Here is a 56,792-nt window from a genome sequence, read left to right as displayed (position 1 = left end):
GCGCTTGCGCCCGCGCTCCAGTTCTTCCGGCGTGCAGAAACAGGGATACGCCAGGCCGGCCTCGATCAGCCGGTCGTAGTAGGCCTGGTAGAGTCCCGTACGCTGTGACTGGGCATAGGGGCCGGCGTCGCCGGCGGCCGCGCCGTATCCTTCGTCCCAGTTCAGCCCCAGCCACTGCAGATCCTGCTGCAGCGCCTCGACGAACTCGGCGCGCGAGCGCTCGGCGTCGGTGTCCTCGATGCGCAGCAGGAAATGCCCGCCGCGCGCGCGGGCCAGCAGGGCGCTGAACAGCGCGGTACGCAGGTTGCCCAGGTGCAGCAGCCCGGTCGGGCTGGGCGCGAAACGGGTGCGGGTCACGGTTGTCGTCATGGCGCGCATGGTAGCCGAGCCACCCCGGTGCGACCAGCACCACCCGTCTCGAGGGGCGCTCGCGCCAGGCCATTCGTGCCCCGGTCATCGCGAGTCGCTAACCCCTCGCCCTCGTCATCAGCGAGGAACCGCAGCTCTCCCCCCGTCATTGCGAGGAGCCGAAGGCGACGCGGCAATCGGCCGGGGCTGGCTTGCGCGCAGGATCAGGTGGCTGCGGATGGAGATCGCCACGTCGCTGCGCGACTCGCGATGACGAGGGCGAGGGCTTTGCGACTCGCGATGACGAGGGGGGAGAGCTTCGGGACTCGCGATGACGGGAGGCGGGCAGCGGGACGCGGGACGCGGGCCGACTGGAACCGGCGGGGGTCCCCGGTTACCATGCCGGCTCCTGATTCCGGAGTGTCGTCATGCCCCGTCCTGTTCCGCCGGCCGGCATCGCCGCGGCCCTCCTGATCCTCGTCCTCAGCTTTCCGGGAGCCCTCATGGCCGAATCCAGCCCCAAGGTCGCGCTTGAAACCACGCACGGCCGCATCGTCCTGCAACTCGACGCCGAAGCGGCGCCGGAGACCGTCGCCAACTTCCTGCAGTACGTCGACGACGGCTTCTACGACGGCACGCTGTTCCACCGCGTGATCCCCGGCTTCATGGTCCAGGGCGGCGGCATGGACAAGGACATGCGCCAGAAGCCCACGCGCGACCCGATCCGCAACGAGGCGGACAACGGCCTGAAGAACAAGGTCGGCGCGGTCTCCATGGCCCGCACCCAGGACCCGCATTCGGCCACCGCGCAGTTCTTCGTCAACGTCAACGACAACGACTTCCTCAACCACACCGCACCCAACCCGCAGGGCTGGGGGTACACGGTGTTCGGCGAAGTGGTCGAGGGCATGGATGTCGTGCGCACCATCGAGGGCGTGCCCACCGGCCGTTCCGGCATGCATCAGGACGTGCCGCAGGAACCCGTGGTCCTGGAAAGCGCCCGCCGCGCCGACTGATCCCGTGAGCGAGACCGCGCCCGCCCTGGTCATCTCCGACCTGCACCTGGAGCGCGAACCCGGCCCGACGCTGAACGCCGCGCTGGCGTTCCTCGACGGCCCGGCGCGGGCCGCCTCGGCCCTGTACATCCTGGGCGACCTGTTCGAGTACTGGGTCGGCGACGACGCCTCGCATCCGGCGGCAGAGCAACTGGCGGCGGCGCTCTCCGCGCTGGAGGCGCCGGTCGTGTTCATCCATGGCAACCGCGACTTCCTCGTGGGCCCGGACTACGCGGCCCGCGCCGGCATGACCCTCGCCCCCGAGCCGCTGCACGCCACGCTGCCCTGCGGCCCGGCCCTGCTGATGCACGGCGACTCCCTGTGCACCGACGACAGCGAACACATGGCCTTTCGCCAGATGGTGCGCAGCGAGGCCTGGCAACGGGATTTCCTCGCCCAGCCACTGGAACAGCGCATTACACGCGCCGAGACCATGCGCGAGGCCAGCCGACACAACGGGCAGATGAAGGCCGCCGCAATCACCGACGTGAATGGCGAGGCCGTGGCCGCGACCTTTCGCGACGGCGACGTGCCGCTGCTGATCCACGGACACACCCACCGCCCCGCGATCCACGATCTGGAGGTCGCCGGCCAGCCGCGTCAGCGCTGCGTGCTGCCGGCCTGGGACGAGCACCCCGGCTTCCTGGAGCTCGGCCCGGAAGGCCCGGTCCTGCGCCAGCTGGACGAAACGCCCTACCCCGCACACCTGCTCCACGCCTGAGACTGTCGCGGGGTTACCCCGGGGCTGCTTCAGCGCCGACCCTGCTCCTCCAGCGCCCCCATCTCCGACTCGGTGAACCCCGCCGCCAGGCGGGCCTCGTGCGCGAACGGCGGGCGGACCCGCCCCGGCATGTGTTCGGCCAGCAGCTCGAGGAACAGCGGCTCGGGATCGAGCCCGCGTGCGTGGGCCAGCTCGCGGAACCAGCGCGTGCCGATCGCCACGTGGGCAACCTCCTCGCGCTGTATGATCTCCAGCAGCGCCACGGTGGCGTGATCGCCCGCCGCCGTCAGACGCTCGATCATGCCCGGGGTCACGTCCAGCCCGCGCGCCTCCAACACCCGCGGCACCAGGGCCATGCGGATCATCACATCGTGGTCGGTCGCGAGTGCGGCCTCCCACAGCCCGTTGTGGGCCGGCAGGTCGCCGTAGTCCGCCCCCAGCTCGCGGAGCCGCGCACGCAGCAACCGGAAATGACGCGCCTCCTCGACCGCCACCTGCAGCCAATCGCTGACAAAGGGTGCCGACATATCACGAAAGCGATACACGGCATCCAGCGCCAGGTTGATCGCGTTGAACTCGATATGCGCGACCGCATGCACCAGCGCCACCCGCCCGGCCGTCGTGTGCAATCCGCGCCGCGGCAGATCCTTCGGGTGCACCAGCACCGGCCGTTCCGGACGCCCGGGCACCTCCAACCGTTCCGGCCCGGAACTGGCGAGCGCCTTCAGCTCATCGGCCCACCAGGCGTCCATCAGCGCCAGCACGCGCTCGCACTTGGCCTCGGGATCGCTCTCGCGCAGCGCCGTTTCGGCCACACGGTAGAGATCGGGACCCCCGGGATTGTTGATCGGCTGACTCATGGCGGCCAAGGATACTCGTTCAGCGCTCGTCGGTCGGCATGCTGCGGCGCAGCAGGATGGAGTTGCCGATGACCGAGAGCGAGCTGGCGGTCATCGCGATCACCCCGATCATCGGGTGCAGCAGACCGACCGCGGCGATCGGGATCGCCGCGGAGTTGTAGCCCCACGCCCAGAACAGGTTCTGGACGATCTTGCGGAACTTCATACGCGAGAGCCGGACGGCCTCGACCACCCTGGTCAGCTCGCCGCGCACCAGGGTGACGTCGGCGGCCTCGATGGCCACGTCCGCCCCGGCCCCGATCGCGATGCCGACATTGGCCTGCTGCAGGGCCGGGGCATCGTTGATGCCGTCGCCCACCATGGCCACGTGGTCGCCGTACTCCGCCTGCAGTTCGCGGATCGCCTCGACCTTGCCCTCCGGCAGAACGCCGGCGCGGACCTCGTCGATCCCCACCTGCGCGGCCACGGCCTTCGCGGTGCGCTCGTTGTCGCCGGTGACCATCACGCAGCGGATGCCGAGGGCATGCAGCTGTTCGATGGCGCTCTGCGACTCATCCTTGAGGGTGTCGGCGACCGCGACGATGCCGGCCGGTCGATCGCCGATGGCCACCAGCATCGCGGTCTTCCCGGCATCTTCGAACTGCCGCAGCGATTCCAGCAGGCCGGACGGATCCAGGCCCTGCTCCTCCAGCAGCCGCTGGCTGCCGACCAGGACGCGCTCCCCGTCGAGGCGGGCCTCCACCCCGCGCGCGGTGTGCGACTGAAACCGGTCGACCTCGGCGACCGTCAGCCCCCGGTCGCGCGCCCTGCACGATGGCCTCGGCCAGCGGGTGCGCGGAGCCGGCCTCCACGGCCGCGGCCGCTTGCAGCACACGAGCGTCATCGAAGCCCTCGGCGGCGACCACGTCGGTCAGTGCCGGCTGCCCGCGGGTGAGGGTCCCGGTCTTGTCGAGCACGATCACGCGGATGTCCTTCAGCGTCTGGATCGCGGAGCCCGAGCGGACCAGCACCCCGCGCTCGGCCCCCATGCCGGAACCGACCATCAGGGCGGTGGGTGTGGCCAGCCCCAGCGCGCAGGGGCAGGCGATGACCAGCACGGCGATGGCCGCGAGGATGGCCAGCACGATGGGCGGGCGCTCGGCGTCGACCCAGGGCAGGAAGCCCTCGCCCCAGATCAGGATCGGCTGCAGCGCCCCGGAGAACGCCAGCCAGGCCGCGAACGCCGCCAGCGCGATCACCAGCACCGCCGGCACGAAGCGCGCGGTGATGCGGTCCGCCAGCTCCTGCACCGGCACCCGCGAGCCCTGGGCCTCGTTCACCAGACGGATCACCTGCGACAGGAAGGTGTCGGCCCCCACGCGGGTCGCGCGCACCTTCAGCCGCCCCTGCTGGTTCAGGGTCGCGCCGAGCACGCTATCGCCCTCGCCCTTGTCCACCGGCACCGACTCGCCGGTGGCGATGGATTCGTCCACCGTGCTCTCGCCGGCGACCACCTCGCCATCGGTGGGGATCTTCTCGCCCGGGCGCACGATCATCACCTCGCCCACCTGCAGCGCTTTCACCGGCACCTCGACCTCTTCGCCGTCGCGTTCGACCCGGGCGGTCTTCGCGCCCAGATCCAGCAGCTTGCGGATCGCGGAGGAGGCCTCGCCCTTGGCGCGGTACTCCAGGTACCGCCCGAGCATGTGGAAGGCCATGATGGTCGCGGCCATCTCGATGAACGAGGTCATCGGGTAGACGAAGCCGATCAGCCCCAGCAGGTAGGGCGGCAGCGAGCCCATGGAGATCAGCACGTCCATGTTCAGACTGCCGCTTTTCAGCGCGCGCCAGGACGAACGGTGGGTGGCCGCACCCCCGGCCATGAACACCACCGGGAAGGCCAGCACGGCGATGATCAGCAGATAGCCGGGGATCGGCTGCCAGAACATGTGGACCATCATCAGGACCATGATCGCGATGGTCGGGATCATCGCGATCCACAGCCGGCGCCAGGCCTGCTTCAGGTAGGCGGCGTCAATCTCGGCGTCGTCCGCCTCGCTGCCGGCCTCCTCGGTCTCCACCGCCGCCACGTCATAACCGGCGCCCTCGACCGCGGCGCGCAGGGCCTCGGCGTCGGGGCCTCCGGGACCGGTTTCCACGGTCACACGGTGGTCACCGATGTTGGTGCGCACCGCCTGGATGCCGTCCAGCTTCTCGATCGCACCGCGCACGATCCCCGCGCAGTGATCCGACCCCATGCCGGGCACCACCAGACGCACCGTACCCGTGGCGCCCGTTTCACCCTCGACCCGGGCGACGTCGTAGCCGGCCCCCTCCACGGCAGCCCGCAACCCCTGCGGGTCCACCTGCTCGGGGTCATATCCCACGGTCACCCGGTGGCGGGCGATATTGGTCCCGACCGAGGCCACGCCCGGGCTTTCTCCAGCGCCGCGCGGACAATCCCCGCGCAGTGGTCCGACCCCATACCGGGGACGATGACCACTGCCTCACGCCACTGCGGGGACTCCTGCACCATCGGGTCGCTCCTGAGCGGTCACTGCACCACGTTTATCGAACCGGATGCCCCGGCCGCGCTCCTCCCCGTGTTGTCGTCCCCCGGCGGGCGAGTTGCCAACCGACTGACCACCCGCCATACCGGCTACCCCACGGCGACAACGAGCAGCCAGAGCCAGAATCGAGCTCGCCGCCATACCCCGGGGCGAGATGAATGGGGTCAGAGGGCGTCGAACCCGCGGGCCAGGTCGCGCTGGATGTCGGCGACCGACTCCAGCCCCACCGCGACCCGCACCATGGCCTCGGTGATGCCCTGGGCCTCGCGCTTGTCCGGGTCCACGCGACCGTGAGTAGTGGTGGCCGGATGGGTGATGGTGGTCTTGGCATCGCCCAGGTTCGCGGTGATCGACAGGAACCTCGTGGCGTCGATCACCGACCAGGCGGCCTCGCGCCCGCCGGCGACCTCGAAGCTCAGCACGCCGCCGAAGCCGCTTTGCTGGCGCTTCGCGATCGCATGCTGCGGGTGGGATTCGAGCCCCGGGTAATGCACCGCCGTGACCTTCGGGTGGGCCTGCAGCCACTGCGCCAGGGCCAGGGCATTGTCGCTGTGGGCACGCATGCGCAGGGCCAGGGTCTCCAGCCCCTTCAGGAACACCCAGGCGTTGAACGGCGACAGGGTCGGGCCGGCAGTGCGCAGGAAGCCGTAGACGTCCTTGCCGACGCGCTCGGCGTCGCCCACCACCGCGCCGCCCAGGCAGCGGCCCTGGCCGTCGAGGAACTTGGTCGCCGAGTGAATGATGAGGTCGGCCCCCAGATCCAGTGGACGCTGCAGGATCGGCGTACAGAAGCAGTTGTCCACCGCCAGCAGCGCGTCGTGCCGGTGCGCGATTTCCGCCAGCGCGGCAATGTCCACCACCTCGCCCAGCGGGTTGGAGGGCGTCTCGCAGAAATACAGCTGGGTATTCGGCTGGGTGGCGGCCTCCCAGGCCTCGAGGTTCGACAGCTCGACGTAGCTGACCTCGACGCCGAAGCGGGCGAGGTAGTTGTTAAAGAGCACCGTGGTGGTGCCGAAGACCGAACGCGAACAGACCACGTGATCGCCGGCCTTCAAAAGCCCCATCATGGTCGCGAGGATCGCGGACATGCCGGAGGCGGTGGCCACACAGGCTTCCCCGCCTTCCAGCGCCGCGAGCCGCTCCTGGAAGGTCCTCACCGTGGGGTTGGTGAAACGCGAGTAGATGTTGCCGGGGACCTCGCCCGAGAACCGGGCGGCGGCCTCCGCCGCGCTGTCGAACACGAAGCTGGAGGTCGGGAAGATCGCCTCGGAGTGTTCCTGCTCCGGGGTCCGACGGTAGCCATGGCGGATGGCGACGGTATCGGGGTCGTAGTCGGCGGGATCGAATTCTTCGTGCATCGGGGCTTCCTGGCTCGCGTGAACGGGCCAGTTTACGGATGCCCGCCGGCACTCGCTACGCTGGCCGCAGACGCCCGGCCACCCGCGTGAGCAGCTCGTAGCCGATCGTGCCGGCAGCGCGCGCCACGCGCTCCACCGGCAGGCCCTCGCCCCACAGTGTCGCGAGATCGCCCACCCCGGCCGCGGGCACGCCGGAGAGATCCACCGCGAGCATATCCATCGACACCCGCCCGACCAGCGGGCAAAGCTGACCGCGTACCCGCACCGGCGTGCCGGTGGGGGCGTGGCGCGGGTAACCGTCCGCATAGCCCATGGCCACGATGCCAATGCGCTCGCCGCCATGCGCGGTCCAGGTGGCGCCGTAGCCCACCCCGTCACCGGGCGCCGGATGCTGGATCCCGATGATCGGGGCCTGCACGGTCATCACCGGGCGCAGGTCGGCATCCGGACCCTCAGGCGGCGCTTTCGTCGGAACCGAGGCCGGGTGACAGCCGTAAAGCATGATGCCCGGGCGGGCGCGGAAGACCTCGTCCGCCTCATGACCGGCCCCGCGCGCCCAGCCGGCGAACAGCGACGCCGAGTTGGCCACCGAACGCGCCCCGTCGCGCCCCGCGACGGCCGTGGCGAAGGCGGACAGTTGCGCGGCGTTGTGGTCATCCGCCGGGTCGTCGGCACAGGCCATGTGGGTCATCCAGTGCAGGCCGCGCCCGCCGTGACCGGCCGCCCGCAGGGCACGTTCCATGGCATCGGCTTCGGCCGGGGCGAATCCCAGCCGATTCATGCCGGTGTTGAGCTTGATCCAGACCTCGGGCAGGACCACGCTGGCGGCGTCCAGCGCTTCCAGCTGCGCCGGAGCATGCACCGCCGGCTGCAGCGCGAGCTCCGCACAACGGCGAAAGCCGGCGGCGTCCCGCCCGCCCTGCAGCACCAGCAGCGGGCCATCGAATCCGCTCAGCCGCAGGACCTCGGCCTCCTCCACCGCGGACACGGCCAGCCCGTCGGCCACTTCGCCCAGTGACTGCGCCGCCCACTCGAGACCATGGCCATAGCCCTCCGCCTTGATCACGGGCCACATCGCGGTCTCCGGGGCGAGCCCGCGGGCCACCTCCAGGTTGTGGCGCAGGGCCCCGGAATCGAGCTGGATGCTGGCCGCCCGCTGCATGTCGTGGCTAGCCCTCCGGGCCCACCTCGCCGTACACGTCCGGGGCGTAGTTCTCGAAGCGGGTGAACTGGCCACGGAAGGTCAGCCGCACGGTGCCGATCGGCCCGTTACGCTGCTTGCCGATGATGATCTCGGCGGTGCCCTTGTCCGGCGATTCTTCGTTATAGACCTCGTCGCGATAAACGAACGCGATGATGTCTGCATCCTGTTCAATCGCTCCCGAGTTGTGGCTAACGATGCCGTCCGCCAGCCAGCAGGCATTTCCGGGGACGGTCAGGTCGAAGACCTCTTCCTCCCCCTCTTCCTCGACGGACACCACCCGATCCCAGAACAGATCATCGGAGGCCAGTTCGACCAGCCAGGCATCGTCGAGGATCTCGGCATAGCTCGACAGAGTCTGGCGCGACGGAGCAAAGCCGAAATGGGCGTTGCCACCGTACGCAGTACCCCGGGACGCCGCCATGTGGCGATGGCTGACCCCCTGTTGCCGCATCCGGTCGCGAACATGGTCGAAGACTTCCTGCGGCAGCGTGTCCGTGTTGGTCCCGCCGCCGGAACGCTCCAGGGAGTTGAGCATCCGGCGGGCAATCCCTTCCTGCTCGCCCACGGCGCCGATCTCGCGCAGGAACGTCTGCTGTTGCTCGCCCCCCGAGATGTCTACCGTAAACCATCCCTCACTGTTCGCGGCCACCACATGGCGTATCCGGGCCACGATACCGAATCGCAGCAGCAGCGCCGCAACATCCTGTGCCAGACGTTCGCTGGCGGTGGAGAAATAGATGCGATGGCGTCCGCTGCTGGCGGTCGTGATGCTCCCGTCAGTCGCCCACAGATGGCGCAGGAACAGCGCCAGCGGTTCCCGGGGTTGCCGGTAGATCCCTTCGGGGATGTGTTTCTCGCGGGAACGCTGGCCGAAGACGCCGAGCCCCTTCAGCCATGCGCCCACCCCTGCCGGGTGCCAGCGATTGCCGTTGCCGCGAATCACCAGTTGGTGCCACTTTCCGCGACCCGGGTATCGCGTGACATCCGAGCCCATTGCGCGCGCCGCGGCAGCCACGGTTTCACTGTTGTATTCGCTCGCCGTGGTGTAACGCAGGGGCTGTCCCTTGACGTAACTTCCATCCCCCAGAAGATGGGCCAGTAGAATCAGCTCGTGTCCCGGCCAGGACCGGGCGTCCACCGGCTCGGGGATCCGCCGTGCCACCGCCAGACGGTCGCCCGGGGCAAGTTCCCGAACCTGCTTCCAGTCATACAGTGCCCGCAGACGATGGTCCGGGGTGCAGCGAATACTGCGACCACTGGCCAGACGCACCCGCACGACGGGTCGGGTCCCGACTGACCAGACCAGGTCGGTATCGGCCGGTTCCATCCGACCGCCGGAACCCATCGACACCACGCCCGGCGTCGCACCCACCAGGTCCCGAACCGGAACATGGCGGCCATCCGCCAGTGCGACCCGGGTATCTCCGGTCACGCATTCACGCAAATCGGACATCACCGGGCGCTTGTTCGGGCGCTGTTCCAGCGAACGGTTGAGCTGTGACAGCGCGATCACCGGGACCTCCAGCTCCTTGGCCAGGGCCTTGAGCGAGCGCGAGATCTCGGAGATCTCGTGGGCGCGGTTATCCCCGGAGCCCGGGTACTGCATCAGCTGGAGGTAGTCGACCACGATGAGCTTGAGGCCCTTGTGCTCGCGCATCAGGCGCCGCGCACGGGCGCGCAGCTCGGTGGGCGTCAGCGCCGGGGTGTCGTCGACGAACAGCGGCGCCCCGGAGAGCATCTGCACGGCGCTGGTCAGGCGCGGCCAGTCGCCGTCGTCCAGGCGCCCGGAACGCAGCTTCTGCTGGTTGATCCGGCCCATGGAGGACAGCAGGCGCATCGCGATCTGCTCGCCCGGCATCTCCATGGAGAAGATCGCCACCGGTTCCTGATTCTTCATCGCCACATATTCGGCGATGTTCATCGCGAAACTGGTCTTGCCCATCGACGGGCGTCCCGCAACGATCACCAGATCGGAAGGATTGAGCCCTGAGGTGAGCTCGTCCAGGTCCTGATAACCGGTCGCGATGCCGGTAATCGGGCTGGTGCTCTCGTAGAGGAACTCGATCTGCTCGACCGCGGACGCCAGCAGGGGCTTCATCCCGCGAAAGCCCTGGGCCCCGCGCGCGCCCAGCTCGGCAATGCGGAACACCTTCTGTTCCGCCTCGTCCAGCAGCTGCTTGGAATCGCGCCCCTCGGGCACGAACGCCGAATCGGCGATCTCGGTGCCGACCGTGATCAGCGAGCGCAGAATGGAGCGTTCACGGACGATGTCCGCATAGGCCACGATGTTCGCGGCCGAAGGGGTGTCACTGGCGAGCTGGCCAAGATAGGCCATGCCGCCGGCGGCTTCCAGTTCGGCGGTGCGTTCCAGCTGTTCGGAAACCGTCACCACGTCGAACGGAGCATTGCGCTCCGCCAGCTGCCCGATCGCCCGGAACAGCACGCGGTGGTCGTGGCGATAAAAGTCGTCCGCCGTTATGCGGTCGGCGACCCGGTCCCAGGCCCCGTTGTCGAGCATCAGACCGCCGAGGACGGACTGTTCCGCCTCCTCGGAATGCGGCGGGACGCGCGGCATGTCGGTCATCGCCATGCCGTGCCCCCGCCGCCATCATGCGGGCCCGCGGCGGCAGCGGCCCGCCCGGCGGTCCGCCCGTCCGCCATCGGGAGCCTCACTCCTCGGGGGTGACGGTGACGCGGATCTCCGCGTCGACACCCGAGTACAGGTGAACGCCCACCTCGAACTCGCCGGTCGCCCGCAGCGGCCCCTCGGGCATGCGCACTTCCTTTTTCTCCACTTCCACACCCTTCGCCGTCAGCGCGTCGGCGATGTCGGCCGGGCTCACCGAACCGAACAGCTTGCCTTCGGCGCCGACCTTGGCCCGGATCTCCAGATCCATGCCGTCGAGCTTTTCGCGACGGGCTTCGGCGGCCGCCACGGCCTCGGCCGCGGCCTTTTCCAGCTCGGCACGGCGCGCCTCGAACTCGGCGATGTTCTCCGGGGTGGCGAAGGCCGCCTTGCCCTGCGGCAGGAGGTAGTTGCGCGCGAAACCGGGGCGCACGCGGACGCGATCGCCCAGCCCGCCCAGGTTGTCGATCTTTTCCAGCAGAATGACTTCCATCTTGGTCTTCCCGTCAACGATTGAACCAGCGACCCGAGGTCGGGCCGTATTCTACACCGTGTGCCGCACCGGCCGAACCGCGTGCATCACACGCTCAGGATTCCGGGGGATCGTCGCCGGCATCGCGCTCGCGACCGATCCCCATGCGTCGGCGGATATCCGCCCACGCATCGATGACCCCGATGGTGGCCAGCAGCAGGAACATCTGCGGCAGCGCCAGGGCCATCAAAACGTACATGCCCACCAGCCAGAACACGCTCATGCCCTGGCCATGCGTCAGCGCATGCATCAGGGCGATCCCCTGGAGGAAGAACAGCACCCCCAGGATGAACGCCAGCTCCATCGCCAGCGGCGACGGCACCAGCTGCCCCACCGCGAGCAGGACAACCGCGGCGGCGCTGACGCCCGGCCCCAGCTGCAGGGCGCGGAATTCCGCGCCGAAGGCCCCGGGGTTGTACAGCGCCGCCTGCCAGTAGCGGGCGATCAGCATCGCCAGGGTCACGCTCAGCAGCACGATGCCCGCCAGCAAGCCCGCCAGATAGGGCGCGAGATCGGCGAGAACCGCCTCGAGTTCCTCGCGCGCAGCCGCCTCGTCAGTCTCCAGCAGTGGCTGCAGCAACTCGAGTCCCGCGCGCACCCAGAAGGCCTCGGGATCCGGGACCAGGGCATGCATCAGCAGCACTCCGGCACCGGCCACCAGCGCCCCGGCCTTGAGGGTGATGCGCCAGGACACCGTGCGCCGCAACAGCTCGGCCAGCAGCGCGACCGGCAGCCACTGGATGACACCGGCCAGCAGCACCGCCGGTCCCGGTGTTCCGGGGCTCGCACCCCACAGGGCGGCGCCCAGCAGGGCCGAGGCGATCGCGAGGACGATCAGGGCCTGACCGAGCCCCAGACGCAGCCCGACCAGCGCCACCAGGGCACTGCTGACGATGGACACCGGCGGCAGGAACAGCCCGGCAATACCAAAGCCGGCGACCGCACCCACGGCGCGGCCCCGGCTCTTCATCGCGAATTCGGCGAGGATCTGCATGACCGTTGCACTCCGCCCGGCGGGCGGCGATCAGGCAGCGTTCAGGCGCCGATCAATGCGTATCGCTGTACGGAAGCAGCGCGAGAAAACGCGCGCGCTTGACCGCCGTGGACAGCTGACGCTGGTACTTGGCGCTGGTGCCGGTGACGCGGCTGGGCACGATCTTGCCGGTCTCGGTGATGTAATTCTTCAGCAGGTTCAGGTCCTTGTAATCGATGTACTCGATACCTTCGGCGGTGAACCGGCAGAACTTGCGACGACGCGGGAAACGGGCCATGTCCGATCTCCTTCAGTAAACGGGGGTGGGGTTCGGGATCACTCGTCGGCGGGGGCTTCGGCCGACTCGTCCGCGGAGGCGTCCTCGCGGCGGCGGCTGCCCTTGCCTTCTTCTTCCTCGCGGCCCTTGGCCAGCGGGGACGCTTCGGTGATCGCACGATCCATGCGGATGGACAGGTGACGCAGCACCGCATCATTGAAGCGGAAGGCGCTGTCGAGCTCTTCCATCGCGGCCTCGTCGGCCTCGATGTTCATCAGCACGTAGTGGGCCTTGACCAGCTTCTGAATGGGGTAGGCGAGCTGCCGGCGGCCCCAGTCCTCGAGACGGTGGACCGTGCCGCTGTGGCCTTCCACCAGACCCTTGTAGCGCTCGATCATCGCCGGGACCTGCTCGCTCTGGTCGGGATGGACCAGAAACACGATTTCATAGTGACGCATATCCAACTCCTTGCGGGTAACAGCCTCCCGGGTACGCCGGTGAGGCAAGGAACCGCCCGAACCACGGGCGGAAAGGCGCAATACGTTAACCGATGTTGCCCGCGGTCACAACACGGCGCTGGCGCCGGACCTCGAACAGCGACACGCCGGAGGCAACCGACACGTTCAGGCTCTCCACGGTGCCGGCCATGGGAATGTGCGCCAGATGATCGCAGGCCTCGCGGGTCAGGCGTCGCAGGCCCTCGCCCTCGGCGCCCATGACGATCGCGGCGGGCGGGCGCAGATCGACGTCATACAGGACCTCCTGCGCCTCGCCGTCCAGTCCCGTGGCCCACATGCCGGTTTCCTTCAGCGCGGCAAGGGTGCGGGCGAGGTTGCCCACGCTTACCACCGGCACGGTCTCCGCGGCGCCGGAGGCGACCTTGATCGCCGCCGGGGTCAATGGAGCACTGTGGTGGCGCGGGACGACCAGGGCCCCGGCGCCTGCGGCGTCGGCCGTGCGCAGACAGGCACCGAGGTTGTGCGGATCGGTGACGCCATCCAGCACCAGCACCAGGTCCAGGCCCCGCTCCACGCGTTCGCGCAGCTCGCGTTCGTCCACCACCGGGCGCGGCGCACAGTGCACGATCACGCCCTGGTGCTGAAATCCGGGGTGCTGCTGGTCCAGGCGCTCGCGGGCCACCCGCTCCACCGCCACCCCCAGGGCACCGGCGCGCTCCAGGATGCGCTGCAGGGACGCATCCACCTCGCCGCGCGCGAGCTGCAGGCTCTTGATCCGCTCCGGGGCACGCTCGAGCAGCGACGCCACCGCATGGATCCCGCCGAAGGCCTCGCCCCGGGAGCGCCCCTTTCCGCCGCTACGGCTCATCCCGCATGTCTCCGCACTTTCGGTCGCGGTACGGATAGGGCGCCCGCAACGGCGCCGCTAACGCCAGGCATCCGTGGATCACTCAGGAGGACGCCGGGCGACGGCGACGGGTCCGGCGTCGCCCCGGCCTGGCCCCCGTTTCGCCGTCTGCGGAGCCGCCCTGGCCGGTGGCCTCTTCGGGCGGGATGGTGTTGCCATCCTTGTCCGGAACGGCCTCGGCCTCCGGAAGCCGCTCGTTGCCGGGCTCCGGGGCATCTGCGGAGTCCTCGTCGGAGGCACCCCCGCCGGCACCCTGCGCGGCGGCGTCACCCTCCTCCGCGGAAGGCTTGCTGCGCCGACGGCCGCGCCGCCGGCCCTTCTTCTTCGGTGCGTCGTCACCGGCGGGCTCCGGCGCCAATTCAGGGGCCGATTCCGCGGCTGCGTGTTCGCCTTCGCTGTCGGCGGGTGCCGAATCGTCGGACGCCGGGCCCGCATCCGGGCCAGCAGCCGGCCCCCCGCCCGCCTCCGCATCGCCTCCTCTGGCGCGACGCTTGCGACGGGCGTTGTCGCGGGCGCTGCCACGCTTCTTCCCGCCGGCACCGGGACCTCCGCCCGGGCCCTTGCGACCGGCCGGGCGCCCGGCCGGTGCAGCCTTCTCCGCGGGCTTCGACTCACCGGCCAGGGCCAGATCGATCTTGCGGTCATCCAGACTTACCCGCACCAGCTGGACCTGGAGCTCGTCACCGATGCGGAACACGCGGCCGGCGCGCTCGCCCGTGAGGGTGTGGCGCTTGGGATCGAAGTGGTAGAAGTCGTTGTCGAGGCTGGAGACATGCACCAGGCCCTCGATGTACACCCCCTGGATCTCCACGAACAGGCCGAACCCGGTCACGCCCGAGACGATGCCGGTAAACACATCCCCGACCTTGTCCTGCATGTACTCGGCCTTCAGCCAGGCCTCGACGTCCCGGGTGGCGTCTTCGGCGCGGCGTTCGGCCATCGAGCAGTGCTCGCCGAGGCCCTCCATGCGCTGATGGGTATAGGGGAAGCCCTTGTTGCTGCCGTTGCGCAGCACGTGGCGAATGCCCCGATGGACCAGCAGGTCCGGATAGCGCCGGATCGGCGAGGTGAAATGCGCGTAGTCATCCAGCGCCAGGCCGAAATGCCCGCCGAGGTCGGGTGAATAGACCGCCTGCGACAGCGAACGCAGCAGGACCGTCTGGATCAGTTTCTGGTCCGTGCGCTGCTTCGCCGCCTTGAGGACCTCGGTGTAGTCCCGCGGGGTCGGCTCGTCGCCTCCGCCCAGGGACAGACCCGCGCCATTGAGGAATTCACGCAGCTCCTCGACCTTCTCTGCGGGCGGCTGATCGTGGTTGCGGTAGAGCGCCGGGACCTTGTGCTTCTTGAGGAAGCGCGCCGCGGCCACGTTGGCCATGATCATGCATTCCTCGACCAGGCGGTGGGCATCGGTGCGCTCCACCGGCACGATGCGCTCGATCTTGCGGTCCTCGCCGAACACGATCTGTGTCTCGGTGGAATCGAAATCGATCGCACCACGGCGGTTGCGCGCCGCGTGCAGCGCCCTGAACACCCGGTGCAGTTCCTCCACGTGCGGCAGCACCTGCGCGTTCTGCTCGCGCAGGCCCTCATCGCCCGCGAGCATTGCGGCCACATCGTCGTAGATCAGGCGGGCGTGCGAGCGGATCACGCCCTCGTGGAAGCGGTAGTTCTTCAGAGCGCCGCGCGCACCGATCTCCATCTCGCAGATCATGCTCAGGCGGTCGACGTCCGGATTCAGCGAGCACAGCCCGTTGGACAGGGCCTCGGGCAGCATCGGGATCACCTGCTCGGGGAAATACGCCGAGGTCGCGCGATTGACCGCCTCGCGGTCCAGCGCGGAATCCGGCTCGACGTAGTGCGACACGTCGGCGATCGCGACCCACAGCCGCCAGCCCTTGCCCTCCGGTTCGCAGTACAGGGCGTCGTCGAAATCGCGGGCATCGCTGCCGTCGATGGTGACGAACGGCTTGTCGCGCAGATCCAGCCGACTCTTCTTCGCCTTCTCCGGCACCGAATCGCCCAGTTTGTCGGCCGCTTCGGTGACCTCGTCCGGCCATTCGAACGGCAGCCCCTGGGCACGGATCGCGATGTCGATCTCCATCCCCGGTGCCATGTGCTCGCCCAGGACCTCCACCACATCACCGCGCAGACGCGACTTGCGCGAGGCCATCTCGCGGATGTGCACGACCACGATCTGGTCGTCCTGAGCCTCGCCCAGACCGTCCGGCGGCACCAGGATCTCGTGGGTGATGCGCTTGTTGTCCGGGGTCAGCAGGCCCACGCCGTCCTCGATGCGCAGACGCCCGACCACCTGGGTGGTGTTGCGCTCCAGCACCTCGACGATGCCGCCCTCGCGGCGCCCGCGCCGGTCCACGCCCATCACGCGCGCCACCGCGCGGTCCCCGTGGAATACCCCGCGCATCTGCTTCGGCGACAGGAACAGGTCGTCGTCCTGCTCGTCCGGCACCAGGAAACCAAAGCCGTCGGGATGGCCGATCACGCGCCCGCGGATCAGGTCTTCCTGATTGACCGGGAGGTAGGCACCCCGACGGTTGCACAGCGCCTGACCGTCACGCTCCATCGCCTTGAGCCGCCGCCTCAGGGCCTCCAGCCGTTCCTCGTCCTCGATGCCGAGACGCCCGGCGATTTCCTCGAAGGACAGCGGGTTCCCCTCGAGCTGCAGCAGGTCGAGGATGTACTCGCGGCTGGGGATGGGGTTGTCGTACTTCTGCGCCTCGCGTTCGAGGTTGGGGTCGACCTGCGGCTTGCTGCGTTTTCCTGGCATTCAGTGAACTCTTTCTTCTGGTGTTGTGCCGCGCACCCGAGGTGCCCGCGGCAGTGACAGGCCGGAGCCGGCCCGGTGCCCATTATGGCCCCGATGCGGCGCGGGCGCATTTCTTTCATCTGCGGAGCTCGCAGGGTTTGACAGATCCGCCAGCGCGGATTACCTTACGCGTTCCTGAAGCGCAGGCCCCCTCACAGGGCCGACCTCAAGTGCCGAGGTGGCGGAAATGGTAGACGCGCTAGCTTCAGGTGCTAGTGGGGGTAACCCCGTGGAGGTTCAAGTCCTCTCCTCGGCACCATTTTTATTCGCTTCCCGCTTCGTGCCCGAAGCAATCCTCAGATCCCGCGTCCGCAATCGCTCGCATGGCAATGGCCTGCGGGGCGTCTTTGCATGTGCGGTCGCCACCCGGCCCGCAACCGGACCGGACGGCCACCCCCGTCAGCCCCGGAACGGGTCGCGCATCACCAGCGTCTCGTCACGGTCCGGTCCGGTGGAAATCATGTCGATCGGAACACCCACCACCTCGGACAGGCGCTCCAGGTAGGCGCGCGCATTGGCGGGAAGCTGCGCATACTCCCGCACCCCGACAGTGGATTCCTGCCAGCCCGGCATCTCCTCGTAGACCGGCGTACAGGAATCGTAGGCCTCCGCCCCCGCGGGCGGGATCTCCACGCGACGGCCGTCAACGTCGTAACCGGTGCAGATCTGGACCGTCTCCAGACCGTCGAGCACGTCCAGCTTGGTCATGCACAGACCACTGATGCTGTTCACCGCGACCGCGCGCCGCAGCGCCACCGCGTCGAACCATCCGCAGCGGCGCGCACGGCCGGTGGTGGAACCGAATTCGTTGCCACGGCGCGCGAGATGTTCACCCATGTTGTCGAACAGCTCGGTGGGAAAGGGCCCCGCCCCGACCCGCGTGGTGTATGCCTTGGTGATCCCCAGCACGTAATCCAGGTCGCGCGGACCCACCCCCGAACCGGTGGAGGCCCCGCCGGCGGTCGTGCTGGAGGAAGTCACGAACGGGTAGGTGCCGTGATCGATGTCCAGCAGCGTGCCCTGCGCCCCTTCGAACATCACGTCGCGGCCCGCCGCACGCAGCTCGTGCAGGCGGCCGGCGACGTCGGTCACCATCGGCTTGAGGCGCTCGGCATGCTCGAGGCACTGCTCCAGCACCTGCTGATGATCCACCGTCGCAGCCCCGAAATAATGTTTCAGGGCAAAGTTGTGGTAATCCATCACCTCGCCGAGCTTGGCCGCCAGACGCTCGCGATGGAACAGGTCGTCCAGCCGCAGTCCGCGACGTGCGACCTTGTCCTCGTAGGCCGGACCGATGCCGCGGCCCGTGGTACCGATGGCCGCCTTGCCGCGCGCCTTCTCGCGCGCATGATCCAGCGCCACGTGGTATGGCAGGATCAGCTGGCAGGAGTCCGACAGCCGCAGGCGATCGGTCACCGGCACGCCGCGGGCCTCGAGCTCGTCCATCTCCTTGAGCAGGGCTTCCGGCGACAGCACCACGCCGTTGCCGATCATGCACTCCACGCCTTCGCGCAGGATGCCCGAGGGGATCAGGTGCAGCACCGTCTTCTCGCCGTCAATCACCAGCGTGTGCCCGGCGTTGTGCCCGCCCTGGAAGCGCACTACCGCCGCGGCATCCTCGGTCAGTCGGTCGACGATCTTGCCCTTGCCCTCGTCACCCCACTGACTGCCCAGTACGACTACGAAACGTCCCATCAGTGCTCCACCACCGTCCATTGTTCATTGCGGTACTCCAGGCGCGCGACCCCATCCGCCACCGGTGTCTCGCCGCGCAGCTCGCGGACCACCCGCACGCCGCGCCCGCGCAGCTCGCGCACCGCGGCCTCGAGCTCCGGATCGGTTCCGGCGGGCGCGAGCACGCATTCACGCGGCCGCGCCGGATCGCCGTCGGCGTCGCCGTGCCGAACGAGCTCGCGCAGGTCGGTACTGAAACCGGTGGCCGAGCGCGCCCGCCCGAAAACGCGACCGATCTCGTTGTAGCGCCCGCCCCGGGCGATGGCCTGTCCCGACCCGGGGATAAAGGCAGCGAAGACCAGACCGGTGTGATAGGCATAGCCACGCAGCTCCGCAACGTCCACGTGCAGATCCACGTCGGTATCCAGCACCTGCAGCGCATCCACCACCGCCGCAAGGTGATCCAGGGCCGCATGCACCTCTGCGGGCGCCCTGCCCAGCGCGGCGCGCGCGCTCGCCAGGACCTCGGGTCCGCCATTGAGGTCCGGCAGGGCACGCAGGGCGTCGGCCAGATCGGGGTCGAGGCCCGCCGTGCGCCATTGCGCCAGGGTCTGTTCGATTTCGGGGATGCTCTTGCGCTGCAGCTGATCGAAGAAGGCGCGCTCCTGCTCCGGCTCCAGACGCGCGGCCCGAGCCAGACTGCGGAAGATCCCGACGTGCCCCAGATCCATGCTCGGGCGGCGCACACCGCAGACCTCCAGGGTGGCCAGCATCAGACGGATGATCTCGACATCGGAATCCAGACCGTCGTGTCCGAAAAGCTCGGCCCCGGCCTGCAGCGGACTGCGGGACCCCGACCATTCGTCGGCACGCGCACGCAGCGTCGTGCCGACATAGCACAGCCGGTTGGCCCCCTCCACATGCTGGCGGTGGGCGTCGATGCGCGCGACCTGCGGCGTCAGATCCGCACGCACACCCATCAGACGACCGGTCAGCTGATCGGTCAGCTTGAACGTCTGCAGATCCAGCTCGTGGCCGGCACCGGTCAGCAACGACTCCAGGTATTCCGCCAGCGGCGGCATCACATGGTCGTAGCCCCAGACATCGAAATGGTCGAGCACACGCCGCCGCAGACCCTCCAGGCGCCGGGCCGAATCCGGCAGCGCCTCTTCCAGTCCGTCCGGCAGCAGCCAGCGATTGATTTCCGTCATGTCATCCTTGCCTGCACGGCCTGACCCGTCCACGGGCGGGCTGGCCAGAAGAAGGGCCCGCGGTGCGGGCCCGGCTTGTGATTGGCAGAACCTGCCCGCACCGGCCCCGCAGCGGGGCCGGCCGCACGATCACTCGGCGGGCTGCGGCAGCTGCGGAGCCCGGGACGGACGCTCGCCGCCCGGAGCGTTGAAGAACTGGAAGAACTCCGAGTTCGGTTCCAGCACGAACGTGCTGTTCTCGCCCTGCAGGCTGTTGCGGTAGGCGATCAGGCTACGATAGAAGCGGAAGAACTCTTCATCTTCGCCGAAGGAGGTACCCAGGATCTCGGTGGCCCGGGCATCGCCCTCCCCGCGGATCTCCTCGGAGTCACGGTACGCGTTCGCCAGGATCACCGTGCGATCGCGGTCGGCACGCGAACGAATCCGCTCGGCCTCTTCCTGCCCCCGGGCACGGAAGTCCTGTGCCACACGCTCGCGCTCGGCCCGCATCCGGTCGAACACCGACTCGGACACCTCGTCCGGCAGGTCCATGCGACGGATGCGCACATCCACCAGATCGACCCCCAGCTCCAGCGCCGTCTCCAGGGCGGCCTGGCGCACCGCGCCCATGATGGTCAGGCGCTCGCCGGCGACCACGTCCTGCAGCTCGTAGCGGGCGAATTCGTTACGCATGCCGTCCCGCAGGATCTGCGACAGGCGCTCCTCGGCCAGTCGTTCGTCACCGCGGGTGGCGCGGTAGAACTGACCGACATCGTTGATCCGCCACTTGGCGTAGAAATCCACGATGATGTTCTTCGCCTCGCTGGTCAGGAACCGGTCCGGCGGGATGTTCAGGGTCATGATCCGGGCATCGAACTTCTCGACGTTCTGGATCAGCGGGAACTTGAAATGCAGCCCCGGCTCCTGGTCCACCTCGCGCAGTTCCCCCAGGGCGAACTTGATCACGCGCTCGCGCTCGTCAACGGTGTAGGTCGACAGGGCCACAACGATACCGATGACCACCACGGCAATTCCGGCAATACGCAGCATCAGCGAACCTCCCGCGAGCGCAGGCTCTCGGTATCACGGGTCATGGAACCCCTTCCGGTGGTTCCGGAGGCACCCCCAAGGGTGCCGCGACCGGTATTCAGCGGACGCGGCGTCGGCGCATCACCCGAATTGCGGGTGCCCGGCTGACCGGAGAACATCTCGCCCAGCGGCAGCATCATAAGATTGCCGCTGGCGCCCACGTCCAGCATCAGCTTGCGCGAATCCTGGAGTACGGCTTCCACCGCCTCGAGATAGAGGCGATCACGCGTGACCTCGGGGGCCTGCTGGTATTCGGCCAGCAACTGATCGAAACGGGACGCATCACCTTCCGCCCGGGCCACGACCTGATCGCGATAACCCTCGGCTTCCTCGATGATACGGGCCGCCTGACCGCGTGCCCGCGGGATCACGCCGTTGGCATAGGCCTCGGCCTCGTTGCGGAAGCGGACCTCGTCCTCGCGTGCACGGATGGCATCGGCAAAGGCTTCCTGCACCGCCTCCGGCGGCTGGGCCTGCTGCATGGAGACCGCGGTCACCACAATCCCGGCGCCGTAGGCATCGAGGTTCTCCTGCATCACCGTGCGGGTGGACTGGGCGATCTCGCCGCGGCCCTCGCCGAGGATGAATTCGAGATTGCCCTTGCCGACCCGTTCACGGATGGCCGACTCCATGACCTGATGCACGGTGGCATCCGGGTTACGGACATTGAACAGGAAATCGACCAGGTCGAGGATGCGGTACTGCACCGCGATGTCGACATCGATGATGTTCTCGTCGCCGGTGAGCATCAGCGCGCGGCTCTCGATGGTCCGCACGTTGTCCACGTTCTCGATCTCGATCCGCTCGATGGGATAGGGCAGGTGCCAGCCCGGCCCCGGACTCTTGACCTCCTGGAACGCGCCGAAGCGCAGCACCACGCCACGCTCGCCTTCGGAGACGATGTGGAAGCCGGAGGCGATCCAGACCACCAGGGCGATGATCAGGCCGAGGCTGATCAGCGCCTGGGAGCCGCGCCCCATGCCGCCGCCGCCCAGGCCGCTTCCGCCCTGGTTGCCGCCACCAAAGATGCCGCTGAGCTGCCGCGACAGCTTGCGCAGCATCTCCTCCAGATCCGGCGGCTGCTGGCCGCCTCCGCCACCGCCGCTGCCGCCGCGGTTACCGCCTCCCCCGCTCCAGGGGTCGCGGTTGTTGTTTCCCGGTTCGTTCCAGGGCATGAATCAGGGACTCCGTCGATCGCTCGGGATGTGCCGAGAAGGCACAGGGAGCGGACATTCTAGGGGGGCACCCGGGGGCGGGCAAGCGCACCCCTGCGGGAGTCGGGTTGAGGGAAGGGCGATCCGCGGACGATCGCGGGCCCCGCGGGGCCCGCGACTCGCCGGGGCGGACGGGTCAGGCCGCGTCGCGCCGCCCGGAAGGAGAGGCTTCTCCGACGCCGGCCGCTTCCCAGGCGCCCATGCCGCCGACCACGTTCATCACGTGGCGATAGCCCAGGCGCTGCAGGATAGAAGCCGCGACCGTGGAACGGTAACCGCTGCCGCAGACCACGGCCACCGGCTCTTCCGGATCGACACCCGGGACGCCCTCACGGGTCTCCGCCACCGGCCGATGCACCGCCGCGTCGACGTGTCCCGCGGCGTACTCGGCCGGGGTACGCACGTCCACCAGCCGGGCCTCGCCGCGTGCCACGCGGTCCGCGGCTCCGCGGGCATCGACCTGGGCCAGGGTATCCAGCGGCAGGCCGGCGCCCGCCCAGGCGGCCATGCCGCCGCGCACGTAGCCGTCGATGTAGTCGCGCCCGGTGCGGACCATGCTGCGCACGGCCTGCTCGATCACTGCGGGGTCGCCGGTGTCATCGATCAGGATCACCGGGTGGTCATCCGGCGTGACCCAGCCCGCCCAGTTGGCGAACGGGCCGCGGATGCCGATGCCCAGGGCCCCCGGCACGTGGCCGCCCCCGAACGCCAGCGGATCGCGCAGGTCGATCACCGTGACCTCGCCGGCTTCCACGCGCCGCGCCACCTCGTCGGGTTCGATGGCCTGCATGCCCGGCAGCGGGATCACGTCCTTCGGACCCTCGGAGTTGATGCCCTTGTTGCGCGGATAGAAATCCGGGATCTCCGGCAGTCCGTGCAGCAGCTTCTCCACGAAGGCGTCCTCGCTCAGCGACGGATCCAGATAGGGGTTGGTCGCCCGCTCGTAACCCAGGGTGGAGACGGGACGCCCGGCCATGCCCGCGCCGCAGGCGGAACCGGCCCCGTGCCCCGGGTGGACCTCCACGCCGTCGGGCAGGTCGGCCAGCTTGTCGCGCACACTGGCGAACATCTGCCGCGCCAGCGCGCGCTTGGCCTCCTCGCCCAACAGGTCGGGCCGGCCCAGCGAGCCGACGAACAGGAAGTCGCCGGTGATCAGTGCGATCGGTTCGTCACGAGACCGTGCCCCGTCGAACACCACGAACATCAGATGCTCCGGCGTGTGCCCGGGAGTGTGACGGACCTCGATGCGCACGTTGCCGATGTCGATGCGGTCCCCTTCGTGCAGATCCTCGTGCGGGAACTGCACCCGGAAATGCTCGCCGGCGTCGTAGCCCGAGAGCATCAGCCGGGCCCCGGTCTTGTCCGCCAGCTCGCGGGCGCCCGAAGCAAAGTCGGCGTGGATGTGGGTATCCATCACGTACGCGATGCGATAGCCATGGTCCCGCGCATAGTCCAGGTAGACATCCACGTCGCGCTGCGGGTCGATCACGGCGATCTCGCCGCTGCCCTGGCAGCCGACCACGAAGGAATGCTGTGACAGTCCGGAATCCACGAAACGTTCAAAGATCATCGTTCTACCTCCTTTCCCTGCAGCCATCGCAGGGGTTGCCCATTTCTTGACTAATTTGGTCAGGCATTAGGGCAAAAGTTCCCGGAAGGAGGTTCTGATAGAAAATATAAATGAGACTCCCGGTGCCGCGTGGCTGTCCGGGAACCCGTCAGGGGGCGCGATCAGGCACCGGAGCCCGGTACCGAGGCGCGCGCACCGGCGGCTTGCGCGTCCTCGGTGTCCCCGGGGTCCTCGCCCGGCCCCACGAAGGCCGTTTCCGGATCCAGCCCGGCCTCGCGGAACAGGTCCTGAAAGCGCCGCTCGGGCAGCTGCACCCGCAGGCGGATCGCACCCTCATCACCGGTCTGCTCGGCCTCCACGGCGTTCTCGTCGTACAGCCGACCGCGCAGCCGCCCGGCGGACGGCGGCACCTCGACCCAGCCACGGCGCATGGATTCGGTGAAGGACTCGGCCAGGCGCTGGTACAGCCGCTCCACCCCTTCGCCGGTTTGCGCCGACAGCCAGAAGGCCTCCTCGCCCTCGCCACCGGCAAAGCGCTCCGCCGCCGCGTCGTCGCGCTCCGGCAGGGTGTCGATCTTGTTGTAGATCCGCCAGCAGGGCACGTCCTCGGCGCCGATCTCCGCGAGCACGTCCTCCACCTGGGCGATGTGCCGCTCGCGCTCCGGATCGGCCGCGTCGATCACGTGCAAAAGCAGCGCCGCCTCGCGGGTCTCGGTCAGGGTCGCCTTGAAGGCGGCCACCAGTTCGTGCGGCAGGTCGCGCACGAAGCCAACGGTGTCCGCGAGGATCACCGACTGGTGCGGCGCCAGATCCAGCCGGCGCAGGGTCGGATCCAGGGTCGCGAAGAGCTGGTCGGCCTGATAGACGTCGGAATCGGTGAGGCGGTTGAACAGGGTCGACTTGCCGGCGTTGGTGTAGCCCACCAGCGAGACGGTCGGCACCTCGTTGCGCAGGCGCGCCTGACGGCCCTGCTCGCGCGTGCGCTCGACCTTTTCCAGTCGCCGCTCGATATGCTTGATGCGTGCCGCCAGCAGCCGGCGGTCGGTCTCCAGCTGGGTCTCCCCGGGACCGCGCAGGCCGATCCCGCCCTTCTGCCGTTCCAGGTGGGTCCAGCCACGCACCAGTCGGGTGGACATGTGACGCAGCTGCGCCAGCTCCACCTGCAGCTTGCCCTCGTGAGAACGCGCGCGCTGGGCAAAGATGTCGAGGATCAGCCCGGCACGGTCCAGCACGCGGCACTGCAGGTGCTGTTCCAGATTGCGCTCCTGGCTGGGCGACAGCTCGTGGTTGAAGATGACGAGGTCGGCCCCGTGCACCGCCACCTGATCGCGAATGGCGTCCGCCTTGCCGGACCCCACGAACAGGCGCGAGTCGGGACGATGCCGCGAGCCGGATTCCACGGCCACCACTTCGGCCCCGGCCGAACGCACCAGCTCCTCGAATTCCTGCAGCTGGACCTCGAGATCGGTAGCACCGCCGATGGCCATGGCCACCAGCACCGCCCGGTCGCCACCGGTCTGCGGACGCTCAAACAACGCGCGACCACCCCCGATTCGGGCCCGGGCCACCCCGGAGGTGTACGACGCCCCTATTCATCCGCGGCCTCTCCACCGCTGGCCGCGGCGCTGTCTTCATCCAGCGGCATGCGCACCTGCCGCGCGGGCACGATGGTGGAGATCGCGTGCTTGTAGACCATCTGCGAAACCGTCGAGCGCAGCAGGACCACGAACTGATCGAACGACTCGATCTGCCCCTGCAGCTTGATGCCGTTCACGAGATAGATCGACACCGGAATCCGGTCGCGGCGCAGCGCGTTGAGAAAGGGTTCCTGCAGCATTTGCCCTTTGGCCATCGGTACATTCCCTGGTTGCATTCGTCGGGGCCCGCGCCGCGGGCCGAAACCTGTAAAAAGAGTAGCATATCGTCAGCGTGATGCCGTCTCGCGCAGGGCCGCCAGGGCCTGCTCCGGGTCGATGGTTTCCGCCGGCAGCCGCGCGTGCAGCGGGAAGCGCCGCAGGCCGGTCAGCTGGCGCTTGGCCAGCTGCCGCGTCGCGGCGATCACCCGGCTGCGGAACGTGGCGAAATCGACCTCGCCGTCCAGCCACTCCCAGCCCTGGCGATAGCCCACCGCCCGCTGCGAAGGGTGCTCCGCGGTCAGTCCGGGGCGCGCACGCAGGGCCCGCAGCTCCTCCACGAACCCCGCCTCCAGCATGGCATCGAAGCGTTCGGCAATCCGCGCGCGCAGACGTTCCCGATCTTCCGGCCACAACGCCAGTGCGCACCAGCCCGCTGGCAGCCGCGCCTCGCCCCCCTGCTGGAAGCTCGACAACGGGCGCCCCGTGGCCTCGAACACCTCCAGCGCCCGCAGGATGCGCTGCGGGTCGTTGGGATGGATGCGCCCGGCGGTCGCCGGGTCCACCGCCTCCAGGGCCTCGTGCAGGGCCCGGGCGCCTTCCGTCTCCAGCCGGGCGCGCACCGCGGCGCGCACCGCTTCCGGCACCGGCGGCATGGGGTCGATCCCCTCCAGCAGCGCCCGCAGGTACAGCAGGGTCCCGCCCGCCAGCAGGGCGACGCGCCCGCGCGCATGGATCGCGCGGATGCAGGCCCGGGCATCCGCGGCGAAGGTCGCCGCGTTATAGGTCTCCTCCGGATCCCGGATGTCCAGCAGGTGATGCGGCACCCGCGCCCGCTCGTGCGCATCCGGCTTGGCCGTACCGATGTCCATGCCGCGGTACACCTGCGCCGAATCCACGGTCACGATCTCGGCGTCCAGCCGCTGCGCGAGCTCCAGCGCTAGCCCGGTCTTGCCGGTGGCGGTGGGCCCGGCAAGCAGCACCACCGGCGGTTGCGGGACGTCCATCAGCGCCCGCGCATGAACAGCCCGTCGAGGGCGGCGTGATCCAGCTCCACCCAGGTCGGCCGGCCATGGTTGCACTGGCCGCTGCGCTCGGTGGCCTCCATGTCGCGCAGCAGCTGGTTCATCTCGGGGACGGTCAGCCGGCGCCCCGACCGCACCGAACCGTGACAGGCCATGGTGCTCAGCACCTCGTTGGCCGCCGCCTCGGTGCGCTGGCTGTGACCGCTTTCGGCCAGATCCCCCAGCACGTCGCGCAACAGCGCCGGTGCATCGCGGCCCCGCAGCAGCGCCGGCGCCGCGCGCAACCGCAGCCGTTCGCGACCGCAACGGTCCACTTCGAAGCCCAGCCCGGCCAGCGTATCCGCCTGTTCCTCCGCGCGGTCGGCCTCGGCCGGGGTGACCTCCACCTCCTCCGGCACCAGCAGCGGCTGGGCGGTCACGCGTTCACGCTCCCATTCGCGCTTGAGCCGCTCATAGGTGATGCGCTCGTGCGCGGCATGCATGTCCACCAGCACCAGCCCGCGGGCGTTCTCCGCGAGTACGAAGGTATCCGCGACCTGGCCGATGGCGAATCCCAGCGGGGGCATCTCCGCAGCCTCCGCGTCCTCGCCGGGAGCGGTTTCCGCCCCGGCGTAATCCGGTGTCGCACGCTCGCCCACGGCGGCGGAACCGGCGCCTGCCGGCGGCCGGAATGCGGCCCAGGCCGCGGCAAACCCGTCACCCCGCCCGGGGTCCGCGCGCCCCCCGGCACCGGATCCGCCCCCGGGGGGCGGAGCGGGGCGCCCGCCACCGCGCGCCGCACGGTCGCCCGGCGGCACTCCGTCAAGCAGCCCCGGCCGCGCATGCGGAGGGGCCTCCGGGCGCGGCGCGCCCGCCGGGGCGGCACCCGCCTCCGCGCCCTGACCGGCCTTCGCCTGCCCCAGCGCGGCATGCAGCGCATGGAAGATGAAATCGTGGACCATCCGCGACTCGCGGAAGCGCACCTCCTGCTTGGTCGGATGCGCGTTCACGTCCACCTGTGCGGGATCCAGCTCCAGCTCGAGCACGAACATCGGATGGCGCCCGTGGTAGAGCACATCCTGATAGGCCTTGCGCACGGCCGCGGTCAGGACCCGGTCGCGGATCGCACGGCCGTTGACGAAGAAATACTGCTGGTCGGCCTGGGCCCGGGAACGCGCCGGGGAGCCCAGCCAGCCGGACAGCACCAGCCCGGAACGCTGCTCGTCCACCGGGAGCGCATCCGCCAGAAATGCCTCGCCCAGCAGGGCCCGCACACGCGCAGCCGGATCGCCGGGCGCCCCCGGCAGATCCAGGGTCACCCGGTCGTTATGCCGCAGCACGAAGGCTACCTCGGGATGCGCCGCCGCCAGGGTGCGCAGCACGGACTCGCAATGGCCGTACTCGGTACGTTCGGTGCGCACGAAGCGCCGCCGCGCCGGCACGTTGAAGAACAGGTCGCGCACCTCGACCGTAGTGCCCGGCGGATGCGACGCCGGCATCACCTCGCCGAAGACATCGGAACCGTCCCCGGAAAGCTGCCAGGCGTTGCGCTCGCCGGGCACCGCCGAGGTCAGGGTCAGACGCGCCACCGAGGACACCGACGGCAGCGCCTCGCCGCGGAAGCCCAGGCTGTGCAGGGCCTCCAGGTCATCCATGCTGCGGATCTTGCTGGTGGCATGGCGCGACAGCGCCAGCGGCAGTTCTTCCCGCGCGATGCCACAGCCGTCGTCGGTCACCCGGATCAGGCGCGTCCCGCCCTGCTCCAGACGCACCTCGATGCGCGAGGCCCCGGCATCCAGGGCGTTTTCGACCAGCTCCTTGACCACCGAGGCCGGTCGCTCGATGACCTCGCCTGCGGCGATCTGGCTGATCAGCTGATTGGAGAGTTTCTGGATGCCCACGTCACGTCCCGGGAAAGCACTGAAACGCAGGGTAAGGAAACACCGGCGAATGTGCACGTGCGTGCTCGCCGAATCCCGTATTCGGACCGGGAGTCAACTGCCGCGGGAAGGGACCTCGAGGACCTGACCGGTATAGATGGTGTCACCGTTGACGCCGTTGACCGCGCGCAGCTCGGACAGGGACACGCTGTACTGGTCCGCGATCCCGGACAGGGTCTCGCCGGGGCGGATGATGTGCTGCTCGGTGTCCTTGCCGCCATCGGCAATCAGCGTGCCCGGACGCGCGTGGGTGGAGAAGTACGCCCGCAGACCGGTCAGCAGGGCTTCGGCCAGCGACTGCTGGTAGCTGGAGCTGCGCAGGCGACGTTCGTCCTGCGGATTGGAAATGAAACCGGACTCGACCAGGATGGACGGCACATCCGGCGAACGCAGCACGGCGAAATTGGCCCGCTCGACCTTCGGGCGACGCACCTTGCCGACCCGGTCCAGCTCATCGATCATCCGCTCGGCCAGGGTGGAACTGGCCTCGAGGCTGCCGCTCTGGGCCAGATCCAGCAGCACGTTGCTGAGGGAATCATCACGGCCGTTCATCGGCACCCCGCCCAGGCGCATGTCGGCCTGATTCTCGCGCTCGGCAAGGAAGCGTGCGGCCTCGCTGGATGCCCCGCCCTCCGACAGCATGTACACCGAGGAGCCGTTCACGCTGGGGTCCGGGAAGGCATCCGCGTGGATCGACATGAACACGTCGGCCTCCGCCTCGCGGGCGCGCTTGACGCGCTCGCGCAGGGGCAGGAAATAGTCGCCGGTGCGGATCATCACCGCCTCCATGCCCCATTCATCCTCGACCAGGTCCGCAAGCCGCTGCGACACTTCCAGCGCCACGTCCTTCTCGCGCGTGCCGTTAGGCCCGATGGCGCCGGGATCATGCCCGCCGTGGCCGGCATCGATGGCCACGATCACGTCGCGCAGGTCCTCCTGCGAGCGACCGCGACGCGGTTCGCGCTCCTCGCCCGCTTCCACCCGCGTGCCCGCCGAGCCGCTGCGCGTCAGGTCCAGCACCAGCCGGTGCGGGGCGCCCTGGGCCGGCATCAGCTGGAAGCTGCGCGGGTTCACGGCCTCGCGCAGATCCAGGACCACGCGCAGATCGGAGCCGTTGCGCGGCGCATGGCGCACGCCGTCGATCACCGAACGCGGATGATCATTGACTTCCAGGCTGGTGTCGGTGCTCGCGTTCGTCAGGTCCACCACCAGCCGTTCCGGCGACTGCAGGCGAAACACCTCGTACTCGGCCTCGCCCTCCATGTCGAAGACCAGACGCGTGGTTTCTCCGTCCACGGACATGCGCAGGCGCTCGACGCGCGCCCCGGCCGCCGCCGGGAGGGGCAGCGTCGCCAGACCCAGTGCACCCAGGGCGCGCAGGATCTGGCGGCGATTCGGATCGATGTCGGAACGGTGATGGCCCACGCACATACCCCGGCTGGTCAGGGACTCCACTCTTATTGTGGACAGATCCTCTGAAAAAGCAACCCGGAATGTCGCGAATTTTTAGGAAGATACCGAGGTTTCTGCGTGTACCCTCACAACCTGCGACCTCGCTCCCCACATCTCTCCGGGCGCCACCAACCACTACATGTGGTATGCGGAAAAACCCGCCAGTCCCAGATCTATTCCTGCCCCGGCGCCGCCGCCAGCGCGGCGCGACCGGCCTCGGCGGCCGGCCCATCCAGCCACAGCCGGCGTCCGTACTCCGGCCCGTCCGGATGTTCCTCGAGGTGGATGCGCAGGTCCGGCTCCGGCAGCCAGCCGCAACCGCGCTCCGGCCACTCGACCAGCCACAGCACCCCGGTGCCGTGCACCTCGCGCACGCCGAGGTACTCCAGCTCCTCCGGATCCCCCAGACGGTAGAGATCGAAATGCAGTACTCGCCGGGAATCCAGCTCGTACGGTTCGACCAGGGTATAGGTCGGGCTGCGCACCGTCCCCGCATGCCCCAGGGCCCGCAGCAGGCCGCGCACCCAGGTGGTCTTTCCCGCGCCCAGGTCGCCCTCCAGATAGACCGTGCGCAGCCCCGGCACCGTCGCCAGCGCCGCACCGGCCGCCTCGGTGGCGGCCGCATCCGGCAGTTCCACCGGGGCTCCGTCGAAGGCCGCCCGGTCAGAGGCCATCGTCGCCCCCCGCGGCGGCCGGCAGGGCCGCGATCAGATCCCCCGCCAGCATGCCGACGGTGCCCCCCAGTCGCCGCGCCGCGACGCGGCCGGCCGCCGCATGCCAGCCCGCCCCGGTGCGCGCCGCGCCACGCGCGTCCACGCCCTGTCCGCGCAAAGCCGCGATCACGCCGGTCAGCGCATCGCCACAGCCGGGGGTGGCCATCCCCGGATGGCCGTCGGTGACACAGTCGTACGGTCCGTCATCGGTGTCGGCGATCAGCGTCCCCGCCCCCTTGAGCAGCACGGTGCCGCCAAACCGCACGACCAGCTCCCGCAGTCGCCCCGGTCGGTCGACCTCCACCGCCGCGACATCCAGGTTCAGCAGACGCCCGGCCTCGCCGGGATGCGGCGTCAGGACCCAGTCGTTGCTGCGTCGCGGGGTCTGCGCCAGCAGGTTGAGGGCATCGGCATCCACCACCAGCGGGCGGCCGGAATCGGCCGCCGCCAGCCACAGCTCACGCCCCCACGGACCCTGATCCAGCCCTGGCCCGATGGCCACCGCGTCCGCCCGCTCCAGCCAGCGCAGCAGCTCCGGGCCTTCGCTCACCCCGCGCACCATGATCTCGGGGCGGTCACTGCACACGAAGGCCGCATGTTCGGGATGCGTCAGCAGGGTCACGCGCCCGGCTCCGGCACGCAGCGCCGCGGTGGCCGCCAGCCGCCCGGCTCCGGCGAACCCGGGAGCCCCGCCGACGATCATCACGTGGCCCGCATCACCCTTGTGGGCCCCGGGCCGCCGCCGCGGCAGACCCCCCCGCCAGTGCCCGGGACCAATGCGCCACGCCGCCGGTGCGAAGCTCTCCGCCAGCGAATGCGGGAGATCGAGTGTGGCCACGCTGACCGTGCCCGCGCAGTCCACCGCAGCCCCGGTATGCAGTCCGGGCTTGTCGGCAATGAACGTCAGGGTGCGCGTGGCCCGCACCGCACCGCCGCGCAAGGCCCCGCTGTCGGTATCCACCCCCGAGGGCGCATCCGCCGCCAGCACCGCCCGCTCGGCACGGTTCAGCCGCTCGATCACCTCGCCGTAGACATCGGTCAGCGGACGCTGCAGACCGATACCGAACAGCGCATCCACCCACACCTCCGCGGTGGCGGGATCGAACGTCTCCAGCGGGTGGATTTCGCCCCCGCTTTCCTCCCACAGACGCCGGGCCCGCTGCCCGTCCGACTCCTCCCGCGCCCGCGAGGACCCCGCGTGCAGCACGACCTCCAGTCCGGCCGCCCGCGCGCGGCGGGCCAGCACGAAACCGTCGCCGCCGTTGTTGCCGGGCCCGCAGAGCACCCCGACGCGGGTCACCTCCGGCCAGTGTTCGCGCAGATGCTCGAGCAGCGCCGCCCCGGCCCGGTCCATCAGCTCGCCCGGCGCCATCCCGGGCAGGGCCATGGCGGTGGCATCCAGCTCGCGCATGCGCGTGGTGTCAAACAGCCGCTCACCGGGCGCGGGGCTGGCCGGGGACGGGGGTGCGGGGGCATCATTCATGTCCGTTCCTCTCCTTGCTGGCCTGTCGATCGTGCCTGAGCATCCCGACCCGCGCCAATGCGCCGAACTTGCCGACCGCATCCGTCGGTGGGGGCGCGAACTCGGCTTCGCGGAACTGCGCATCGGCCCGGCGCGGGTCCCCGAGGCCGATCGCGGGCACCTGGACGCCTGGCTGGAGCGCGGCTCCCACGGCGACATGCAATGGATGGCCGACCGCGCGCCGCTGCGCCGCGACCCCGGCGCGCTGCTGCCCGGGGTGCAGCGCATCATCAGCGTGCGCATGGATTACTTCCCGCCACGCACCCGCCGTCCGGCTGCCCAGCTGGCGGATCCCGAGGGCGCCTATGTCTCGCGCTATGCCCTGGGCCGTGACTACCACAAACTGCTGCGCAAGCGACTCACCGAACTCGGCCGCCGGATCGAGGCCGAGGCACCGCACGGCTACCGCGCCTTCACCGACAGCGCGCCAGTGCTGGAGAAGGCCCTGGCGCAGCAGGCGGGGCTTGGCTGGATCGGCAAGAACACCAACCTGCTGGCCCGCGGGACCGGCTCGTGGTTCTTCCTCGGTGAACTGTTCACCGATCTGCCGCTGCCGCTCGACCCCGGCCCGGGCGAGGACCACTGCGGGAGCTGTCGCGCCTGCCTGGACGTGTGCCCCACGCAGGCCTTCCGCGGCCCGCACGACCTCGACGCCCGGCGCTGCATCTCCTATCTCACCATCGAGCTGAAAGGCTCGATCCCGGAAGACCTGCGGCCGCTGATCGGCAACCGCATCTACGGCTGTGACGACTGCCAGCTGGTCTGCCCCTGGAACCGCTTCGCCGAGGTCGCGGCCGAACCGGACTTTGTCACCCGCCATGGCCTCGACAGCGCCTCGCTGGTCGAGCTGTTCGCCTGGGACGAGGCGACCTTCCTCGAGCTCACCGCCGGCATGGCGATCCGCCGCATCGGCCACGAACAATGGCTGCGCAACCTGGCCGTGGCGCTCGGCAACGGACCGGCCACCGATCAGGCGCGCGAGGCCCTGGCCGCGCGCGCCGACCACCCGTCACCACTGGTGCGCGAACACGTGGCCTGGGCCCGGGCACGCCTGGACGCACGGGCCGCCGGCCGGCTCGCCGAACCGCCGGCCGTCCCGGTGAAGGCGCTCACTCGCGCGCCGGTGGGTCCGGCCGCACGGCCCGCCAGCATCCCCGCCCCGGAGGGCGGCACCGGACCGCCCCCCGAGGACCCGACGAGCTCCTAAAGGTCGGGCCGAATCCAGACCAGGCTCGCGAGGCGTCCGGTGGTGCCGTCACGACGATAGGAGAAGAACCGGTCCGGGTCGCTGAAGGTGCACTCGCCACCGCCATGCACGGCCACGCCGGCCTGTGCCAGGCGATCGCGCGCCAGCGCCGCCAGGTCCGCCAGCCAGTGCCCGCTGCGTGCGGCCGGCTTGAAAGCGCCGGTCATGTGCGGCTGCACCGCCAGGAACCGCTCGCGCACCTCCGCGCCCACCTCGAAGGCCTCGGGGCCGATCGCCGGCCCCAGCCAGGCCTGCCAGGCCGCCTGCGGGCGGGCCTCGCGCAGCGCCGTCAGCGTGGCCTCCAGGACCCCGTCCACCAGCCCGCGCCAGCCGGCATGCGCCGCCGCCACCGCCTCCCCGCCGGTGCCGGCGAACAGCACCGGCAGGCAGTCGGCCGTCTGCACCGCGCAGACCCGGCCGGGCCGGGTGGTCATCACCGCATCGGCCTCCACCGGCGCGTCGGCGGCGGCCAGTTCTTCCGCGCGCACCACTCGCGTGCCATGCACCTGTGCCGGCCAGTGCAGCTCGGCGCCGGGCACGCCCCGCGCGGCCACCGCCTGCGCCAGACGGCGCCGGTTCCCGGCCACTCGCTGCGGATCGTCCCCGGTATGCAGCGCGAGATTCAGACTGGCCCACACGCCCTCGCTGATCCCGCCGGCACGGGTGGTCTGCAGGGCCCCGACCGCGGGGGCAGCGGGCCAGTCGGGCGTGATCAGGGCCGCGTCCGGCAGCGCGTCAGCGGCGTTCATGCCTGCGCCTCCGCGTGGGCGGCATCCGCGCGCAATACCTCCAGCAACGAGGCGAAATCCGCGGGCAGCGGCGCCTCGAAGGCCTGCGGCTCGCCCGTGGCGGGATGACGGAACTCCAGGCGCGCGGCGTGCAGCGCCTGACGCCGGAATCCGTTCACCGCCTCGCGCGCCGACTCGTCCATCCCGCGCACCGGCCGCGGCCGGCCGCCGTACACCGGGTCGCCCACCAGCGGGTGGCGCAGATGCGCCATGTGCACGCGGATCTGGTGGGTACGCCCGGTCTCCAGGCGCGCGTTCAGCAGGGTGTGGCCACGAAAGCGTTCCACCACCCGGTAGTGCGTGGTCGCCGGCTTGCCCGCCGGGTTCACCGCCATGCGCTTGCGGTCCACCGGATGGCGCCCCACCGGCGCATCCACCGTGCCGCCGGCGATCACCCGGCCGTGGACCAGCGCGCGGTATTCGCGGTGCACGCTGCGTTCCTGCAGCTGACGCACCAGGGCGGTCTGCGCCTGCGCGTTGCGCGCGACGACCATCAGGCCGGTGGTGTCCTTGTCCAGCCGGTGCACGACCCCGGCGCGCGGCAGCACGCCGACCTCGGGCGCGTGATGCAGCAGCGCGTTGACCAGGGTCCCCTGACGATGACCCGCGGCCGGGTGCACCACCAGCCCCGCCGGCTTGTCGATCACCAGCACGTCGGCATCCTCGTACAGGATGTCCAGCTCGATGGGTTCCGGGGCATCCTCCAGCGACGGGGTCTCCGGCGGAATCAGTTCCACCGCCTCGCCACCGCGCACCGGCGTGCGCGGGCGGGGCCGGGCCCCGTCCACCCGCAGGTCGCCGGCCTTCAGCCACTGCACCAGCTGGCTGCGCGAATACTCGGGAAACGCGCGCGCCAGAGCCGCATCCAGGCGCTGCCCGGCCTCTTCCTCGGGCAGGGTTGCCCGGCGTGGTTCGCTCATGCCCTCACCCTCCGGAGGCAGGCCGCGTCAATGTTCGTCAATGGTGTAGAATCCGGATTTCATCCGCGCACAACGGTTCGCAACGAGGTTTCCGTGCTCCCAGTTTCCGCCCTGCCACGCCTGTTCGTCATCCTGATTGTGGCCCTGCTCCTGGCCGGCTGCGAAGGCTGGCGCGCCGATCCCACGGCCGGCTGGTCGGCCAGCCAGCTCTACAGCGAGGCCAAATCCGCCCTGGACAGCGGCAACTACAGCCAGGCCGTGGAATACTACGAGCTGCTGGAGGCCCGCTATCCGTTCGGACGCTTTGCCCAGCAGGCGCAGATCGAGATCCCTTACGCGTATTACAAGGCCGGCGAACCGGAACCGGCGCTCGCCGCGGTGGACCGCTTCGAGCAGCTCAACCCGCGTCATCCGAACCTCGATTACGCCTACTACCTGCGCGGACTGATCAACTTCAACCGCGACCAGGGCTTCCTCAGCAACGTGTTCCCGATGGATCCCACCGAGATGGACCAGGGCCCGCTGATGGACGCCTACGAGGACTTCGACCGGCTGATCCGCACCTTCCCGGACAGCCCGTACAGCGCCGACGCGCATCCGCGCATGGTGTTCATCCTCAACACCCTGGCCGCCAATGAGCTGCGCATCGCCGAATTCTACATGGAGCGCACCGCCTGGGTGGCCGCCGCCGAACGCGCGCGCCACGTGCTGGCGACCTACCCCAACGCCGACGTGACACCGCAGGCGCTGTCGGTGCTGTACCACTCCTATCGCGAGCTGGGTCTGGATGACCACGCCGACGCGACCCTGAGCGTGCTGGAACTGAACGATGCCGAGGCCGCGGTGGCGGTGCGCGGCGGCGAGCACCTGTCGGTGGAAGTGGAACGCGGCGGCCTGTGGCGCGCCTTCGAGCGCCTGCCGTTCTTCAACTGAACGGCGGCGCCCCGCGACAGACGGCTCGTCAGAGGGCCTCGCTGCCCTCCTCGCCGGTGCGGATGCGCACCACACGATCCATGTCGGAGACGAAGATCTTGCCGTCTCCGATCTTGCCGGTGCGCGAAGCCTTCACGACCGCGTCGATGCAGGCATCCACGCGGTCATCGTCCACCACCAGCTCCAGCTTCACCTTGGGCAGGAAGTCGACCACGTACTCGGCCCCGCGATAGAGCTCGGTGTGACCCTTCTGTCGGCCGAAGCCCTGGACCTCGGTGGCGGTCATCCCGGCGATGCCCATCTCGGTCAGGGCCTCGCGGACGTCTTCCAGCTTGAACGGCTTGATGATCGCCTCGATCTTCTTCATGCGAATCCCCCGGTCTGCGCCCGCGTCCGCGGGCGAATCGTGTGCGGTTGAGTGTACCAGACCACCGGCCTCATTCCGGACGGTAGCCGGAGGTGACGGGATAGCGGCGATCGCGGCCGAAGGCGCGCGGGCTGACCCGCACCCCGGGGGCGCCCTGACGGCGCTTGTACTCGGCCCGCAGCACCATGCGCGCGACCCGCTCCACGGTCTCGCGCTCGAAACCGCGCGCCACGATGTCCGCCACCGAGGCCTCCTCTTCCACGAAGGCCTCCAGGATCGCGTCCAGCACGGGATAGGGCGGCAACGAGTCGGTATCCTCCTGCCCCGGCGCCAGCTCGGCGCTGGGCGGGCGTTCGATCACGCGCGCGGGAATCGCCTCGCCAAGGGTGTTGCGCCAGCGCGCCAGGCGCCAGACCCACTGCTTGGACACGTCCTTCAGCGGGGCGAAGCCACCGTTCATGTCGCCGTACAGCGTGGCATACCCGACCGCCAGCTCGCTCTTGTTGCCGGTGGCCAGCAGCATGCGGCCGGTGCGGTTGGACAGGCCCATCAGGACCACCCCGCGCGAGCGGGACTGCAGGTTCTCCTCGGTCACGTCGCCGGGTGGCGGCGGTACCGAGGCCAGCGCACCGTCGAGCCCGCCGAGAAACGCCTGCACCATCGGCTCGATCGCCACCTCGTGGTAATCCAGCCCCAGGGTTTCGGCCTGGGCGCGGGCATCCTCGACCGACATCGACGCGGTATAGCGATAGGGCATCATCACCGCGGTGACCCGCTCCGGGCCCAGGGCATCGGTGGCCAGGGCCGCCGTCAGCCCGGAGTCGATGCCGCCGGACAGCCCCAGGATCACGCCGGGGAAACCGTTCTTGTCGACGTAGTCACGGATGCCGGTGACCAGCGCGGCGTAGAGATCCGCGACTTCCGCATCCGCGGCGTGCGCGGAACTGTCGGCCTCGGATACCGCCGCCGGCGCGGGCGGCAGCGGCGACACCCCTTCGGGCGCCACGGCCACGGGCCGGGGCCGTCCGGCGTCACCGGCCTCCAGCTCGACCAGCGCCAGCCCCTCCTGCCAGGGGTCGAGCAGGGCCTGCGGCGAGCCCTCGGGACCGGGGTGCAGAAAGCTGCGGCCATCGAACACCAGTTCGTCCTGGCCGCCCACCTGATTCACGTAGAGCACCGGGCACCCGGTCTCGGCGACCCGCGCGGCCACCACCGCAGAACGCTCCGCCGGCTTGCCGCGATGGAACGGCGAGGCATTCAGATTGAGCAGCACGTCGGCCCCGGCGATGCGGGCATGCGCCGCCGGGGCCGGCTGCCAGATGTCCTCGCAGACCGTGACGCCCAGGCGCCAGCCACCCAGCTGGACCACGCAGGGCTCGTGCCCGGCATGGAAGTAGCGCACCTCGTCGAACACCGAGTAGTTGGGCAGGATGTGCTTGGCGTAGCTCGCGTGGATCGCACCGTTGCGCAGCCACACCGCGGCATTGGCCAGGCCTTCCTCAGTGCGCCGCGGGGCGCCCACCAGCAGGTCGATGCCGATGCTCACATCGGCCAGCCGCTCGAGCGCCGCGTCCACCGCATCCAGGAACGCGGGCCGCAGCAGCAGATCCTCGGGCGGATACCCGGTCAGCGCCAGCTCGGGGAACACCACCAGATGGGCCCCGGCCGCACGCGCCTGCTGCACGAACTCGCGCATCCGCCGCTCATTGGACTCCAGCGCCCCCACCACGGGGTTGAACTGGGCCAGGGCGATGCGTGGCGCTTGGGCAGTCATGTTCGAAGTGCGGGGATCAGCGACCGGAGACGCCCAGGGCCTGCTGCATGGCCTGGCCCAGTTCCGCCGGGCTCTCGGCCACCACGGCACCGGCGCCACGCAGGGCGTCCATCTTCTGCGCGGCGGTCCCCTGCCCGCCGGCGATGATCGCCCCGGCATGCCCCATGCGCCGCCCCGGCGGGGCCGTGGCCCCGGCGATGTAGGCGGCCACCGGCTTGTCGAATTCCTCACGGATGTAGCGCGCCGCGCGTTCCTCGGCGTCACCACCGATCTCGCCGACCATCAGTACGCCGTCGGTCTCGGGGTCCTCGCGGAACATCCGCAGGCAGTCGACGAAATCCAGCCCCTGGATGGGATCGCCGCCGATGCCCACGCAGGTGCTCTGCCCCAGCCCCAGCGCGGTGGTCTGGTGCACGGCCTCGTAGGTCAGCGTGCCCGAGCGCGAGATGATGCCGATGCGCCCGCGGCTGTGGATGTAGCCGGGCATGATCCCCACCTTGCAGGCCTCCGGGGTGATGATCCCCGGGCAGTTGGGGCCGATCAGGCGGGTGCCGGTATCGGCCAGCATCTGCTTGACCCGCACCATGTCCTGCACCGGGATGCCCTCGGTGATGCACACCGCCAGTTCGATCCCGGCATCGGCCGCCTCGCAGATGGCATCGGCGGCGAACGGTGCCGGCACGTAGATCATGCTGACCGTGGCGCCGGTGGCCGCCACCGCATCGGCCACGGTGTCGAACACCGGGCGATCGAGATGGGTCTGCCCGCCCTTGCCCGGGGTCACCCCGCCCACCAGGCGGGTACCGTAGGCGATGGCCTGCTCGGAATGGAAGCTGCCCTGCTTGCCGGTAAAGCCCTGGCAGATCACCCGGGTGTCGCGGTCGACCAGGATACTCATGCGGCGGCCTCCACCACGGCGCGCGCGGCCGCGTCCAGATCGGCGGCCGGGATCACGTCCAGGCCGGAATTCGCCAGGGCCTCGCGGCCCTGCTCGGCGTTGGTCCCCTCCAGACGCACCACTACCGGCACGTCCACCTGCACCTCGCGGATCGCGGCGATGATCCCCTCGGCGATCAGGTCGCAGCGCACGATGCCGCCGAAGATGTTCACCAGCACCGCCTGCACCGAGTCATCGGACAGGATCAGCTTGAAGGCGGCGGTCACCCGTTCCACGGTGGTTCCGCCGCCCACGTCGAGGAAGTTGGCCGGCTCGCCGCCGTGGTGCTGGATCAGGTCCATGGTCGCCATCGCCAGACCGGCGCCATTGACCATGCAGCCGATGGAGCCGTCCAGCGGGATGTAGTTGAGGTCGTGCTCGCGGGCGCGCTCCTCGGAGGGGTCGCGCTGGTTCGGATCGCGCAGCTCGACCAGCGCCGCCTGCCGGTAGGCGGCGGAGTCGTCCAGACTCAGCTTGGCATCCAGGGCCAGCAGCTCGCCGTCCCCGGTCTGCACCAGCGGGTTGATCTCCAGCAGCTGGGCATCCGTGCGGGTGAACAGGGCATGGGTGTTGGTCGCCAGCTGGGCCATCGCCTTCGCGGCCGCGCCCTCCAGCCCCAGGGCCGCGGCGATGCGCCGGCCGTGGAACGGCATGATCCCGGTCGCCGGGTGCACCGGCAGGGTCAGGATCGCCTCCGGGCGCTCGGCGGCCAGGGTCTCGATGTCCATGCCGCCCTCGGCGGAGACCACGAAGGTCAGGCACTCCCGCGAGCGATCAACCAGCAGGGCAAAGTAGAACTCGCGTGCGATGTCGGCCGCCGGTTCCAGCAGCACCCGCTCCACCGGCTGCCCCTCGGGCGCGTTCTGGTCAGTCACCAGACGCGTGCCGAGCATGTCGGCCGCCGCATCCCGCGCGGCCTCGGCGTCCTCCACCAGGGTCACCCCGCCGGCCTTGCCGCGACCGCCGCTGTGCACCTGCGCCTTGACCAGCGCACGCCCCCCGCCCAGCTCGCGCCAGGCTTGCGCGGCAGCGTCCGCCGTGTCGACGACCCGGCCCTCGGGCACCGGGATCCCGGCGTCGCGAAACGCCGCCTTGGCCTGAAATTCGTGCAGATTCATGGCGGCGAGGATAGCGGCGCGCCACCGTGGCGACAACTGCCGGGACCCGCAGCGGGCGGGTGGCCGGATCGGGTAGACTGCGCGGCTTCACGCATACCCGCGACGATGCCGCATGACCCTGGCCCTGTTCGATCTCGACAATACCCTGCTCGCCGGCGACAGCGATCACGCCTGGAACGAGACCCTGATCGCCCGTGGGGCGGTGGACCGCGAGTCCTTTGCCGCGGGGAATGATCGGTTCTACGAGCAGTACCTGGCCGGCACGCTGGACATCTTCGAGTTCTGCCGCTTCGCCTTCGCCCCGCTGGCGGAGCAGCCCCGCGAGCGGCTGGAGGCGTGGCGCGAGGCCTTCATGCAGGAGGTCATCGAGCCGATGATCGCACCGGCCGCCCACGCGCTGCTGCAGCGCCACCGCGAGGCCGGCGACGAGCTGGTGATCATCACGGCGACCAACCAGTTCGTCACCGCCCCGATCGCGCAGCGCCTGGGGGTACCGAATCTGCTGGCCACCATCGCCGAGGAACGCGACGGCCGCTTTACCGGCGAGGTCGCCGGCACGCCCTGCTTTCAGCATGGCAAGGTGGATCGTCTGCACGCCTTCCTCGCCGACCACCACGACGATCCCGACGCGGTGATGGCGCAGGCCTGTTTCTACAGCGACTCGCGCAACGACATCCCGCTGCTGGAACGGGTGGGCCGGCCGGTGGCCGTGGACCCGGACCCGACCCTGGACGCACACGCCCGGGAACAGGGGTGGGAACGCCTGACCCTGCGGGCCGGGGCGCAGCCGGTCGCACTGGACTGAGGCCGCCGCCCGCCCGGGCAGGCCGTCAGGCCGGGTTGAACACGCCGTCCAGCGCGGCCAGACGCTGGCCCGCCGGGGTCAGGGCGCGGCCGGCCTCGTTCATCGCCGCGCGCCAGCCGGCGATCAGCTCGGGCAGGGCCTCGACCACCTGACGGCGCCGCAGCCGCCCGGTGCCGGACATCGGCCACATCGGCCGGTAGTCGCAGTTGTCGGCCGCATCGCAGACCATCACGCCCCATTCGCACCGGGTCACGTCGTGCTCGTGTTCGCGCACCACGATGCGGTAGGCCCCTTCGGCGTTCATGTCCGCCATGCCCACCCCGGGCCCGACGTGCTCCACCTGCAGTTCGGCGGCGATCGCGTTCAGCTCCGCCTCCAGCGCCTGCAGGGCGTTGTCCGCCGCGGCGGTCAGCCCCGACTCTCCGCGCGCCACCGCCAGCAGCGGCTGCGCCTGTTCCACATCGAACTCCGTGCTCATGCTGCGTACACTCCCCTGCTGAAATGGCATGCCCCGGTCCGCGGGGCGCGCGAACCATAGCACGGGAGACCGCGAGATGACCCATCCCCCCATCGCCCTGACCATTGCCGGTTCGGACCCCGGGGGCGGCGCCGGCCTGCAGGCGGACCTGACGACCTTCACCCGGCTGGGGGTGCACGGGGCCACGGCGGTCACCGCCATCACCGTGCAGGACACCCGCAACGTGATCGACTTCAGCGTGCTGCCGGCCGCCCGGCTGCGCGCGCAGATCGAGGCCACGCTGGCGGACCTGGACGTGGGTGCGATCAAGATCGGCATGCTCGGCTCGGTGGAGAACGTGGAAACCGCCGCCGCGCTGCTGGGCGCGCACCCGCATATCCCGGCGGTGCTCGACCCGGTGATGGTCGCCGGCGGCGGGGGCGAACTGGCGACCGAAGCGGTGATCGACGCGACCCGCGAGATCCTGCTCCCGCGCGCCACCCTGATCACCCCCAACGGTCCGGAGGCGCACGCTCTGGCCGGGCATGACACCCCGGAGCGCCAGGGCCCGGCCCTGCGCGAACGCGGCGCGCGCAACGTGCTGATCACCGGTGGCCACGAGGGCGGCGAGGACGAGCCGATCCGCAACCGGCTGTTCCGCGAGGACGGTCACCAGCGGATGTTCGAACTGCCGCGTCACCCGGCCGGTTTCCACGGTTCCGGCTGCACCCTGGCCGCGGCCATCGCCGCCTTCCTCGCCCGCGGGCGCGACCTGGAACCGGCGGTGATCGAGGCACAGAACTTCATGAACCACGCGGTGCAGACCGGCTACGCCCCCGGACAGGGGCAGCACGTGCCCAACCGCCTGTGCCCGACCGGCCATGACTGAAGCCACGACCGAGCCGGTAGCCGAGCGCGCGCCCCTGCGCGGGCTGTATTTCGTCACGCCCGCCCCGCCGCCCGGGGCCGATCCGCTGCCGGCCCACACCGACGCGGCCGCCGCCGCACTGGCCGGCGGGGCCTGCTGCGTCCAGCTGCGCGACAAATACCTGGAAGGGGAAGCACAGGAGACCGTGGCACGGGCGCTCGCCCGGCTCTGCCACGACCACGGGGCGTATTTCATCGTCAACGACGACGTGGAGCTGGCCGCGCGCATCGGCGCCGACGGGGTGCACCTGGGGCGCGACGACCCCGACCCGGCCGGCGCCCGCGCCCGTCTGGGGGACGCGGCGGTGATCGGCGTTTCCTGCTACAACGAGCTGGCGCGCGCGCGGGCGGCGCAGGCGGCCGGGGCCGATTACGTCGCCTTCGGCTCGATGTTTCCGTCACCGACCAAGCCGGAGGCGGTACGGGCCACGCCGGAACTGATCCGCCAGGCCCGGCGCGAACTCGCCGTGGCGATCTGCGCGATCGGCGGCATTACCGCGGACAACGCCGCGCAGGTGGTGGCCGCCGGCGCCGACATGGTCGCGGTGATCCAGGGCATCAGCGCCGCCCCCGACCCCGAGGCCGCCGCCCGCCGCATCGCCACGCTATTTCAAACGACCTAGCCCCGGTCATACCCCTCTTTGCACCGCCGCCGCCCCGTCGCTATGGTTGCGGGGTTGCACGGTCGGGGTCGCGGTCGCGGCCCCGACCCCGCTCCCAACTCCCATTGCAGACAGGACACCGCCATGCAGGAAACGCTTCGCCTCTTTGAAGCCGCCAAAAACCGGATCCCCGGCGGCGTGAACTCCCCGGTACGCGCCTTCAAGGGCGTCGGCGGGACCCCCATCTTCATGGACCGCGCCAACGGCGCCTACATGTGGGATGCCGACGGCAAGCGCTATATCGACTACATCGGCTCCTGGGGTCCGATGGTCGCCGGGCACGCCCACCCCGAGGTGATCGAGGCCGTGCGCGAGGCCTGCAACAACGGCCTGTCCTTCGGCTGCCCGACGCGGCTGGAAAGCGAGATGGCCGAGAAGATGTGCGAGCTGGTCCCGTCCATGGACATGGTGCGCATGACCAACTCGGGCTCCGAGGCGACCATGAGCGCGATCCGCCTGGCGCGCGGCTATACCGGCCGCGACCGCATCGTGAAGTTCGAGGGCAACTACCACGGCCACGGCGATTCCCTGCTGGTGAAGGCCGGCTCCGGCGCCCTGACCCTCGGCCAGCCGAGCTCGCCCGGCGTGCCGGCCGAACTGGCGGCGCTGACCAGCACGCTCAGCTACAACGACCCCGAGGGCGTGCGCGAGTTCTTCCGCGAGAAGGGCGAGGAGGTCGCCTGCATCATCGTCGAGCCGATCGCCGGGAACATGAACTGCATCCCGCCGGTGCCGGGCTTCCTCGAGACCCTGCGCGAGGTGTGCGACGAATACGGCACGGTGCTGATCTTCGACGAGGTGATGACCGGTTTCCGCGTGTCCGCGAATTGCGCCCAGGGCTATCTGGGCGTCACCCCGGACCTGACCACCCTGGGCAAGATCATCGGCGGCGGCATGCCGGTGGGCGCCTTCGGCGGCCGCCGCGAGATCATGGAGCAGCTGTCCCCGCTGGGGCCGATCTATCAGGCCGGTACCCTGTCCGGGAACCCGATCGCGATGACCGCCGGGATCCGCACCCTGGACATCCTCAGCCGCCCGGGCTTCCATCAGGACCTGGAGGAACGCACGCGCAAGGTCGTCGCGGGCTTCGAGGAGGCCGCGCGCGAGGCCGGCGTGGCCCTGACCACCAATCAGGTCCCGGGCATGTTCGGGCTGTTCTTCAGCGAGGAGAAGGTCACCGATTTCGCCGGCACCACCGCCAGCGACACCGCGGCCTTCGGGCGCTTCTTCCACGCGATGCTGGAAGAAGGGGTCTATCTCGCGCCCTCGGCCTTCGAGGCCGGTTTCATGTCCAGCGCGCACTCCGACGCGGACATCGAGGCCACCGTCGAGGCCGCACGCAAGTGCTTCAAGGCGCTGGACGCCTGAGCGTCACGCCCCGGCGGGTCGGCACCGATGCGCGGACCTGTCGCCCTGAGCGTGGCCGGGCTGGCCCTTCTGGCGCTGGCCTGGGTCGCGCTGAGCGGGGCCTTTCAGGGCCTGGCCAAAGACTTCGAGGGTCCGGGCAGCACCGAGGTGGAGATCCCGCGCGCCGGTGACTATCGCCTGTGGCTGTACACCCGGACCTACCTCGACGGGACCTTCCGCGAGTTCCCCGAGCAACTTCCGGACGGAACCCGGGTCGTCGCCCGGACGCCGGACGGGGACGAAGCCATCCGGCTGCAGTCATCGCGGGCCACCCTGACGTACACCTCCGGACAGACCGAACGGGTAGCCCTGGGACGCTTCCACTTCCCGGAACCGGGGACGTACACGATCCTCGCGGAAGGGATGGAAGACGCGCATGCCTTCACCCTCCGCGAGGTGCGCTTCCTCGAGCACGCCCGGCGTGCCGCCCTGTTCGGGATCCCCGGCGTGGTGATGTTCCTCGCGGGTATCGTCCGGGGCATCGTGGTCGCCACTTCCGGACGCCGCGACGAGGAACCCGGTTCGTGACGCCCGCTGACGCCCCCCGGCCATGCACCTGATCGACGCGCTGGCGGCCACGCCCGCCGGGCTGGCCGTGCTGTTCGTGGTCCTGGGCCTGATCACCGGCATCCCGGCCGGGCTGTTCGGGATCGGTGGCGGGCTGGTGCTGGTGCCGGTGTTCGTCGCGGTCTTCACCGTACTGGGCTTTCCCGAGGCGGGGCTGGTGCAGCTGGCGGTGGGCTCGTCACTGGGGGCGATCATCCCCACCGCGCTGCTGTCGGCGCGGGCCCACCACCGCCGTGGCGGGGTGGACGGCCAGGCCGTGCGCCGGCTGCTGCCGGGGATCATCGGCGGGGCCCTGCTGGGCGCCGGCCTGGCCACCCAGCTCGACAGCGACCACCTCGGGCGGATCTTCGGCGCCTTCGAGGTCGCGATCGGTCTCTGGATGCTGTTCAACGTTCAACCGCCCCGCAAGCCAGTCCCGCGCCGCGGCGTGTGGCTGGGCGGGGGCGGCCTGATCGGTGCGGTATCCGCACTGATCGGGATCGGCGGCGGCACCCTGACCACCCCCTTCCTGGTCAGCCAGGGGCTGGAACTGCGCCGCGCCATCGGTTCGGCCGCGGCCCTCGGGGTGCCCATCTCCATCGGCGCGACCCTGGTGTTTGCCCTGCCGCAATGGACCGCCGGCGAGCCGGCCACCCCGGAATGGAGCCTGGGGTATCTCTACCTGCCGGCCATTGCCGGGGTGGTCGCGGGTACCGCCATCAGCGTACGCGCCGGGGTCTGGCTGGCGCACCATCTGCCGGTCGCGGTGCTGCGCCGCGGCTTCGCCGGGGTCCTGATCCTCGCCGGCCTGCTGATGCTTCTGCGCTGACTCCGGCCCGGCAGTGCGGGGATCCGCAACCGCAGGGGGCGGCGCTCCCGCGCCGCATCGCGCAGGGGGCTGCGCTCCCACAAGGGGTGGGGCACCCCGGACTGCAGGAGGCCAGCCCTCTGACCGATTCAGGCGTCGGTCAGCGCGCGCTCGATCACGTCACGCAGGTCGCGCGAGGTTTCGAGGGCGGCAAGGCGCTCGAGTTCCGCGCGCATCTGCTCGCCGCGCGCCGGATCCACCTTGCGCCAGCGGGTCAGCGGCTGCACCAGACGCGCGGCGGTCTGCGGGTTCATCCTGTCCAGCTTCTCCACGAAGCCGGCAATGCGGTGATAGCCCTCGCCGTCGGCCTGGTGGAAATGGCGTTCGTTGCGGGCCATGAACGGGCCCAGCACCGCACGCACGCGGTTGGGGTTGGACCAGCGGAACCCGGGATGCTGCAGCAGGTACTCCAGGCGGTCGAAGCCGCCCGGCACCTGGCTGGCCGCCTGCAGGCCGAAGTACTTGTCCAGCACCAGCGGGTCGTCGTGGTAGCGCCGCTCGAAGTCGGCCAGCAGCAGGCCCCGAGCCTCATGGTTCAGGTCGTTGATGGCGTTCAACGCCCCCATGCGCATGGTCTGGCTGCGGGCCTTGCGGTACTGCTCAAGCACCTCGGGCACCGCGGATTCGTCGCCGGCCGCCACCCGCAGTGCCAGCAGGCGGTTGCGCAGGCGCCGCTGCCCCATGGCATCGGCGGTGAACGCGCCGTTGTCGATGTCGTCCAGCTTCGGCTGGCGGTCACGCAGCCGGTCCGCCAGCGGGGCGTACAGCCGCGCCTCCAGGGCATCACGTTCGGCCCGCAGGCGCACCGGGTCCACGCAGTCGAACAGCTCCGCCAGCTCGCGCGGCGGCGGCAGCTGGAGGATCGTGGCCAGCAGCACGGGCTCGATCGCCGGATCCTCCAGCAGGGCCGCCAGGGCGTGCTGGATCTCCGCCTCCAGCACCGGGTCGGCGGCGTCATCCTCGATGCGCGCCCGGATCGCACGCCGCATGAGGGTCTGCGCCGCTTCCCAGCGGCTGAAGGCATCGTCGTCATGGGCCAGCAGGTGGGCGAGAGTCGTCGCGCTCTGGTTGGCCTCCAGGATCACCGGCGCGGAGAAACCGCGCAGCCAGGACACGGCCTGCGGGGTCGCCGAGAGCTCGTCGAAATGGAAACTGCGCTCCGAGCGGTCGAGCTCCAGCACCCATTCATCCTGTTCCGGGCCGCCCTCCAGGCGCCCGCGGATGCGCCGCCCGTCGGCATCCAGCATCGCCACCCGTACCGGGATGACCACCGGCTCCTTGTGTTCCTGACCCGGCGTCGGCGGGGTGTACTGCCCCAGGCTGATACGGAACTCGCCGGTGGAGCCATCCTGCGCGGTGGCGGCAGTCACGTGCGGGGTTCCGGCCTGGGTGTACCAGCGCTTGAACGCCGTGAGGTCGCGCCCGCTGACCTCGGCCATCACGGCCACGAAGTCGTCGGTGGTGACCGCCTGACCGTCGAAGCGCTCGAAATAGACATCCAGCCCGCGGCGGAAGGTCTCGCGCCCGATCAGGGTGCGCAGCATGCGGATCAGCTCCGCGCCCTTCTCGTACACCGTCAGGGTGTAGAAGTTGTTGATCTCGGCGTAATGATCCGGGCGCACCGGGTGCGCCAGCGGACCGGCGTCCTCGGGGAACTGATGGGCACGCAGCAGCGAGACATCGTCGATGCGCTTGACCCCGAACAGCGTGCAGTCGGTGGTGAACTCCTGGTCGCGGAAGACCGTAAGCCCTTCCTTGAGCGACAGCTGGAACCAGTCGCGGCAGGTCACGCGGTTGCCGGACCAGTTGTGGAAATACTCGTGGGCGATCACCGACTCGATGGCGACAAAGTCGTCGTCGGTGGCGGTGTCGGCGCTGGCCAGCACGAACTTGGCGTTGAACAGGTTCAGCCCCTTGTTCTCCATCGCCCCCATGTTGAAGTCGTCCACCGCGACGATCATGTACACGTCCAGATCGTATTCGCGGCCGAAGGCCTCCTCGTCATAGCGCATCGCCCTCTTCAGCGAGGCCAGCGCGTGATCGCAGCGATCGGCGTTGTGCGCCTCCACATAAAGCTCCAGCGCCACCTCGCGCCCGGACATGGTGGTGAAGGTGTCGCGCTGACAGGCCAGATCCCCGGCGACCAGCGCAAACAGGTACGACGGCTTGGGGAACGGGTCCTCCCACACCGCGTAGTGACGCCCGCCGTCCAGCTCGCCGGCCTCCACGCGGTTGCCGTTGGCCAGCAGCACCGGGTACTGCGACCGGTCCGCCTCCAGGCGCACGCGGTAGGTCGTCAGCACATCCGGGCGATCGGGGAAGAACGTGATGCGGCGAAAGCCCTCCGGCTCGCACTGGGTGCACAGGTTTCCGCTGGAGGCGTACAGGCCTTCCAGCGCGGTGTTCTGCTCCGGGTGACAGCGGCTGACGATCTCCAGCCGCGCCGCCTCCGGCAGGCCGTGCAGCAGCAGGCCGTCGGCGTCTTCTTCCAGCATGCCCTCGCCCGGCTCGGCGCCATCCACCGTCAGCGACACCAGCTCCACGCCATCCCCGTACAGCCGCAGCGGCGCCCCCGGCTCCGCCGCCTGCGGGTTGCGGCGCACCGCCATGCGCGTCGTCACCTCGGTGGTCGCCGCCGCCAGATCGAAATCCAGCTCCAGGTTCTCCACCTCGAACGCCGGCGACTGGTACTCGCTCAGATAGACCGGCTGGGGGTTCGCATCACGCATTCCAGACTCCAGATCAAAAACATTGCCAGTGGTTTAACACGCCGCCGCTGCATCCACTCCAAACCCGGACGCCAGCGCCGTCATTGTAACGGCCGGGTTTCCGCAATGACGGAGCCGGGGAACTGGCACTGTGCGTCCAATCCGTTAGCATACCGCGCATGGAATGGATCGATATCTGCTTCAACCTGACCCACGAATCCTTCAACAAGGAACGCGACGAGGTGCTCGAGCGCGCGCGCGAGGCCGGCGTGTCCTGGATGCTGATCACCGGCGCCGACGCCCACCAGAGCGAGAAGTGCCTGAAGATCGCCGACCAGTACCCGGACTGCTGCCGCGCCACCCTGGGCGTGCATCCGCACCTGGCAAAACAGTGGACCGACGCGACCGCCGCGCGGTTCAGTGACCTCGCCCGCGCGGACGCCAACGTCGTCGCCATGGGCGAGATGGGGCTGGACTACAACCGTGACCACTCGCCGCGCCCGCAGCAGCGCATCGCCTTCGAGGCCCAGCTGGAACTGGCCGCCGATCTCGGCCTGCCGGTGTTCCTGCACGAGCGCGACGCCCACCACGACTTCGCCCAGATCCTGCGCCGCTGGCGCGACAAGGTGCCGGCCGCCGTGGTGCACTGCTTCACCGGCGAGGCCGACGCTCTGGCCGAATACCTCGACCTCGACTGCCACATCGGCATCACCGGGTGGGTCTGCGACGAGCGCCGCGGCAAGCACCTGCACCCGCTGGTGCCGACCATCCCGCGCGGTCGCCTGATGATCGAGACCGACGCCCCCTACCTCCTGCCGCGCACCCTGCCCAAGGGCACCGGCAAGAAGATCGGCAACGGCCGGCGCAACGAGCCCGCCTTCCTCCCCCACATCGGCGAATTCGTGGCCCAGCTGCGCGACGAGACCCCGGAAGACCTCGCCGCCCACACCACCGCCACCGCCCGCGCCTTCTACAACCTCCCGCCGGCATCAGGCGAGTAACACGGTGAGAGCATCCACCCGGCCAGCTGGTGACAGGAAACACAGCCAGGAAAAAGTTATAAAACAGCACCCCCTCAGGGAAGAGGAGCCGACATGACCCGGGAAGACGAAACCCCGATCGTCATCTACGAAGATGATGCCGACCACATCGTGGAAGTCCGACTGGACACCGGACGCGATACCGTTTGGTTGACGCAGCGGCAGATGGCCGAGCTCTTCGACACCTCAACCGACAACGTCGGTCTGCATCTGAAGAACATCTACAAAGACGACGAACTCGATGAACCGTCAACTACCGAGGATTCCTCGGTACTTCGACAGGAAGGCGCTCGCCAGGTCTCACGACGCATCAAGCACTACAACCTCGACGCCATCATCTCGGTCGGCTACCGGGTCAACTCCCGCCGTGCTGTGCGCTTCCGCCAATGGGCCACTCGCGTACTGCGCGAACACCTGACGCGCGGCTGGACCCTCAACCGCCAGCGATTCGAAACCAACGCCCGCGAACTCGAAGCGGCACTGGAGCTGGTGCGCCGTACCGCCCGCAGCCCGGGACCCGGCGTGGAAGCCGGTCGCGGGCTGGTCGACATCGTGACCCGCTACGCCCAGACTTTCCTCCTGCTGCAGCGCTACGACGAAGGCCTCCTGACCGAACCCGGAGCCGAAACCGGAGGCACACTTCCAACCCCCGAAGAGGCGCGCGGCGCCCTCGCCACGCTCAAGAAAGACCTTGTCGCAAAGAAACAGGCAACCGAACTCTTCGCCCAGGAACGCGGAGACGGCTTCGAGTCGCTACTGGGCAACCTGGACCAGTCCGTATTCGGCGAACCGGCCTACCCTACGGTCGAGTCCAGGGCTGCGCACCTGCTGTATTTCGTGATCAAGAACCACCCGTTCTCCGACGGCAACAAACGCAGCGCTGCCTACCTGTTCGTCGACTTCCTGCATCGGAATCACCGTCTCATCAGCCCAGCCGGCGAGCCCGTGATCAACGATGTTGGCCTGACCGCCCTGACCCTGCTGGTGGCGGAATCCGACCCCGACAACAAGGAAACGATGATCCGCCTGATCATGAACATGCTCGCGCACGAGACCGACCCCGCATGACTCACGTCGCCACGCGTAGCACCCTATCCGTGGGCAGCAAGGCTGACCGGTGACTTTCCATGGCTGAGCACACACCCCATCAAAGTCACTCTCGGGTCGCGCTGGTCACCGGCGCGGCGCGCGGGATCGGGCTCGGGATCGCCGAGCACCTGGTGCGGGGTGGCTGGCAGGTGGTGCTGGCCGATATCGACGGCCCCGAATGCGAACGGGCCGCCACGCGCCTGGGCCCCGCCGCCCGCGCCATCGCGCTGGATGTCCGCGACGAGGAACAGGTCCGCGAGGCCATCCGGCGCACGGAGGAATGGCACGGCGGCCTGGATGCCCTGGTGAACAACGCCGGCATCAGCGACCCGCACTCCGGTCCACTGGAAGGGCTGGACCTGGCCGACTGGCAGCGCTGGCTGGATACCAGCCTGACCGGCGCTTTCCTGCTCGCCAAGCACGCCCTGCCCCTGCTGCGCCGCCGCCGGGGCGCCATCGTCAACATCAGCTCCACCCGCGCGCTGCAGTCCGAGCCGGACACCGAGGCCTACGCCGCCAGCAAGGGCGGACTGGACGCCTTCACCCACGCGCTGGCCGTCAGCGCCGGCCCGGAAGTCCGCGTCAACGCCATCCGCCCCGGCTGGATCGACACCCGCGGCCCCGGCCAGCAACAGGCCGAGCCGCTGTCCGCACAGGACCACACCCAGCATCCGGCCGGGCGCGTCGGCCAGCCCGGCGACATCGCCGCCCTCACCGCCTTCCTGCTCGGCCCGGATTCCGGCTTCGTCACCGGCCAGATCTGGACCGCCGACGGCGGCATGACCCGGCGCATGCTCTACCACGACTAACGCCCCTGGATCGCCACTGGCCGCCACACATCACGCACCGGCTCCGCCGCGGAACGGGAGACCCCTCCGCAAACCCTTTCCCGGACAGTGCGAGGCCTGCGCCTACTCGTCGACGAAAGGGATACCCTCCGCCTCGAAAAAATCGGCGAGAAACGCTTTCAGCGCCTGGTCGCGACAGGCATACCAGTCCTGGTCGGTCCCCCTGTCATGGATCAGGTCCTTGAACCGGCGGAACGCACCGCGACCCCGGATGGCCTCCAGCAGTTCGGAGCGCAGGTCCGGATCTTCCTGCAGACGGCAGAACTGATCCATCACCCCGTACTCGTCAAAATCGAACGGGTCGGGAAGCCGCACATAGTCATCCGAAGCATGTACGGCCCGTACCGTGTGCAGCACCTCCTGCTGCCACTCCGGAAGCTCCTCCGGATCTTCCTCGGCCAGGATCTCGTCTTCATCGCTGAAGCCCACCACCTCACCGGTCGCCCGCTGGACATAGGTCTGCCAGCCATCCGTTAGCGGATCCATCTGTTCCAGGACATCCTTCAACACCACCGGGAGCGGCATCGCGACCTCCTCTGCACAGCAGTCCACATCGTCTTCACGCGACCGGCCGCAGCGGATTTTAGCGGTTGCCGGGCTGACAGGCGAGCAGGCGCTGCTGCACCACATCGGCGACCACCCGCAGGGCGGCGTCGCGGGTGTCGTGGACCTGCACGGTGGCGCGTACGGCGGGGTCCACGGGCTCGCCGAGGGCGACTTCTGGATCGACCTCGGGCGTGTGCGCGGGGCACCCGTCGAGCCAGGCGGGGTGGTACTCGCAGCCCGGTTCGGCGGGGAACAGCGCGGCATAGGCGATCCGCGCCTCCACCAGGTCCTGGAAGAAGTGGCTGCCGAATGAGAGGTCGGGGACGATGCCGGCGTCGGAGTCGGCTACCTCCACCAGCATGCGCACGCGGTCGATGTCGGCGAAGCGCACGGGCACGCCCAGTTCGGGGGTGCTGGTGCCCCAGCGGCCGGGGCCGACCAGGAGCGTGGCACAGTCTTCGGGACGGGCGTACTGGCGGTTGAGGGCACCGACCAGGCGGGCCACGGCGTATTTCTGCGGGCGGGGCAACACGGCGTAGCGTGCGCCGTCCACGCGGATGACGCGATCGATGGCGAGGTCCAGATTGCCGCCCATGAAGCGGCCGTCACTGGCGAAAAACAGGCGCTGCGGGTCAACCCCGTCCGGCAGTTCCACCGGCCGGTCGCTGCCCAGGGTGGCGAGCGGCCGGCACTGCACCAGGTTCACGCCGGCGTTGCCGTCGGCGTCGAGATGCACGGTGAACTCGACGTCCACCGGGTGGGCATAGGCGGCCTCCAGGGTCTTGAGCAGGTCGCGCATCAGCGGGGCGAAGCCGGTGCGCTGCAGCAGCGGGGTGAAGGTCACCCGCCACAGGCGCTCGTCGCGCCCCTGCTCGCGGGCGCGGCGGCCGGCCTCGCGGTCGATCTCGCCGAGCAGGTTCAGCGGCAGGTCCGGTGCGGTCCCGGCCAGTTGCTGGACGGGCACGGCAGCCTCGCGGTTGGCCTCGATGTCGAGCACATCGGCGGCGTGCTGCGAGTAGCGGTACAACTCGTCCCGGCTGTGAAACGGCCGCCGCTCGGGCCGGTCCAGCGCGACCACGCAGGCATGGTCGCGCGCGACCCGGTCGACCGCGCGGGTACCCAGCCCCAGCACCAGGCGCAGCATCCCGGCGGACGGATCCAGCGCGCCGTCCCAGACGAAGGTGTTCCACGAGACCCCGACCCCGGCGGCCTCCGGCAGGTAATAGCGCCCGTGGTAGCGGCCGTTGACCCGCTGCAGCAGCAGCGCCATGGGTTCTTCCTGATCCATCAGGCCGCGCTGGTGGCGATAGCTCAGCGCGTCGTCGCTCATGGTCGAGGCATAGACCCGGCGGATGGCGTCCTCCAGCTGCGCCAGACGCTCGCCCGGACTGCCCTGGTTCACGCAGAACACGCTCTCGTACTTGCCGGCAAAGGCGTTGCCGAAGCCGTCTTCCAGCAGGCTGCTGGAACGCACCAGGATCGGGTACTGACCATAGTGGTCGAGTACCCGCTCCAGTTCGCGGCGCACCTCCGGCGGGATCTCGCCGTGCAGCATGTCCTCGCGCAGGCCGTGCGCCTCGTCGAAATAGCCCTCCGCGGTGCGCTGGCGCATCAGCCGCGGCCACCAGCCGTTGTGCACCAGATAGGCGTAGTACACGTCCGCGCCGATGAAGTGCGAGTCGTGGGGCTCCAGCACCCGCCCCCAGCGCTGCGGGTCCTGCGCCAGCAGGATGCGCCGCGCCAGCAACATGCCCGCGGCCTTGCCGCCGATGTAGCCGCTGCCGACCATGCGGCTGCGGATCGCCAGCAGCTCCTCCAGACCGAGGTGGCGCCGCGCCAGTTCCAGCATGCGCTCGTCGCGGCCGATCAGCACCCGCAGGATCTCGTCCTGTACCCGGGCGCGGTCGACCGCCGGCGTCCCCTCCGCCAGCGCGTCGGAGGCGGCGAGGAACAGGCGATCCCAGTAGTCCAGCAGCTGCCGCCCGTGCTGCTGCCCGGGACGCTGTTCCTCCAGCAAGGCCTGCAGCCGCGTGGCCTCGCTGCTGTCCACCACCGGCTCGAACTGCGTGCCGCGCTGGCGGTGTGGCAGGAACATGGTCGGCGAGCTGCGCTGCCATACCTTCACCGGCTGCACGTGCACCGCCTCGCCGGCGCGGCGCACGTCGATCAGCACCTGCGTGGTCTCGCGGATGCGCGACAGCGTGGTATGCGAATGGCTGTGCGGATGCAGCGCGAACCAGGCCACCGTGTCCATCTCGTACAGGTACGGGCAGATGGCGCGGAAGAAGTTGCCCACCATGTGATCGGTGGCCCAGGCATCCAGCAGATCCGACAGGCAGTCGCACAGATAGAACGCGCCGCGCCCGTACTCGGTGACCAGGCGGAAGACGTGGCGGGTGAACGGCTCGAAGCCGCGCAGGGCGTCGATGGCCACCACCTCGACCCCCGGGCCGGCCTCCACCAGCGGCGGGTGGGAGCCGAAGCGCAGATAGATGATGGAGCGGTCCTGGGCACGGGCCGCCGCCACGAACGGCTCGACGAAGCGCCGATAATCCTCGATCTCGTCGACCCGCCAGACCACGTTATCGCCGATGCGCAGCCCGTCGAGCACCCGGTCCAGGCCTTCCAGCCCGGTGGAGATGGCTTCCTGCTGCGCCTGCGGATCGATGGTCATGGTGCGCCCGTGCGGCCCGGGGAAATCCGGCTCAATGTACACGTTCGCCCTGCCCCGGCACCACGATACCCGCCAGCCCGGACTTGCCGTACGATGGAGGATCCGCTGCGGCGCCAGAAGACAGGAGATCGACCATGAAGACTTCGGTAATTCTCACACTGATCGGTCCGGATCGCCCGGGGCTGGTCAGCAAGGTGGCGGCCCGTGCGCACGAGGCCGGCGGTAACTGGCTGGAGAGCCGCATGGCGCAGCTGGCCGGGCAGTTCGCAGGGGTGGTGATGCTGGAGGCCGACACCGCAGGCGTCGACGCCCTGGAGACCGCGCTGCGGGAGCTGGAAGGCGAGGGTCTGCAGATCCACATCCAGCGGGGCGACGACCTGCCGGTGCCGGAGCCCGTCCCCGCGCGGCACAAGGTGCTGCTGGACCTGATGGGGCACGACCGGCCCGGTATCGTGCAGGACATCACCGCCGTGCTGTCGCGTCACGGCGTGGGCGTGGAGAACCTGGACACGGCCGTCGAGCCGGCCTCGATGACCGGCGAGCCGATGTTCCGTGCCCGCGCCCGCCTCGGGGTGCCCGAAGGCGTGGACCTGCACTCCCTGCAGGACGATCTGGAAGCCCTGGCCAACGAGCTGATGGTCGATCTCGAACTCCGCGATCCGGAGGCCGAAACGGCGGAAACCCCCTGAACAGGCCATCCCGGGTGATTCAGACCACCAGCCAGTAGCCGATGTAGACCAGCACCAGCAGGTACACTCCGCGCGGCAGCCATTCGGCCACGATCTCGCGACGCAGGGCCAGATGCCCGTCCAGCTCGCGGGCGCGGTACTGCAGCACCGAGGGCAGACGGCCGGCCGCCTCGCCGGAGGACAGCAGCCCGGGTTCGCGGTCGGGGTCCAGCAAGGCCTCGCGTCGCAGCGCCTCCACCAACGGCAGCCCCTCCGCACAGGCCGTCGCCGCCGTGTTCAGTCGCCGCCGGAGCTCGCCGGTTTCCGCCGCGGCCAGGCCCTGCAGGGCCTGATCCGCCGGCACACCGGCCCCGAGAACCAGCCCCAGATCCTGCAACAGCGCCTGCCGCCGGCCAGCCCCGGGCAGGCGCCCGGGCCGCAGCCACCAGCGGTGCCACACCTGCAGCAGGGGGCGCCAGAAACGAAACGCGGCCCAGACCAGCAACCCGGTCACCACCAGCGGCTGAAGTACGGCAAACAGGTAACCGGGGCCATCCAGCACGCCCCGGAACAGCGCCGGCAGGGGCGCGAGCACCAGCGCCACCACCCAGAGCAGCGCCGGCAGCAGCAACCGGGCACGGATCCGCCGTTCGGTGTTCTCCTCGCGATGCAGCCGGTCGGCCAGCAGTCGCAGGGCCCGGTCCAGCCGCCCGGCAACCTTCAGAGCTTTCAGCAGCGGCCGCTCTTCGGGGCGGACCCAGCCGGCTGTCTCCAGCGCGCGCACCGGGTCGGCGCGGCCGGCGGGCAGGCCCACCACCCCGCTGGCCCGCTGCCAGTCGACCCCTGCCTCCAGCAGGGTTGCCAGCTCGTCGAGGTGCTGCACGCGTTTCATTTCAGCGACGAAAGGCACCCGTATCCTGGATCACTGGGGTCATGCATGGCTCCCGGCCACATGGACAAGCCGCTCAGTATAACCCTCCACCGTGCTGCGTCATCCCTTGGGAAACGCCCGCCCCGCGGGCGGCGGATCTGGACATCCGTGCCTGTCGGGGCAGACTGGTGGGCCATTTTCGTCACGCCGATCCTGAACAGGAGTCTCCCATGAGCATGCAGGAACAGATCACCGCAAAACTGGAGGCGGAGTTCGAGCCGGTGCATCTGGCGGTAGAGAACGAGAGCCACATGCACAACGTGCCGCCGGGCTCGGAATCGCACTTCAAGGTGACCATCGTCTCCGAAGCCTTCCGCGATCAGAAGCTGGTCGCGCGCCATCGCATGGTGAACCGCACCCTGGCCGACGAACTCGCCGGCGGGATCCACGCGCTGGCACTGCATACCCTGGACCCGGATCAGTGGTTCGAGCGCGCGGGCAAGGTGGCCGATTCACCCCCGTGCGAGGGCGGTGACGGCGGCGCGAAGGCCTGATGTCCGTCGCCGAGATCCTGCGTGCCCGCCATGACGGGCCGGGGCTGATGGACCTGCTGGGACGGATCGAGGCGGCCCTCAATCCGGACGCGCCGGCACATGCCGGTGCCCTGGCCGACATCGACC

Annotated in this window: 50 protein-coding genes, 1 tRNA gene and 1 pseudogene (2 of these 52 cut by a window edge); 17 read left to right on the top strand and 35 right to left on the bottom strand. The window is 69.8% G+C overall.

Translation table 11 applies throughout. The features are described from left to right. A protein-coding gene (gltX, locus tag F790_RS0106045) for a glutamate--tRNA ligase (RefSeq protein WP_019591114.1) crosses the window boundary here: on the bottom strand, positions 1-378 show its beginning. 1,065 nt of this gene lie to the left of the window's left edge; only the first 378 of its 1,443 coding nucleotides appear in the window; it begins with the start codon at positions 376-378; the stop codon falls past the left edge of the window. A 473-nt stretch (positions 379-851) separates the two neighbouring features. Here gltX and F790_RS0106040 point away from each other — a divergent pair, with 473 nt between their 5' ends. Further along, positions 852-1,364: a peptidylprolyl isomerase gene (locus F790_RS0106040; RefSeq protein WP_026288965.1), complete on the top strand. Its 513-nt coding sequence runs from the start codon at positions 852-854 to the stop codon at positions 1,362-1,364. 4 nt (positions 1,365-1,368) lie between these two features. Next, positions 1,369-2,124 carry a UDP-2,3-diacylglucosamine diphosphatase gene (locus F790_RS0106035; protein WP_019569624.1) on the top strand — a complete coding sequence of 252 codons (756 nt, stop codon included), beginning with the start codon at positions 1,369-1,371 and terminating at the stop codon, positions 2,122-2,124. Positions 2,125-2,153: 29 nt separating this feature from the next. On the opposite strand, the gene F790_RS0106030 is transcribed toward F790_RS0106035, so the two are convergent. The 11 genes and pseudogenes from F790_RS0106030 to rnr form a co-directional block, all read right to left on the bottom strand. Continuing rightward, positions 2,154-2,984, bottom strand: coding sequence for a ferritin-like domain-containing protein (locus F790_RS0106030; RefSeq protein ID WP_019591113.1), 831 nt, complete (start codon positions 2,982-2,984; stop codon positions 2,154-2,156). 19 nt (positions 2,985-3,003) lie between these two features. After that, positions 3,004-5,499: pseudogene (locus tag F790_RS13740) on the bottom strand (heavy metal translocating P-type ATPase). A 198-nt stretch (positions 5,500-5,697) separates the two neighbouring features. Continuing rightward, positions 5,698-6,891: an O-succinylhomoserine sulfhydrylase gene (locus F790_RS0106020; protein ID WP_019591112.1), complete on the bottom strand. Its 1,194-nt coding sequence runs from the start codon at positions 6,889-6,891 to the stop codon at positions 5,698-5,700. A 55-nt stretch (positions 6,892-6,946) separates the two neighbouring features. Next, positions 6,947-8,053 (bottom strand): alanine racemase, encoded by a 1,107-nt coding sequence (gene alr, locus F790_RS0106015; protein WP_019591111.1) that lies wholly within the window; start codon positions 8,051-8,053, stop codon positions 6,947-6,949. 7 nt (positions 8,054-8,060) lie between these two features. Then, a complete protein-coding gene (locus F790_RS0106010; RefSeq protein ID WP_232199252.1) occupies positions 8,061-10,670 on the bottom strand; it encodes a replicative DNA helicase in 2,610 nt (869 codons plus the stop codon). Positions 10,671-10,764: 94 nt separating this feature from the next. Continuing rightward, positions 10,765-11,214, bottom strand: coding sequence for a 50S ribosomal protein L9 (rplI, locus tag F790_RS0106005; RefSeq protein ID WP_019591109.1), 450 nt, complete (start codon positions 11,212-11,214; stop codon positions 10,765-10,767). A 94-nt stretch (positions 11,215-11,308) separates the two neighbouring features. Further along, positions 11,309-12,247, bottom strand: a complete 939-nt coding sequence (locus F790_RS0106000) for a hypothetical protein (RefSeq protein ID WP_019591108.1) — start codon at positions 12,245-12,247, stop codon at positions 11,309-11,311. A gap of 52 nt (positions 12,248-12,299) precedes the next feature. After that, positions 12,300-12,524 (bottom strand): 30S ribosomal protein S18, encoded by a 225-nt coding sequence (gene rpsR, locus F790_RS0105995; protein WP_018870342.1) that lies wholly within the window; start codon positions 12,522-12,524, stop codon positions 12,300-12,302. A gap of 38 nt (positions 12,525-12,562) precedes the next feature. Continuing rightward, on the bottom strand, positions 12,563-12,961 hold the full coding sequence (rpsF, locus tag F790_RS0105990) for a 30S ribosomal protein S6 (RefSeq protein ID WP_019589768.1): 399 nt from the start codon (positions 12,959-12,961) through the stop codon (positions 12,563-12,565). A gap of 85 nt (positions 12,962-13,046) precedes the next feature. Beyond that, positions 13,047-13,829 (bottom strand): 23S rRNA (guanosine(2251)-2'-O)-methyltransferase RlmB, encoded by a 783-nt coding sequence (gene rlmB, locus F790_RS0105985; RefSeq protein WP_019591107.1) that lies wholly within the window; start codon positions 13,827-13,829, stop codon positions 13,047-13,049. An 82-nt stretch (positions 13,830-13,911) separates the two neighbouring features. Further along, a complete protein-coding gene (rnr, locus tag F790_RS0105980; protein ID WP_019591106.1) occupies positions 13,912-16,653 on the bottom strand; it encodes a ribonuclease R in 2,742 nt (913 codons plus the stop codon). A gap of 211 nt (positions 16,654-16,864) precedes the next feature. Here rnr and F790_RS0105975 point away from each other — a divergent pair. Continuing rightward, positions 16,865-16,951, top strand: a tRNA-Leu gene (locus tag F790_RS0105975). A 140-nt stretch (positions 16,952-17,091) separates the two neighbouring features. Here the strand turns inward: F790_RS0105975 and F790_RS0105970 are convergent. From F790_RS0105970 to F790_RS0105915, 12 genes are all read right to left on the bottom strand, one after another. Then, the gene (locus F790_RS0105970; RefSeq protein ID WP_018870346.1) at positions 17,092-18,387 is read right to left on the bottom strand and encodes an adenylosuccinate synthase; all 1,296 of its coding nucleotides are present in this window, start codon (positions 18,385-18,387) and stop codon (positions 17,092-17,094) included. After that, on the bottom strand, positions 18,387-19,577 hold the full coding sequence (locus tag F790_RS0105965) for an ATP phosphoribosyltransferase regulatory subunit (RefSeq protein WP_019021774.1): 1,191 nt from the start codon (positions 19,575-19,577) through the stop codon (positions 18,387-18,389). Before F790_RS0105965 ends, F790_RS0105970 begins: the two co-directional genes overlap by 1 nt. 129 nt (positions 19,578-19,706) lie before the next feature. After that, on the bottom strand, positions 19,707-20,606 hold the full coding sequence (gene hflC, locus F790_RS0105960; RefSeq protein WP_019591105.1) for a protease modulator HflC: 900 nt from the start codon (positions 20,604-20,606) through the stop codon (positions 19,707-19,709). Continuing rightward, positions 20,606-21,820 (bottom strand): FtsH protease activity modulator HflK, encoded by a 1,215-nt coding sequence (gene hflK, locus F790_RS0105955; RefSeq protein WP_019591104.1) that lies wholly within the window; start codon positions 21,818-21,820, stop codon positions 20,606-20,608. The genes hflC and hflK overlap by 1 nt, the downstream gene beginning before the upstream one ends. A gap of 175 nt (positions 21,821-21,995) precedes the next feature. Beyond that, positions 21,996-23,429, bottom strand: a complete 1,434-nt coding sequence (locus tag F790_RS0105950) for an MBL fold metallo-hydrolase (RefSeq protein WP_019591103.1) — start codon at positions 23,427-23,429, stop codon at positions 21,996-21,998. A 161-nt stretch (positions 23,430-23,590) separates the two neighbouring features. Beyond that, positions 23,591-24,964, bottom strand: coding sequence for a ribosome rescue GTPase HflX (gene hflX, locus F790_RS0105945; protein WP_019591102.1), 1,374 nt, complete (start codon positions 24,962-24,964; stop codon positions 23,591-23,593). 53 nt (positions 24,965-25,017) lie between these two features. Further along, positions 25,018-25,281 (bottom strand): RNA chaperone Hfq, encoded by a 264-nt coding sequence (gene hfq, locus F790_RS0105940; RefSeq protein ID WP_018870352.1) that lies wholly within the window; start codon positions 25,279-25,281, stop codon positions 25,018-25,020. Between the two features lie 72 nt (positions 25,282-25,353). Beyond that, complete coding sequence (gene miaA / locus F790_RS0105935) at positions 25,354-26,289, bottom strand: tRNA (adenosine(37)-N6)-dimethylallyltransferase MiaA (RefSeq protein ID WP_019591101.1); 936 nt, start codon at positions 26,287-26,289, stop codon at positions 25,354-25,356. Then, on the bottom strand, positions 26,289-28,187 hold the full coding sequence (gene mutL / locus F790_RS0105930) for a DNA mismatch repair endonuclease MutL (protein WP_019591100.1): 1,899 nt from the start codon (positions 28,185-28,187) through the stop codon (positions 26,289-26,291). Before mutL ends, miaA begins: the two co-directional genes overlap by 1 nt. A 93-nt stretch (positions 28,188-28,280) precedes the next feature. After that, on the bottom strand, positions 28,281-29,657 hold the full coding sequence (locus F790_RS0105925) for an N-acetylmuramoyl-L-alanine amidase (RefSeq protein ID WP_019569608.1): 1,377 nt from the start codon (positions 29,655-29,657) through the stop codon (positions 28,281-28,283). A gap of 194 nt (positions 29,658-29,851) precedes the next feature. Next, positions 29,852-30,316, bottom strand: a complete 465-nt coding sequence (gene tsaE / locus F790_RS0105920) for a tRNA (adenosine(37)-N6)-threonylcarbamoyltransferase complex ATPase subunit type 1 TsaE (protein ID WP_019569607.1) — start codon at positions 30,314-30,316, stop codon at positions 29,852-29,854. 25 nt (positions 30,317-30,341) lie between these two features. Next, on the bottom strand, positions 30,342-31,874 hold the full coding sequence (locus F790_RS0105915) for a bifunctional ADP-dependent NAD(P)H-hydrate dehydratase/NAD(P)H-hydrate epimerase (protein ID WP_019591099.1): 1,533 nt from the start codon (positions 31,872-31,874) through the stop codon (positions 30,342-30,344). Here F790_RS0105915 and queG point away from each other — a divergent pair. Next, positions 31,873-33,120 carry a tRNA epoxyqueuosine(34) reductase QueG gene (queG, locus tag F790_RS0105910; protein ID WP_019591098.1) on the top strand — a complete coding sequence of 416 codons (1,248 nt, stop codon included), beginning with the start codon at positions 31,873-31,875 and terminating at the stop codon, positions 33,118-33,120. The two genes, F790_RS0105915 and queG, sit on opposite strands and share 2 nt — an antisense overlap. On the opposite strand, the gene pgeF is transcribed toward queG, so the two are convergent. Together pgeF and rluD are read right to left on the bottom strand one after the other, a co-directional pair. Then, the gene (gene pgeF / locus F790_RS0105905) at positions 33,117-33,908 is read right to left on the bottom strand and encodes a peptidoglycan editing factor PgeF (RefSeq protein WP_019591097.1); all 792 of its coding nucleotides are present in this window, start codon (positions 33,906-33,908) and stop codon (positions 33,117-33,119) included. The genes queG and pgeF overlap by 4 nt on opposite strands. Further along, positions 33,905-34,867, bottom strand: coding sequence for a 23S rRNA pseudouridine(1911/1915/1917) synthase RluD (gene rluD / locus F790_RS0105900; protein WP_019591096.1), 963 nt, complete (start codon positions 34,865-34,867; stop codon positions 33,905-33,907). Before rluD ends, pgeF begins: the two co-directional genes overlap by 4 nt. A 30-nt stretch (positions 34,868-34,897) precedes the next feature. Between rluD and F790_RS0105895 the strand changes: the two genes are divergently transcribed. Further along, entirely contained in the window at positions 34,898-35,800 is a 903-nt protein-coding gene (locus F790_RS0105895; protein ID WP_019591095.1) for an outer membrane protein assembly factor BamD, read from the top strand. A gap of 28 nt (positions 35,801-35,828) precedes the next feature. Here the strand turns inward: F790_RS0105895 and F790_RS0105890 are convergent, their stop codons facing one another. From F790_RS0105890 to sucC, 4 genes are all read right to left on the bottom strand, one after another. Continuing rightward, positions 35,829-36,167: a P-II family nitrogen regulator gene (locus tag F790_RS0105890; protein WP_019591094.1), complete on the bottom strand. Its 339-nt coding sequence runs from the start codon at positions 36,165-36,167 to the stop codon at positions 35,829-35,831. Between the two features lie 70 nt (positions 36,168-36,237). Next, positions 36,238-37,941: an NAD+ synthase gene (locus tag F790_RS0105885; RefSeq protein WP_026332869.1), complete on the bottom strand. Its 1,704-nt coding sequence runs from the start codon at positions 37,939-37,941 to the stop codon at positions 36,238-36,240. A 16-nt stretch (positions 37,942-37,957) separates the two neighbouring features. Then, positions 37,958-38,839 (bottom strand): succinate--CoA ligase subunit alpha, encoded by an 882-nt coding sequence (sucD, locus tag F790_RS0105880; protein WP_019591092.1) that lies wholly within the window; start codon positions 38,837-38,839, stop codon positions 37,958-37,960. Next, positions 38,836-39,996: an ADP-forming succinate--CoA ligase subunit beta gene (gene sucC / locus F790_RS0105875; RefSeq protein WP_019589781.1), complete on the bottom strand. Its 1,161-nt coding sequence runs from the start codon at positions 39,994-39,996 to the stop codon at positions 38,836-38,838. The genes sucD and sucC overlap by 4 nt, the downstream gene beginning before the upstream one ends. Before the next feature lie 112 nt (positions 39,997-40,108). Here sucC and F790_RS0105870 point away from each other — a divergent pair, with 112 nt between their 5' ends. Continuing rightward, entirely contained in the window at positions 40,109-40,801 is a 693-nt protein-coding gene (locus F790_RS0105870; RefSeq protein WP_018870366.1) for an HAD family phosphatase, read from the top strand. 25 nt (positions 40,802-40,826) lie between these two features. Here F790_RS0105870 and F790_RS0105865 read toward each other — a convergent pair whose 3' ends face one another. After that, positions 40,827-41,279, bottom strand: coding sequence for a hypothetical protein (locus F790_RS0105865; RefSeq protein WP_018870367.1), 453 nt, complete (start codon positions 41,277-41,279; stop codon positions 40,827-40,829). Between the two features lie 76 nt (positions 41,280-41,355). Here F790_RS0105865 and thiD point away from each other — a divergent pair, with 76 nt between their 5' ends. The 5 genes from thiD (at position 41,356) to F790_RS0105840 (ending at position 45,629) form a co-directional block, all read left to right on the top strand. Further along, positions 41,356-42,147 (top strand): bifunctional hydroxymethylpyrimidine kinase/phosphomethylpyrimidine kinase, encoded by a 792-nt coding sequence (gene thiD / locus F790_RS0105860; protein ID WP_018870368.1) that lies wholly within the window; start codon positions 41,356-41,358, stop codon positions 42,145-42,147. Further along, on the top strand, positions 42,140-42,808 hold the full coding sequence (thiE, locus tag F790_RS0105855; protein WP_019591091.1) for a thiamine phosphate synthase: 669 nt from the start codon (positions 42,140-42,142) through the stop codon (positions 42,806-42,808). Before thiD ends, thiE begins: the two co-directional genes overlap by 8 nt. Positions 42,809-42,931: 123 nt before the next feature. Continuing rightward, the gene (gene hemL, locus F790_RS0105850; RefSeq protein WP_018870370.1) at positions 42,932-44,215 is read left to right on the top strand and encodes a glutamate-1-semialdehyde 2,1-aminomutase; all 1,284 of its coding nucleotides are present in this window, start codon (positions 42,932-42,934) and stop codon (positions 44,213-44,215) included. 27 nt (positions 44,216-44,242) lie between these two features. Beyond that, positions 44,243-44,782 (top strand): hypothetical protein, encoded by a 540-nt coding sequence (locus F790_RS0105845; RefSeq protein ID WP_019591090.1) that lies wholly within the window; start codon positions 44,243-44,245, stop codon positions 44,780-44,782. A gap of 22 nt (positions 44,783-44,804) precedes the next feature. Then, complete coding sequence (locus tag F790_RS0105840) at positions 44,805-45,629, top strand: sulfite exporter TauE/SafE family protein (protein WP_018870372.1); 825 nt, start codon at positions 44,805-44,807, stop codon at positions 45,627-45,629. Positions 45,630-45,757: 128 nt separating this feature from the next. On the opposite strand, the gene pepN is transcribed toward F790_RS0105840, so the two are convergent. After that, positions 45,758-48,397 carry an aminopeptidase N gene (pepN, locus tag F790_RS0105835; protein WP_019591089.1) on the bottom strand — a complete coding sequence of 880 codons (2,640 nt, stop codon included), beginning with the start codon at positions 48,395-48,397 and terminating at the stop codon, positions 45,758-45,760. 158 nt (positions 48,398-48,555) lie between these two features. Between pepN and F790_RS0105830 the strand changes: the two genes are divergently transcribed. From F790_RS0105830 to F790_RS0105820, 3 genes are all read left to right on the top strand, one after another. Then, complete coding sequence (locus F790_RS0105830) at positions 48,556-49,377, top strand: TatD family hydrolase (RefSeq protein WP_019591088.1); 822 nt, start codon at positions 48,556-48,558, stop codon at positions 49,375-49,377. Positions 49,378-49,470: 93 nt separating this feature from the next. Next, complete coding sequence (gene rhuM, locus F790_RS0105825) at positions 49,471-50,484, top strand: virulence protein RhuM/Fic/DOC family protein (protein WP_019591087.1); 1,014 nt, start codon at positions 49,471-49,473, stop codon at positions 50,482-50,484. Positions 50,485-50,543: 59 nt separating this feature from the next. Then, a complete protein-coding gene (locus F790_RS0105820; protein ID WP_019591086.1) occupies positions 50,544-51,314 on the top strand; it encodes an SDR family oxidoreductase in 771 nt (256 codons plus the stop codon). Between the two features lie 102 nt (positions 51,315-51,416). Here the strand turns inward: F790_RS0105820 and F790_RS0105815 are convergent, their stop codons facing one another. Beyond that, complete coding sequence (locus F790_RS0105815) at positions 51,417-51,878, bottom strand: UPF0158 family protein (RefSeq protein ID WP_019591085.1); 462 nt, start codon at positions 51,876-51,878, stop codon at positions 51,417-51,419. A gap of 58 nt (positions 51,879-51,936) precedes the next feature. Further along, positions 51,937-54,573: a PEP/pyruvate-binding domain-containing protein gene (locus tag F790_RS0105810; protein WP_026332868.1), complete on the bottom strand. Its 2,637-nt coding sequence runs from the start codon at positions 54,571-54,573 to the stop codon at positions 51,937-51,939. Between the two features lie 134 nt (positions 54,574-54,707). On the opposite strand from F790_RS0105810, the gene F790_RS0105805 reads away from it, so the two are divergent. Further along, the gene (locus F790_RS0105805; RefSeq protein WP_018870979.1) at positions 54,708-55,262 is read left to right on the top strand and encodes a glycine cleavage system protein R; all 555 of its coding nucleotides are present in this window, start codon (positions 54,708-54,710) and stop codon (positions 55,260-55,262) included. A 19-nt stretch (positions 55,263-55,281) separates the two neighbouring features. Here the strand turns inward: F790_RS0105805 and F790_RS0105800 are convergent, their stop codons facing one another. Further along, positions 55,282-56,133 (bottom strand): type II secretion system F family protein, encoded by an 852-nt coding sequence (locus F790_RS0105800; RefSeq protein WP_019591083.1) that lies wholly within the window; start codon positions 56,131-56,133, stop codon positions 55,282-55,284. 209 nt (positions 56,134-56,342) lie between these two features. Here F790_RS0105800 and F790_RS0105795 point away from each other — a divergent pair, with 209 nt between their 5' ends. Beyond that, complete coding sequence (locus tag F790_RS0105795) at positions 56,343-56,666, top strand: BolA family transcriptional regulator (RefSeq protein WP_018870981.1); 324 nt, start codon at positions 56,343-56,345, stop codon at positions 56,664-56,666. Further along, positions 56,666-56,792: the start of an alkaline phosphatase family protein gene (locus F790_RS0105790; RefSeq protein WP_019591082.1), read on the top strand. Its footprint extends 1,061 nt past the window's final position; 127 of the gene's 1,188 nt are visible here — the first part of the coding sequence; it begins with the start codon at positions 56,666-56,668; the stop codon falls past the right edge of the window. Before F790_RS0105795 ends, F790_RS0105790 begins: the two co-directional genes overlap by 1 nt.

It is taken from the genome of Thioalkalivibrio sp. ALE20 (assembly GCF_000381405.1).
Classification (GTDB): Bacteria; Pseudomonadota; Gammaproteobacteria; order Ectothiorhodospirales; family Ectothiorhodospiraceae; genus Thioalkalivibrio.
The sequence above is the reverse complement of the archived record's forward strand: the minus strand, read 5'-3'. Positions and strand labels throughout refer to the sequence as shown.

What these genes read in the sequence shown, in the direction of transcription:
- F790_RS0106040 (WP_026288965.1), top strand. Translation starts at nt 852, where the DNA reads ATGGCCGAATCCAGCCCCAAGGTCGCGCTTGAAACCACGCACGGCCGC.
- F790_RS0106030 (WP_019591113.1), bottom strand. Translation starts at nt 2,984, where the DNA reads ATGAGTCAGCCGATCAACAATCCCGGGGGTCCCGATCTCTACCGTGTG.
- F790_RS0106020 (WP_019591112.1), bottom strand. Translation starts at nt 6,891, where the DNA reads ATGCACGAAGAATTCGATCCCGCCGACTACGACCCCGATACCGTCGCC.
- alr (WP_019591111.1), bottom strand. Translation starts at nt 8,053, where the DNA reads ATGCAGCGGGCGGCCAGCATCCAGCTCGATTCCGGGGCCCTGCGCCAC.
- F790_RS0106010 (WP_232199252.1), bottom strand. Translation starts at nt 10,670, where the DNA reads ATGCCGCGCGTCCCGCCGCATTCCGAGGAGGCGGAACAGTCCGTCCTC.
- rplI (WP_019591109.1), bottom strand. Translation starts at nt 11,214, where the DNA reads ATGGAAGTCATTCTGCTGGAAAAGATCGACAACCTGGGCGGGCTGGGC.
- F790_RS0106000 (WP_019591108.1), bottom strand. Translation starts at nt 12,247, where the DNA reads ATGCAGATCCTCGCCGAATTCGCGATGAAGAGCCGGGGCCGCGCCGTG.
- rpsR (WP_018870342.1), bottom strand. Translation starts at nt 12,524, where the DNA reads ATGGCCCGTTTCCCGCGTCGTCGCAAGTTCTGCCGGTTCACCGCCGAA.
- rpsF (WP_019589768.1), bottom strand. Translation starts at nt 12,961, where the DNA reads ATGCGTCACTATGAAATCGTGTTTCTGGTCCATCCCGACCAGAGCGAG.
- rlmB (WP_019591107.1), bottom strand. Translation starts at nt 13,829, where the DNA reads ATGAGCCGTAGCGGCGGAAAGGGGCGCTCCCGGGGCGAGGCCTTCGGC.
- rnr (WP_019591106.1), bottom strand. Translation starts at nt 16,653, where the DNA reads ATGCCAGGAAAACGCAGCAAGCCGCAGGTCGACCCCAACCTCGAACGC.
- F790_RS0105970 (WP_018870346.1), bottom strand. Translation starts at nt 18,387, where the DNA reads ATGGGACGTTTCGTAGTCGTACTGGGCAGTCAGTGGGGTGACGAGGGC.
- F790_RS0105965 (WP_019021774.1), bottom strand. Translation starts at nt 19,577, where the DNA reads ATGACGGAAATCAATCGCTGGCTGCTGCCGGACGGACTGGAAGAGGCG.
- hflC (WP_019591105.1), bottom strand. Translation starts at nt 20,606, where the DNA reads ATGCTGCGTATTGCCGGAATTGCCGTGGTGGTCATCGGTATCGTTGTG.
- hflK (WP_019591104.1), bottom strand. Translation starts at nt 21,820, where the DNA reads ATGCCCTGGAACGAACCGGGAAACAACAACCGCGACCCCTGGAGCGGG.
- F790_RS0105950 (WP_019591103.1), bottom strand. Translation starts at nt 23,429, where the DNA reads ATGATCTTTGAACGTTTCGTGGATTCCGGACTGTCACAGCATTCCTTC.
- hfq (WP_018870352.1), bottom strand. Translation starts at nt 25,281, where the DNA reads ATGGCCAAAGGGCAAATGCTGCAGGAACCCTTTCTCAACGCGCTGCGC.
- miaA (WP_019591101.1), bottom strand. Translation starts at nt 26,289, where the DNA reads ATGGACGTCCCGCAACCGCCGGTGGTGCTGCTTGCCGGGCCCACCGCC.
- F790_RS0105925 (WP_019569608.1), bottom strand. Translation starts at nt 29,657, where the DNA reads ATGTGCGTGGGCCATCACCGTTCCGACATCGATCCGAATCGCCGCCAG.
- queG (WP_019591098.1), top strand. Translation starts at nt 31,873, where the DNA reads ATGTCCGTTCCTCTCCTTGCTGGCCTGTCGATCGTGCCTGAGCATCCC.
- F790_RS0105915 (WP_019591099.1), bottom strand. Translation starts at nt 31,874, where the DNA reads ATGAATGATGCCCCCGCACCCCCGTCCCCGGCCAGCCCCGCGCCCGGT.
- pgeF (WP_019591097.1), bottom strand. Translation starts at nt 33,908, where the DNA reads ATGAACGCCGCTGACGCGCTGCCGGACGCGGCCCTGATCACGCCCGAC.
- rluD (WP_019591096.1), bottom strand. Translation starts at nt 34,867, where the DNA reads ATGAGCGAACCACGCCGGGCAACCCTGCCCGAGGAAGAGGCCGGGCAG.
- F790_RS0105895 (WP_019591095.1), top strand. Translation starts at nt 34,898, where the DNA reads ATGTTCGTCAATGGTGTAGAATCCGGATTTCATCCGCGCACAACGGTT.
- F790_RS0105890 (WP_019591094.1), bottom strand. Translation starts at nt 36,167, where the DNA reads ATGAAGAAGATCGAGGCGATCATCAAGCCGTTCAAGCTGGAAGACGTC.
- F790_RS0105885 (WP_026332869.1), bottom strand. Translation starts at nt 37,941, where the DNA reads ATGACTGCCCAAGCGCCACGCATCGCCCTGGCCCAGTTCAACCCCGTG.
- sucD (WP_019591092.1), bottom strand. Translation starts at nt 38,839, where the DNA reads ATGAGTATCCTGGTCGACCGCGACACCCGGGTGATCTGCCAGGGCTTT.
- sucC (WP_019589781.1), bottom strand. Translation starts at nt 39,996, where the DNA reads ATGAATCTGCACGAATTTCAGGCCAAGGCGGCGTTTCGCGACGCCGGG.
- F790_RS0105870 (WP_018870366.1), top strand. Translation starts at nt 40,109, where the DNA reads ATGACCCTGGCCCTGTTCGATCTCGACAATACCCTGCTCGCCGGCGAC.
- F790_RS0105865 (WP_018870367.1), bottom strand. Translation starts at nt 41,279, where the DNA reads ATGAGCACGGAGTTCGATGTGGAACAGGCGCAGCCGCTGCTGGCGGTG.
- thiD (WP_018870368.1), top strand. Translation starts at nt 41,356, where the DNA reads ATGACCCATCCCCCCATCGCCCTGACCATTGCCGGTTCGGACCCCGGG.
- thiE (WP_019591091.1), top strand. Translation starts at nt 42,140, where the DNA reads ATGACTGAAGCCACGACCGAGCCGGTAGCCGAGCGCGCGCCCCTGCGC.
- hemL (WP_018870370.1), top strand. Translation starts at nt 42,932, where the DNA reads ATGCAGGAAACGCTTCGCCTCTTTGAAGCCGCCAAAAACCGGATCCCC.
- F790_RS0105845 (WP_019591090.1), top strand. Translation starts at nt 44,243, where the DNA reads ATGCGCGGACCTGTCGCCCTGAGCGTGGCCGGGCTGGCCCTTCTGGCG.
- F790_RS0105840 (WP_018870372.1), top strand. Translation starts at nt 44,805, where the DNA reads ATGCACCTGATCGACGCGCTGGCGGCCACGCCCGCCGGGCTGGCCGTG.
- pepN (WP_019591089.1), bottom strand. Translation starts at nt 48,397, where the DNA reads ATGCGTGATGCGAACCCCCAGCCGGTCTATCTGAGCGAGTACCAGTCG.
- F790_RS0105830 (WP_019591088.1), top strand. Translation starts at nt 48,556, where the DNA reads ATGGAATGGATCGATATCTGCTTCAACCTGACCCACGAATCCTTCAAC.
- rhuM (WP_019591087.1), top strand. Translation starts at nt 49,471, where the DNA reads ATGACCCGGGAAGACGAAACCCCGATCGTCATCTACGAAGATGATGCC.
- F790_RS0105820 (WP_019591086.1), top strand. Translation starts at nt 50,544, where the DNA reads ATGGCTGAGCACACACCCCATCAAAGTCACTCTCGGGTCGCGCTGGTC.
- F790_RS0105815 (WP_019591085.1), bottom strand. Translation starts at nt 51,878, where the DNA reads ATGCCGCTCCCGGTGGTGTTGAAGGATGTCCTGGAACAGATGGATCCG.
- F790_RS0105810 (WP_026332868.1), bottom strand. Translation starts at nt 54,573, where the DNA reads ATGACCATCGATCCGCAGGCGCAGCAGGAAGCCATCTCCACCGGGCTG.
- F790_RS0105805 (WP_018870979.1), top strand. Translation starts at nt 54,708, where the DNA reads ATGAAGACTTCGGTAATTCTCACACTGATCGGTCCGGATCGCCCGGGG.
- F790_RS0105800 (WP_019591083.1), bottom strand. Translation starts at nt 56,133, where the DNA reads ATGAAACGCGTGCAGCACCTCGACGAGCTGGCAACCCTGCTGGAGGCA.
- F790_RS0105795 (WP_018870981.1), top strand. Translation starts at nt 56,343, where the DNA reads ATGAGCATGCAGGAACAGATCACCGCAAAACTGGAGGCGGAGTTCGAG.